This window comes from Streptomyces sp. NPDC017529 (assembly GCF_044329785.1).
GTDB lineage: Bacteria > Actinomycetota > Actinomycetes > Streptomycetales > Streptomycetaceae > Streptomyces.
This window is the reverse complement of record NZ_JBIRJY010000032.1, coordinates 1-55,201: the sequence shown is the minus strand read 5'-3', so window position 1 is coordinate 55,201 and position 55,201 is coordinate 1. Positions and strand designations below refer to the sequence as shown.

The window sequence follows — 55,201 nt, the reverse complement described above, 5'->3', positions numbered from 1 at the left end:
ACGCCGTCCATCGACGCCGAACCGAACGGCTATCGAAACTGCCTCTATACGCCGCAGCCCGGTGACCAGCGGAAACCGGTTCAGGAACAGGCACTCACGACCGACACCGGCACCCCCAAGACGCTGCCCGCAGGCACCGAGGTGCCCTACCAGATCACCGGCAAAGGCTCCGGGGTGTTCCTCGGCCCGGGCGCAGACAACAGCCTCCGCGTACCGGTGCGCGGCGGGCGCCGAACACCGGGCCCGGACAGCGCCTGGCGCACGAGGCGATGGCTCACCCGGCAACACGCCTCTTGTGCTGCGGCGTCACCTGCACTCACTGCCGCCGCTGCATGCGTTGGGCCGTCGGGCCCGTCACCAGCCAGAGCACGCCCAGGATCACGGCGCCCACGGCCCATAGAGCGATGATCAGCCCGGCGCCGATGGCCGTGCCCGCGTCATTCGCGGCCTGGCACAGCCGCAGCGCGTCCCCCGTGTGCTCCCCGCAGTCCTCAGCACTGCTGGCCTGGCTGATCCCGGTGATCAGCCAGGCCAGCATCAGGGCGTTGAAAGCCAGTACGACCCACGTCATGATCCGCCAGTGCGGGCGCCAGGACCGGTGTGGCTTGCTCGCCGCAGGCGGGGCAGGAGCAGACCACCGGTGGGGAGGCTGTGTGGTCATGGCACACCTCCCGGATTGCGCTAGATGCCCGATATCTAACGGTATGCCGCTACTCGTCAGTCGCATAGCACCGTTGTCGCTAGCAGGGGCAGGAAGAGACCGACGGCGGAGTCGGCGATCGCTGCGATCACAAGCGTGGGCTCCCTCGGTGGTCAACGACGGGCGCTGAACACCGGGCCTGGCTTCGCCGGAGCGATGCTGGGCACGGTCGGTCCGTGTGGTGGGCCGTGGCGCTGAAAGGGGCTTGCCCGCCAGGCGGCCACCGATACCGGCCGTGCGGCCGGGCTGACGGGAAGGGGCGGGAGCCAGCCGCTCAGCACGGGAGCTTGCTGGTCCGCTCGGGATGCGCGGCGCTGGTGTAGCGCGTCGCGGTCCGCTCGGTGATGCCGAACAGGCGCATCAGCTTGAGGGGATCGCCGCAGGATCCGGTCCTGGCGTAGCCCGGACCGGGTGATCCCTTTGGGGAGGGTACTGCTCAGGGTGCCGGTGCTGACGGGCGGGTGGTCGGAGTCGGGCGCCGCCTTCTGGCTGACCAGCAGATGCGGGTTGGTCGAGGTGGGCCAGCGGTGGTGGCGGTAGGCCAGCCATTCGTCGCGTCCGCCGTGGCAGAGCGGTCATCTGGGCAGCTTCGCCGTGCGCTCGGGATGGGCGACGCTCACGTAGTGCATGGCGGTCTGCTCCGCGATGCCGAACAGGCGCATCAGTTTGAGGGGATCGCCGGTCTCGAACGCCTCGTTCAGGATCCGGTCTTGTCGCAGACCGTCCAGTGTCACGCCTGAGGGAAGTGCCCGTTGGAGCAGGGTCATGCTGACCGGCGGGTGGTCGGGGTCGAGCGCGGTGCGCTGGCTGACCAGCAGGTGGGGGTTGGCCGAGACCGGCCAGCGTCGATGCCGGTAGGTGAGCCACTGTGCGGCGAGGGTGTGGGTGAACTCCTCGATGTAAAGGGTGTGGCGCAGCAGTCCGCGGCGGGCTTCGAGGGTGCCGTGGGCGAGGCTGAGGTCGATGGTGAGCAGCGTGGGGATTTCGTGTCCTGGCAGGGCGTGGATGGCGGCCAGGGCGACGACGAGCCGGCCGAGCGGGGTCTTGGTGCGCTCAAGGAGCCCGGCCAGCAAGTCTGAGGCAACGGGCTTCGGGATGCCCCTGAGTTCGCCGACGGGGAGGTTACGGGTGGGGTCGCGGAAGATGATGCGCTCCTGGCGCAGGGCCTTGAACAGGCTGCGCAGGCTGATGGCGAGCTTCCGGCGGGTGTGCCCGGTCAGGTCGTCGAGGGCGGTGGTGGCGTGCTCGCTGGTGATCTGGCGCAGTGTTGTGATCCCGCTGTCGGTCCAGGCAGTGAGGACGGGCTGGAGGGCGGTGAGGTAGCGGCGGATGCCGTTGTAGCCGCGGGCCTCGTGCTCGCGTCGGCCCTGGCCGCGCAGCACCCGTACCCACGTGGCGACTTCCTCGGCCGCGGGCTGCGGGAGCGCGCCGAGAGCGGTCTCGATCCACACCTGGTCTGCGTCTCTGCGCAGTTCGGGGTCTTCGGCCAGCAAGCCGCGGGTTGCGAGGAACTGGCACAGCCGCTTGGCCGTGAGGTTCGAATCGAGCTGGGCGAGGTCGTGGACGTCGCGTTCCGTGATGGCCGTCTCGGCGCCGAGCCAGTAGACCAGGATGGTCAGCGTGCGGATGTCCGTGCGGTGTGAGGGGTCTTGCTGGTCGCGGCGCAGCCGGGTGAGGTCCTCGGTCAAGGCCCGGGCCGGGCCGGTCAAGGGCAGGTCCACATACGTGCGGCGGCGCAGGCGGGCCAGCACCGGCGACCAGTCGCGCCGCATCCGGAAAAGGGGTTCCTGCCCGCGGCCGACGTGGAGCGCGGGCACTGCCTCGTCCTCGTCGTCATTTGCCGGTGCACGTGCGCCGTCCGGGATCAGCTGGGCCTGTCCGGGAGCGCCATGGGGCAGGTCGATGACCAGCTGGGTGGCCCGCCGCGCGTCCGGTCTCGTTCCGTCCAGATGCCGGTGCAGACGGCAGGTGCGGCACCGGCCGGCGCGCAGTGGCAGGCCGTCCCGCAGGCAGCGCAGGCACCGGCCCGCATGGTGCAGTTCGCGCCAGTGCCGGCACGGGGTGCAGCGGAAGCCGCGCTTGTCGGCGGCCATCCACGCGTGGCAGTCGCGGCACTGCCGCGGGGCGGGCGGCGGCAGCGGTACCGGGGCGGTGATGTAGGCGGCGGTGGGCTGGTTGGTGGTGGAAAACCGCATCGGCTCCGGTGCCTGGTCGAGCAGTTCGGCCTGCAGCAGCACCAGGCGGACCGCATCTCCGTTGGTCGGCAGATCCCGCAGCATCGGTTCGGGCAGCCGTTCGGCGCCCTCTGCCTCGCGTACGGCCAGCGCGAGGCGGACCATCTCGGCGATCTTACTGCTCCAGGCCGCAGTCAAACCGTGCTCTTGCGCCATCGCTTCGAGCACCGGCCGGCAATGTGGCCACCCGGAGACCGGTCGGCCGACGAGCGCGCTGACCGTGGCGTCGGTCAGCGTCCTGGGCACCGTGAACAGCGGGAGCTGTCCGCGCATCTGCGCTTGCAGCACCGGCCGTCCTGCGGGCGCGGCGCGCTGCTGCTTGAGCTTGATCCGCCACTCCTCCGCCACCCGCCGCCCGCCGCTGGAGCCCCGGCGCAGTGGCCGCGCCGATGCCGACCGGTCGCCGTACGCACCGCCGACCCTGAGCTGGACCGGCCGCGGCCGCGCTTCCTCCATCCCAAGAGCCCACTCGGCGTCGTTCTCGGCCCGGATCGCCTGCAGACACGGCTTGCACAGCCCGTCCGGGTTGAGGTGCGCCTCGTGCCGGCACCGCGGACACACCCCGCGCTCGGGATACTTCCGCGTCCAGGGCCGGCACCCGTCGCACACCCGGTACCAGTGCACCACCAACCAGCCCAGACACACCGGGCAGCTTCGCGCCTGCCCCTTCCCGCGTCCCGCTCCCACTGGCCGACGCCTCTCAGTTCGGCGGAAGCGAGCGGGGACCGGTACCGCGACGGCTGCGCGGCACCGGCCGGACCGGGCCCGCCGTCTGTTCCTCGGCGCCGACCGCGCGCTGGCCGGACTCCGGCACCGCCCGGGCGTCAGCGAGCGGCTCGGCCTGGAGCAAGTCGGCGACCGTGCAGTTCAGCGCGGCGCATATCTTGTCCAAGTCCTCCAGACGCACGGTGACCGGCGTCCCGCCCCACAGGGCTGCGACTTTGCTCAGCGAGGGGTTGAACCCCACCTGCTGGAACGCGGCCAGTACCTCGGTGGGCCTCCACAGGTCCCGCTGGGCGGCGACCATCCGCAGATTCCACTTCACCGCAGGTTCCCCTTGTCCATCACCAGTCGTTGAGCCGCCCGGGCACTGGCGGCCAGGTTCGCGTGCTCAGGGTCGGCGTGCGCAGTCGCCATGTACCGAAGTGTCGTAGTTGCCCAGTCGTGTCCGAGGACTTTCTGCACCTCCCACAGCGTCATGCCCCGCTCGTAGTTGTGGGTCGCGCAGGCGTGCCGCAGCAGGTGCGGGAAGAGGTCGGTGACCGGGCCGGTCAGGTAGTGCGAAGCTGCCGCGTGCAGCGCGCGGCGGAATGTGGACGCAACGATCGCCGGAGCGATCGGCAGGTTCAGCGCTACCACCGCGGTGGCCTTACGCTCGGAGGGCCACAGCGGCGCCCGGGGATGCTCGACATCGTCGCCGAACTCACCCCGGATCTCCTCGACGTACCACCACAGGAGGGCCCGGCCCTCCTGGAACATGTACGCCTCACGCGGCCGCGGCCCCGAACCGCGCGCCCCTTTGCCCAACACGACGAAGCGGCCCCACTGCCCGAGCTCCCAGTGCAGATCCCCGAGACACACCCCGCACAGCTCCCCGGCGCGGACACCGGAGAGGTAGGCGACCTTGGTCATCACGTAGTCGCGGCAGGCGACCAGATACTTCCGCGCATTGGGCAGGTCCTCGCGCCACCGGCCGAGGAAGTCCCGCATCGTTGTCTGCGACGGCGGGATCCGCAGGCCGAAGTCCCCGCGGTGCCGCGGCCGGTTGAACGGGTCGATCGGCGACTCCACCGCAGCGCCGAAACGCCGCATGATCTCGCCGGCGTAGCGCTGCTCGAGGAACGCGAAGTACGCGTCAATCTTGTTGATCTTGGCTCGCAGCGTCGATGACGCCCGCTTTCCCGGACCGGCGAAGTAGCGGTCGACCTCGCGCGGGGAGAGCTGCCACGGCACGGTGCCGTAGTACTCGCAGACCTCCACCACCGGCTTGAGGAGGCCGCCGAGCGTGGCCGGCGCCAGCCCGGCGGCGTCCCGGGCCCACTGGTACTCCGAGAGAGTGTCGAGGAAGAAGCTCTCCTCGTCGACGGCGGAGATACGGGCCTGCTGGCGGCGCTGCAGGGTGACGACGTCCGCCAACCCGGACTCCACCGACACCGCGGCCGGGTCCACCGCCACGCCGGGGGCCTCCCCCAGGCGTACCAGCGTCAGCACGCGACTTTCGGAATCTGACACGAACCCGGAGATTACAGAGACCACTCGCAGAATCTGCGAGTTACTGCCGAGATTTCATCCCAACGAGTGAACGACCCTGAAGGTGGGCTTTACCTGCTGACATGCAGGGCCGGAGGCTCAGACCGCCGCAGGCGAACCCGCGCGTACTCCACTATGAGCGTGTACGTTTTGGCCACGCCTGGTGCGGCTCGCATTGTCGACGATGCCGTCCACGAACTGACCGCCCTGCTCACCGCCACCGGGGACCGCCCCGTCCAGCTCCTGGTCAACTGCTGGTACGGCCGCCACCGCGCTCCCGCTATCGCTGACGCCATCGGCCGGCGCCTGCACATCCACGGTGTACGGGCCACAGTCACCCACCACCACATCAACCGGCCCCCGGCCCCACGCAAATACCCGCAGCCCGGCTGCCCGTTCTGCGCGATCATTCACCACGGCGCCGACGCCACCCTCATCCGCGCCTGGTCCGACACCGTCGCGATCGCGCCGCACCGCGGCGGCTGCACACCCGGCCACATCCTCGTCATCCCCCGCGGTCACGTCCGGGACTTCACCACCGACCCGGTCGTGGCCGGCATCACCATGCAGCGCACCGCCGAACTCGCCCACGAACTCGGCATCGCCCCGTCCAAGGACGGCGGTGGCTGCAACACGATCTGCAACGCCGGAGCGGTCGCCTCGCAGACCGTCTTCCACCATCACCAGCATCTGCTCCCCCGCATCGCCGGTGACGGCCTGGCCCTGCCCTGGACCCACCCTGCTCGCGAACAGGAGCCCACTCGATGAAGCGGCTCTTCCGCCGCTGCGGCCACCCCCCGGCGCCCTCACCCCCGAAGACCAGGCCGTCGTCGACCAGGACCGCGCGATGCTCGCCGCCGTACGCCATCCGGAGCCTTGGACGCCTGGCCGCGCCCAGGACGTCGCCGTACGGATCGGCCCGTTCATCGAGCGCGCGCAGCCCCGGCCCGGCGACGACCACGGCACCGACATGATCGCCGTGGCCCTGGTCCACCCCGACACCCCGCACGCCGGCGCCTACCTCCACCGCCGCCAGCTCGGCTACACCGAGCGCGGCTGGCTGCGCTGCGAGACGACCGCCATCATCGGCACCTGGCAGCCGGGCTACGCGATACTCACCCACGCCGCCGCGGACCTGCCCCTGCCCGACGACATCGGCATGGACCCCGCCCACTACGCCCTCTACATCGAGGCCCGCCGCCGCGACGACAGCCGCGACGGCTACACCCTGCTGCGCCTCGGCCCGTACACCCAGACCTGGCACGCGCAGCAGGACCACGACCGGATCACCACCGCGCTGGACGGACGCGAGACCGCCCTCGTGCCCGGACACCGCGTTGCCGCAAGGTTCGGGCCGTTCGACGTCAGCGACCACCAGCTGTTCGCCGACCCGTACGGGGCCGACGCCATGGCGCTCCTGGACGCCGCCGTCGCGGGGGTGAGCGCGTGACCGCCCCGGCCCTGTACGAGATCGAGACCAGCGAGGACGAGGACGGCACCATGCACCCCGTCGGACAGCTCTGGACTCCGGGCGAGGACGCGGTGGAGAACGGCTTCCTCGCCCACGGCGACCTGCACGGACGCCGTGCGGGTCGCCCTGGTCCTCGTCCGGGCTGAACTCGTCCTTCAGGCTGCGGTAGCTGTCGGCCTCGGACGCGCTCCCGATGTCGTCGGTGTCGTTAGGGAGGCCTCCTTCTGGGAACGAAGGCCCCTGTTACTGATGCCCTGTCACAGTGGTGTGCATGTCAGACGCCTTGTATGGACTGATAGGTGCCCTTGGCGGGGCTGCGCTGGGCGCAGCGGGTGCGTACTGGGGCCCGCTGCGTCAGCAGCGGGAGGTGGCGTTGCAAGCGGCCGCGGAACGTATGTATGCGGAGAGGCATGAGAAAATCGAACGGCTGATTGCGGTGCGCTCATCTCTGCGCGCTTGGAACGCTCTGTTGAACAGGACATTTCTTGAGATGCAGATCCCAGGACGCAGCGTCGACCTGGATCAATTCCGGCAAGATGAGCTAAATGCCATGAACGAGGGCTGGAGGGCCCTGGACGCGGTCATGCATGACCACGTAGTGGTGAGCGCGGCCATTCAGCGTCATCTGCTCGCGAACGAAACGTTCCGACCGTCCATGCTCACCGAGGCCCTGGAACAGTTCGGACTGCGACTTAGCCAGGTAGGGCAGGACGGTCTCCCGATGTCGGCTGAGGCGCTGGAAGAGTTGGAGGCGCTAAGCCAGCGGGCCGCGAACTGGCGGCGCGATCTGAGCGCGGTTATCGAAAGTCGTTTGGAGGAGTACTTCCTGGGGAGCCACTCACCAGGCTCCGCCTCGACGTGAAGTGCGCCACTCGGCCTCGGACTCGCTTCCGGTGTCGTCGGCGGCGATGAGGATGCCGGGCTTGAGGAACTCTTCGACGCTCTTGCCTCGCCGGGCGGCGATCTCGTGGAGCAGGGGCTGGACGTAGGTGTCGAGGGGGACGCCGAGCTTGGCGGCGTGCCCGGTGACGGCCGCGTACTCGTCTGCGGAGAAGGTCATCGCGATCGTGGTGACCAAGAAGTTCATGGCCTCCATGGCTCTCCTCCCGGATAAGCCCTCGGGCCGAAGTACCGTAACAGCGCCGAAGGGCGGGACGGCTTACGTGGACGCGGAGAGCGGGGCATCGTTTACGTGCTGCGCAAGAACGTCACCTGGAGGGATGTGCCTGCCGAGCGGACCGGGTGCAGTGGGGTGACGGCCTGGTGGCGCCTGCGGGACTGGCTCGAGGCCGGCGTCTGGCCCCGCCTGCAGAAGTGCTCCTGGCCGAGCTGCGCAAGGCAGGTCTGCTGGACATGGACGACGCCACGATCGACGGCTTGCACGTCCGGGCACTGAAAGGGGGCTCACACCAGACCTTCGCCGTCGACCGCGTGCGGCCGGGCAGCAAGCATCACCTGATCGTCGACCGGCAGGGCACCCCTCTCGCCGTCATCCTGACCGGCGGAAACAGGCACGGCGTCACCCAGCTGACGCCGCTGCTGGACGCGATCCCCCGCATCCGGGGCTTCGGGGATGGTCGCGGCACCGGCCGGGCCGGCTGTTCGCCGATCGCGGCTACGACTACGACAAGTGCCGGCACATCCTCCGGCCCGTGGCATCACACCGAAGATTGCCCGTCGAGGTGTGCAGCACGGCTCGGGTTTGGGCAAGACACATTGGATCGTGGAGCGGACCTTCGCCTGGCTCCACCAGTTCAAACGCCTCCGGATCCGCTACCAGGTACGCGCCCATCTCCACCTTGGGCTTCTTCAACTCGCTTGCAGCACCATCTGCTTGCGACGCCTGCGAACCTCATCCTGAAACGACCAGTAAGTGCTTGATCACGAGATCCCGTGTGCTTTCAGGACGCTCCGCACTGTGTTGCGAGAGTGTCCGGTGAGATCTGCGATGGATACCTCGGAGAGGCCCGCCTTCTTCGCTTCAAGGATCAGGCGGTCGCGTTTCTGGCACATGCGCCGGTACTCCGTGAGCTTCGCGCGGATCACCGCGTCAGCCGCGCGTTTCGGCAGCGGTGTGATCCAGGTAGGAGAACCGGGCTCGCACATGTGCGACGACCTGCGCCTATCCATTTCCATGCGCGGCAGCGTAGAACCTGCGGTGGCGGGCAGGGGGCTGACACGCTGTGCGTAAATGCGCAGACTGTGCAGGGTTGCACAGCCCTGATGGACTGGACGGGTGAATGTCCTGCCCCTGGCAGGGCCGGAAGTTGAGGGGTGCGCCCACCCCCTGGGACACATTGACTGCCCCGCCGCCGGCAGGCCCGCCGAAGGAGCCCACCCCGCGGCACCATCCGAGCCAAGGAACCCCAAATGTTCGACCCCCGCGTCTTCGCCGCCGTGGACATGGGGACCTACGCGATCGGCGGAGGCTGGACCACAGCCTCTCCGGACAACGAGGCCCCGGAAACGCGAAAGATTCACTTCTTCAACAACTGGGAATCGCAGCCAGCACCCACCGTCAAGAACCTCTCGGCACTCCTCCTGGACGCCGACGGCGAGATGATCGCGTGGGGCTACGAAGCTAGGCGCATCTGGCTCACCCAGGGTATGGCCCAGCGCACGGCAGGGGCCAAGTACTACCACGGCTTCAAGATGGACCTCGGAGCTCTGGCGGAGAACGGCAGCACGGAGAAGGCCGTGGAGGCGGCGGAGGATGCGAGCCCGGCTGACGGCGCCCCCGAGCTCGAACGCACCGACCACGCCAGCGGCGTGAGTCCCCGGGACCTCCAGACGGCGGCCCTACTCACGATGCTTCTGCGCCAGGTCGTGCAGACGCTGCTCCAGCAGATCACCGCCAGCGGCTACGACGAGGACGACGTCCGCTGGGTGCTGACGGTGCCCGCCTGCTTCAGCGACTATCAGAAGGCCATCTATCGCGATGTGATCAAGAACGCCGGACTGCCCGGCGAAGACGGCCGGGTCCTGCTCTCGCTGGAACCCGAAGCCGCCGCCCACTACGCCCGCGTCTCCGGAGCACGCCACGGTGATGCCGGATCAGGGCTGATGGCCCCGGGATCCCGCTTCATGGTTGTCGACTGCGGTGGCGGCACCATCGACATCACCGCCTACGAGAACGACCAAGACGGCAAGATGGTCGAGATCGGGCGGTCTCTCGGCGACCGCCTGGGCTCGGACTTCCTCAACCGCCGAGTCGAGAACGAATACCTCCTCGAAGGCTTCGGCAAGGTCGTCATGGACGACATCCGGGAAGCCTGCCCCGACGCCCTGCTGCACATGATCGACCAGTGGGAGCGCGCCAAGGTCGCCGTCCGGCTCGACCAGGAGGACAACCTCAACCTCCTCGTTCCCACCGCCATCGACCGGAAGATGGGAGCGACAGGCCGCCGCCGACTGGCCCGCCGTCAGAACAAGGTCGACGACGCCATCGTCCTCACCCCCGCCCAGCTGCACGCGCTCTTCGACACGGTCGTGCCAGGTACCCTCGACCTCGTCGAGGCCCAGCTGAACGAGATGGAGTTCGCCCAGAGCAACTCCGACACCCCCATCGTGATCGTCCTTGCCGGCGGCTTCAGCAACTCGCCGTACCTCCAGCAGGCCATCAAGGAGCGCTTCGGAACCCGCGCCACCATCGTCGTGCCGCCGAACCCCGACATCGCCGTCCTGGCTGGGGCCGTCCACTTCTGCTACGACCCCCAGACCCGCGCACGCCGTAGCCGGTTCACGTACGGCATCGACACCGCCATGCCCTTTGAAGAGGGCATCGACCCCGAATCGTCCCGGCTGAAGACCCCGGACGGAGACAGGTGTGGGGACCGGTTCAACATCTACACCACTGCCGGACAGTCGGTGCCGACGGACGCCGAGGTCTGCCACACGGTGATCCCCCTGTTCGAGCGGCAGAAGGAAATCGTGCTCGGCGTCTACGCCACCCGGGACACCGAACCCCGGTACATCACCGACGACGGCTGCGACCAGCTGGCTGAGGTCACTATCGACCTCAGCCCGGTCATGCGCTTCGACCGCAGGGAGCGCGCAGTGCGCACTTTCATGAAGTTCGGCGAGACCGAGATCAAGGTTCGCGCCGAACTGGTCCAAGGAGGCGGCGAGGCCATCGCGCAGGTCCGCTTCCACTCCAACTACTGAGCCGAGACCCATGTTCCGTGAACCCAGGCAACCTTCGCAAGACGAGCGGCTGACAGGCCCCGACCGGGGCCTGGACATCCTCCCAGACCCCGTACCAAGCGTCGACGAAGAGCTGGAGACCGCCCACCAGCGGATCGGGGCGCTGGAATTCGAGGTGCGCCGCGGCGCTACAGAGCACCAGCGCATGTGGCGGCACATCAACCGACTCGAACGCCAGCTGGGCAGCCTCCTCGCCACCCAGCTGGACCGGCGCGGCGATCTCGCGGGAGCGCAGCACTGCGAGCACCAGGAGCTCTCCCGCCAGACCCGGACACTGGTGGAACAGCAGGTCCAGAATTTCTCCCGCCAGTACAGCGACAGAACTGACCTCGCCCGACACCGCCCCAACCGGGAACGCACCGCGTTCCTCATGTCCCAACTCATCCGGCGCCTCCTGGACAAGAGACCGGCCTCCAGTTGGTCCATCCAGCAGTCCCTCCGCCTCGCGGACGACCCCGGCACCGAGGCCGCGATCAACCGCCTGCGGACCGACTGCGTCGCCCTGGCGGAGCGCATCGCCAAGATCGGCCTCGCACACGAATGGAGCTACACCTACACCGCAGGAGCGCCCCTGGACCCTGAACGGCAGGAAGCCTGGGCATCGTGCGACCCCGAGGTGCCAGTCTCCTTCGTCGTTGCGCCGGCGTATCTCGTCGACGGGCGGATCTACGGCCGCCAGCTTGTCTATACCGCCTGACGGAATCGGGGCCCCACCTCTGTGGGTCCCGGCCCGTGCTTTCTCCAGGCGAGGCCCTTGGCCACCCGCGCCGAAGCTGTCGGTCCGGTCGGCGGGAGGGGATCAGAATGAGTTCGCTGTAGGAGGTTGGTTCTCCTCGTGCTCCACGGATTCGGTTGCGGACCATGCGCCGGGGACCGCCACAAGGATCTCCAGTACGTCGGTTTCCGTCTGGCTGACGACGACCGGACCCGGCTCGTCCGGGTCCGGTTCCAGACACAACAGCTTTCCGGGGGCGGAGAACCAGCGTGCTGGTTCTCCTTGCGGGAAGTACCACGGCGGACAAGGCGGCAATGCGATCGTCCTGTAGGCCGCTTCGACGGCCGCGGTGACCTTTGCAGTCGCCGGGCACTCACGTCCGTGCGGACCGTAACGGTGGGCCATGTCCGCCTCGCTGAGGACCAGTTCGGCGCAGGCCAACGACACATGGTCGAGGTACGGTCGCCAGCCCACGGCTCGACCGACAACAGTGAGCGCCCGCCTCGGCGACACCGTCTTCCACAACGGTCCCTTGGGTCTGGCCGGACAGACCACCGGCGGCACGGACACCGGATTCGTCCGCGAGCCACGGGGCACACTGAACTCCATGAACCGTGGGGGCAAGGCCTACTACTACCTGACCGACGCCCTCGGCTCGGTCGTCGGCCTCGTCGACGAGAGCGGCGCGAAGGTCAACAGCTACGGCTACAGCCCCCGCGGCGTCGCCCGCGCAGCCAACCACGAGCAGGTCCCGCAGCCGTACCGGTTCGCCAGCGGCTATCAGGACCCCACCGGCCTCTACCATTTCGGCGCCCGCTACTACGACCCCACCGTCGGCCGCTTTACCCAACCCGACCCCTCCGGCCAGGAGAAGAACCCCTACCTCTACGCCGAGGGAGACCCGGTCAATCACATAGACGCCGCAGGGACCTTCTCCCTGCCGAAGTTCCTCCAAGGAGTAGGAAGCGCGGTGGTCGCAGTAGGAGTCACCGGTCTGGCGGTAGCCTCCGCACCGGCATGCACAACGATCGTCGGCTGTGCGCCCACCATCGCAGAGGCCGGCGGCGCCATCGCCGCGGCCGGCGCCTCCTATGAGTTCTTCTCGGAGGCTTTCTGATGTCTAGCGCGGCCAAACGCAGGCTAGCCCTCATAGCGGCATTAGCCATCCTGATCGCTGCTGGAGTCGTTGTCGGCACCGCGACCGACCTCGGTGTCACCACCGTCCTGTTGATAGAAGGCGGAGCCCTGTTGATCGTGGCTGCGGCAATAGGCGGCTATGGGCGCCTCAGAAAGTAACCCAGGAAGCCGGCCGCGCCGCGTACACATGAGGCGATCGGCAGCGTAGGTAGCGCAGAGCTGGCTGCCGAAGAAGCGGCATAGGACCGTTAGCGTGGTGCGCCGCGGCTTCTGGTGTTGCCCGCGGACAACACCAGAAGCCGGACAACTGCTCGCGTTCGTGGTCCTCGAAGCTGAAGTGAGCGCGTGTTGTCCGCGGACGACACGGCGAATGGGGCGGCACTCCGGGTGGAGCTGGCGGCTGAGGGAGACGTCGCCCGTGGGCAGCAAGAGCAGTAGATCGAAATCTGGGCTTACGCCGGAGGGGCCGCACGCAACACGTGCGACCCCTCCGGCGTAGGCGTGGCTCAGATTCCTACACGTAAGCGTGCAGTTCCTCGATCAGTGCCACGAGGCCGCTCTCGCCAAGCCCGGCGGCGAGAGCCCTGGCCTGGGCAGCGGGGGTGGCACCCAGCTGGCGGACGAGGCCGGTTGTCGCCGACGTCGCAGGCTCGGCTGCCTCGATCGTCTGGTCCGGCGCTGGGGGCTTACCCGACCACGTATCAACCGTGGGCCACGTCTCGTGCTCTGCCGTCTGCGTCGATGGGGTGTCGGAACGGCCCATGCGCACGGGCTGCGGTTCGCTGCCCCCGCTCTGGCCGACTGCTGAATCGACGGCGTTGTGCGCGGACAACACCGCGGAGGAAGCTGATGACTCAGCTGTCACCGTCGCTTCGGGGCCCATGGTGTTGTCCGCGGACAACGCGGGGTCCGCGGCGACATTCTCGGCCTGCTTGACTGCTCGCAGTATCTCTTTCTGCCGTTGTTTCTCGGCGACCTCAGCTGTCTTCAAGCCCTCCCAGTGCGAGAGGAGCGACGCCGAGTCCTGCTCGGGGTGCTCCTTGTAGTAACGGGCGATCTGCCGGCCATCGCGTTCCGCGAGCTCACCGGAGCTCAGCATCGCCTGGAGTCCGATCGGCAGCCGCAGTAGAGCGAGCTGGTTGGTGATCCAGGACCGGGCCCGGCCGAGCCTCTGGGCGGCGCGGGAGCGGGCGCCGTTCTCTCCGGCCTCGGCGCAGACGCCCACCATCTGCTGGACGCCCCGGGCCCGTTCAATCACGTCGAAGTCCTCCCGCTCCAGGTTCTCCTTGAGCAGATGGTCGACAAAGTCTTCCTTGGAGACGGCCAGATCGTCCCGGACAACGAAGTCGAGGAATTCGAGCCCGACGTGCACCGCGCTGCGGCAGCGCCGCTCGCCGTTGACCAGGATGTAGTCGACGTCTCCGAGCTGCTGCTCCTGCTCGGGCCAGAGCGCGAGATACGCGTTGCCAATCCTCCCCCATGTCCTTGTCCTGCAAGTACTGACACACAAAGTCAGTAGCCACACCGCAGTATCCGTCTGGGAACGAGGCAGTGGCGAAGTAAGCCAGTTACCCAGCTGTATGCGACGCCTCCATCGCGCAGCGCAGACGCACGGCGAGCTCTTGCTCCTGAGCGCTATCCACGCCCAGACCATGCCAGGGGCGCCCACAGCATGTGGCACCCACACACCGGTGCTGAGCGAAGCCCCGTGCCAGCATCACCACAGGGCAAAAAAGGGGCCCTCGCCTTCGGCGACCAAGAGACGAGGGCCATTCTGGGGCGCCTCCTGCAACCCTTAACCCGGTTAACGCCAACGATGCCGTCAGGGCAGCCGGCTGAGGAGCCGCTCCACGACGGCGTTAAACATCGGGGATGGGAGGTGCGCAGCAAGAGCTTCCGCGAGACCGTCAGCAGTATCGGTCAGATCAACGAGCGTCTCTACAGCGGCTGCCACTGGATCATTCGCCGGAGGGCCAGCCTGCCCGGGGACCGATGCCGGGCTCTTAACCGGGTTAAGAGCCGAGGAAACGGCTCCGTTGGCTTGTCCGCCCGTGGCGGGTTCCTTCGCCACTGCGGACTTGGTGGTGCGTGGCTTGCGCGGGGGCTTAACCCGGTTAATGGCCTTGTCGGCTTCTTCCTTCTGCTGTTCGCGGGGCAGGCGTCCGATGCGGCGACCGTCCTTGACCTTCAGTTCCCCCGACTCGACCTTTTTCTGAAGGTCCGGAGACAACTCCAACAGGGCAAGCCGCTGAGACACCCAGGCCCCGGTTTTCCCGAGGCGCTTGGCGACCTTCTCCTGCGAGCCGTGTACGGCAAGAAGCGACTGGATCGCCTTGGCCTGGTCTATCGGCGGCACATCCACCCGGTGGATGTTGGCGATCAGCGCGGACTCCAGGAGGTCTTCCGCGCTGGCGGCCAGGTCGTCGTTGACATCGATCCGCAACTCGGCCAGGCCGGCCTTGTGCGCGGCGGCCAAGCGGCGGTTACCGTCCAGGACGACGTACTCGGCATCGCCGAGCGCCTCCTCCTGACCGGGGTGCGCCTTCAGGAAGGCCGTGCGCCGTACGACGGCGACCGGTTGGATCTGACCGCGCCCCTTGAGCGACTCGGCGGTCTCTTCGACATCAGTGATCTCGTCACGCGGGTTGAAGGGGTTGTGGGCCAGCAGCTTCAGTTCCACCGATGCGGGGGGCCGCTTCCCCTCCCCCTTCATGATCTGCTCGCGTGTGCGGATCCGGCGGGGTGCGGGCTTCGCCTGCGGGCCGTCCTCTTCGTCCATGCTGAAGCCGCGGGTCACCCGCTGCTGAGGCGGCGTCATACGGCAAGCTCCTTCGCCAGGTCGCGCATCGCCTGCGCGTGGTCGCTGTCCGGCGCGTACTCAAGCAGCGGGATCTCGCCGTCCGAGGCCTCACGCCCTTCCTTCAGGTCACCGATCACCGCGAGGACCGCCGGGGAAGAGCTCTTCTCCCACTGGTCCTTGTTCTCCTTGACGAGCTTGCCGCGGCGGCTGTCGTAGGCGTTGACGACCAGGCCGAGGTAGTCGACCTCGATCCGGCCCTTGACGCACAGGTCGTCCATCTGCCTCTTCAGCAGCCGGAAGGCCCGGTGCGAGGCCTTGTTGGCCCACACTGGCGTGATGACGCCCGAGCGGTCCGCGAGTTCCCCTTCCCGGCGGCGCACGTAATACAGGGCGGTGTCCATGTTGAGGCCGAGGCTGGGCGGACCGTCGATGATGATGACGTCGTAGTCGGCTTCCAGCGGCTCCAGGGCTCGCTCCAGGGCAGCTTCGCTGAAGCTGACCTTGGACAGGGCCACATCGCGGAGGAAGGCATCGTCGGACGCGGGCAGCAGGTGCAGCCGCTCGCCGAACCGCTCCTGGTCCAGGGCCACCAGCAGGGCGTGGATGTCGCCCTTGGCTGTGCCGTCCATGTGCATGAGCAGGGTTTCGACGTCGTCCTCGTACATGAGGTCTTCGAAGCCGAGCTCGGCGGTGAGGTGCCCTTGCGGGTCGTAGTCCACGAGCAGGACACGGTTGCCGGCCTCGGCCAGGGCCTGGGCGATACCGCTGCTGATGAATGTCTTGCCGACGCCGCCCTTTTGGTTGGCCACTATGACCCGCACCGCTGGCTGGGCGGTCAAAGGCTTGGTGGGGGAGGGGTGGTTCTTCAACCACAGGGTGATCGCTTGCGCGAGGCCCTGGACGTAGGTGACACCGCGTTCGGTACAGGCCGCCTTGAACTGGTCCGGACCGCCAGCCGGGAGGAACGTCCCCCACGTCTTGGCGCCGTCGGTGTCTACCTCGGGGAGGTCGTCGGCGGTGTACCAGGCGTTGATCGCATGCTCGGTGGCGTCCTGGATGTCCATTCCGTGCTCGAAAGCGCGGATTTTCAGATGCCGACGCAACTCGGGAGTGAGAGCAGTAATTAGCTTCTCTCGTTCCCCTCGGGGGCTGGGAATGCTCATGCGACCGAACATTACTAGGTCCACGGTCGGTATATGCGTGACCACTCCGCTTTGAGCGGGTAACGACGAGGTCTTCTCCGGGCACCGTGCCTCTCGCGCCTGACTTGTGAGGTCGCAAATGGCCGTCTCCTGCACGGGCGTTGCCGACTGTGCTGCCCCCCACTCGCGAGATGAACCGCACAGGAGCGCGGGCCTGTCAGCCTGCGACATAAGAGCCTGTGTCTGAACTCCGGAGTTGAGTGGCCAGAGCTGGACGGGTTCGTTGTTCGGGTATGGACGACGAAGATGTGAAGCCGAAGCTGCTGGACGGATGGCTGCGTACGGAGTTTCAGAGGCTGGTGATGGCCGATCCCGAGCAGGCGTTGAGCTTGGTAGATCAGCTGGTACTGACGATGCACTCCGAGGCGCTGGTGGCGACAGACGCAGCGCGCAGAGCTGGCCTGGGTTGGCAGGAGATCGGGCGGGCCCACGCGCTGCTGGAAGACGCTGGAATTTTGCTGAGACAGGCCGCGGCCGTGCTGTTGGGGCTGCCAGCCGCCGACCGGGCCGCCGAGACGGAGATGGTGGCGCAGGCGCTCGCGGAAGGAGATGCCGAGGAACACGAGGCCGTCATGCCGGAACAGCGCTTGGAGAACGACGTATGGACGGCTGCGGTTGAGCGGTTTCAGGGGAACACGAGGATCAAGGTGTTGACCGACGGCGCACCTGTATCCGGACCGCTCCGGTCAGGCGGCTTCGGGCATCACGTAGCCGTGGGCGACATCGCGGCGTTCAGCGGGGCGGGCCCGGCCGCGGGTGAGGCGCCTTGTCATCAGGGTGATGCAGGCCCAGGTGATCAGTGATTCGCTCATCTCGGGCAGCCGTTCGTGGTCGCGGCAGTGCCGGCGGGCCCGCAAGAGCCACGACCAGGACCGCTCCACCGCCCACCGGCGCGGCAGCACGATAAACCCCCTGGTCCCGGGCGGGCGCCGTACCGTTTTGACGGTGATGTCGAGGTACTTCTCCGCCCAGGGCACCAGCTGGTTCTTGGCATAGGCCGAGTCGGCCCAGACGATGGCGACCTCCGGGTGCAGCAGCGCGAGCCGCAGCAGCATGTCCCGGGCGACCAGGGAGTCCTGGACGTCGGCGGGGGTGACCCAGACCAGCAGCGCCAGGCCGCGGTGGTCACAGATCAGGTGCCGCTTCCTCCCATTGATCATCTTCCCGCCGTCCCAGCCCCGGGTGGCCTTGGAGACGGTCTCGGACGCCTTGACGGTCTGGGCATCGATCAGCAGCGACGCGGTGTTGGGGGTCTTGCCCGCGGCCAGACGGATGCGGCGGCGCAACTGCTCACGGATGACACCGAGCACGCCGGCGGCAGCCCACCTCCGCGCGAAGCCGTAAACCGTGCGCCAGGGCGGGTAGTCGACCGGCATGGACCGCCACTTGATGCCGTTATCGACCAGATAGCGGATGCCGTCGACCACGTCACGGCGAGGCCACTTCTCGGGGTGCCCGCCTTTGCGGGTCTGGCTGGCCGGGACCGGCAGCAGGGGGCGGATCAAGTCCCACTCGGCGTCCGTCATGTCCGAGGGATAGCGGGCAGTGCGCATGGCAGGAGGGCGGGGCCGGCCCGGCCAGGCGGATGCGGATCGGCGGGCCGGGCCGGCCCCTGCTCTCCTCACTCGGACATGCGGCCCGCCGTCCGGCCGGTCACTGGGCCTGCGGGTGGGCGATCATGTCCAGGGACGCGTAGATCGCGTTGACCTGCGCGACGATGTAGGCCACCCAGCGGCTCTTGGGAAACAGCCGGGCGTGTTCCTCCAGCACGTTGGAGATCAGGCTGGAGACCTGTGTGTGCTTCACCTCGGCCCACTGGCGCTCGTAGTTCTCCAGCTCCTCCTGGTCCTGGCAGAAGTGGTATCCGCGCTCGAAGGACCACAGCAGCGGCGGCCACCGCTTCTCCCCGGCCAGCTCCCGGTAGGCGGCAAGTCCGCGCACCGCCTGCGACCTGGACAGCTCGGCGACCGCCATCAGCCGGGCCATCTTCAGCCCGGCCGGGGCCGTCTCCATCAACGCCAGCCGGATCGAGTCGGCGTGCCGCCCGGACGCCGGCGAACGGCGCCGGTCCCGCTCCCTTCTGCGGGCGCGCGGCACGGCTACTCGTCCCGCAGCAGGCGGGCCAGGGCCTCGTCCACATCGACGTCGCCGGTTTCGGCGGCGTGTTCGATCCAGTCGAGGGTGGCGCGCACCCGGGCGACGTTCTCGGCGAGCACCGCCCGCTCATCGCCGGACATGGTGCGTCCGCGCAGGCCCGGGACGACACGGCCGGCGGTGGCCACGAAGGCGTGGCAGGCCCCGACCAGGTCCAAGAACTCCGCGGTCCGCTCCAGGCGCTCGCGGGTCGGCGCGAGTTCGCTGGTGCGTTCATACTCCTCGCGGGCCTGGCGGCCGCGTTCGACCTGCGCGTGGTTGACCGCCTGCCGGGCCCGGTCGTCGTTCATCGCCTTGAAGGCGACGTCGGGCCGGTGCAGCAGGTGGGTGGCGGCCTCGGAGGCCACCCGCTCATCGTGCGCCAGGTCCTTGATCGCCTCGATGCGTGCTTTCGGCGGGACACCCTCGGCCACCGCCGGCCGTTGCAGCAGATCGGCGGCGACCTGGGCGGCGACCCGGTCATCGGCGGCCAGGCCGTGGATGGCGGTCACCTTCTCCTGCACCGACACCGGGGTCTCGACCTGCCAGCCGGCCTCCCGCTTGGCCGCGTCCTGCGTCCAGCAGTGCCGGCCGTAGCGGGCGTTGAACGGCGGATTGCGGATCAGCTCGAACCGGTCCGGGCGGACCATCAGAATGCGGTGGACGTCGAGAGACACGCCCTTGACCCGGTGCTCGGGAGGCCAGTGGGCCGCGGTGTAGCGGTACTGCATGATGGTGCTCGTCGCCACCCCGATGTCGTCCGCGAACCGGCCCAGAGACTCCTCGACCGACTGCAGCTCCTCGCCCGGCGCAGGCCGGGCCCCGCCCCTGGGCTGCAGGGGCTCAATCTCCAAAGCGTTGTCACCTAGTTTGAAGTGCGTGTCGCGTTCGGTCTCGACCAGGAGCTTCGACTCGGCCACGAGCTCGTCGTAGCGTTCCTGGGTCACCTTGCCGACCATGGTGGGCACTGTGATCACCACCTGCCGCGGGCCCGGAGCGGCGAACGCCAGCGACTGGGCCGGACCCGCGCTTGAGCCAGCGTCCGCCCGCCCTCAGATCGAACACCACCACAGGCCAAAGGTGACCGGGCCGGACCGGCCAAGACCGCGGGCCCCACCTGGGCCGTTCGCTCACGCGTCAATTCGACGCCTCGGCGAACGCCTTCCGCCGCCGGTACCAAGCCCGGCTGCGGCACCGCGGCGAGCAGTAGACGGCATCACTGCGGTGATCCACCGCCGCCACCCACTCCGTCCGGCAGACCGGACACACCCGCCGCCCCGCACCATCGCGCTCCGCCACAGCACGGCGCCGAATCCGCCGTGCACGGCGCCACTGCCTGGCACGACACGCCGCCGAGCAGTACACCGCCTCCGCCGCGGCCCCCTTCCTCAACGGCTCGTCACACACTGGACAACACCGCTGAACCGGAAGCCAAACCACCCCGGACACACGGCCAGATTAGACCGCCCTACAGATCCACATCAGCGGAAGAGAAACAGGCTCTAAGCTTGTTCTTTATCTACCAGGACCTGCCCGGCTTGCCGATGGCCTTGAGGGTCTCGGGGCGTCTGACGGTTTTGCCGACGTCGTAGCGGGGTGCCCGTTGTTTGTTCTTGGCGCCGGGTGGCCGTCCGGGACCGGCGCCTCGGGGTTTGGGAACACGGGCCGGGCAGGCGAGGTGAGCGCGGATGTTTCTGAACCCCCGGCGGACCCGGGCCGGGGTGAGCCGGTCGGAGGCGGTGGGTTTCTCCCAGGGCCGGCGGAGGTCTTCGGCGAGAGGCCGGGCGAGTCGGAGCTGGGTGTGAGCGACGATCAGGAGCCAGGTCCAGCGGTCCGCCGCCTCGGGAGTGCGGAGCTTCGGAGCGGTCCAGCCCAGGGTCTGCTTCGCGAAGCGGAAGGTGTGCTCCAGGTCGAAGCGGCGGAGAAACGCCTGCCAGAAACGGTCCACGTCGTCCGGTGTGGCACCGGTCTTGGAGGACCATAACCACACCGGCGGGGCAGCCCGTTCCTTCGACAGATGCTCGACCTTTAACCGGATCAACGTGCCCTCGACCAATGGGAGTTCGCCGTCGTGGTCGAGCCAGGAGGAGCGGTGGGTGAGCCGGGGGTGGACCCGGTCCCATGCCTGTGTCTCGGCTTTGCCGTAGTGGGTGGTGGCGGTGACCGTGGTGATCGCGGGCTCAGGCCAGGTGTCCGGCTTGCTGAAGTGGAATTCCGGGCCGTGCTTGGGCGGCCGGCCGCCCTTCGGGTCGTAGGCGCGAGGCGGCTTCGGCAGTCGCATGACGCGGTCGGAACGGACCCGGCCGACCAGCTCGACGGGCAAGTCGCGCAGGACCCAGGCCAAGCGGGTGACGTCGTAACCGGCGTCGCTGACGATCACGATATGCGGGTCGCCGCTCTGCCACTGGCCGACGGCCATGAGCCGTTCAACGACTCCTCGCAGTTGGGCTGCGGTGACCGCGGTCGCGTCGTCCACCGGCCCCAGCCGGACCGCGTCCAGGATCGCGGTCCAGGAGGTGGCTCCCGGCTCCAGCACGGCAACGAAGGAGTAGGGCCAGCCCGGGATGAACTGCGAGGCTGTCTTCGCCCGGCCGTAGACGTGGCAGAACAGCCGGTCTGCTGAACACGGCGCGTCTGAGCGAAGCCACGGTGACACGTCGACCGCCAGGACCAGGCGCCCGCCGTCGAACCGCGGCAGCGGCAACCCGGCCAACACGGTCCGCAGCCGTTCGGTGTCGATCCGGCCGTGGTTCAGGCCGCCGTACATCGCTCCGTGCCCACGTTGATGTTCGGGCAGCAGCGTCAGGTCCACCGGGGACCTCACCGCCCCATCCGCACACAGCACCGCCTCCGCCAGCTCGAACAACTCGTCGCGCCGTGCGGTCAGGCACTCGTAGAACTCTCCCCGGAAGCGTGACGCTTCCGCGAACGCTTCCCTCCGGACAGCATCAGGCAGCAGACTCACCTTCACGGCCTTCGTCGTGGTCACCTGCACCTTGGTCGGAGCACAGGATCAGACGAAGGCCGCCCCCGTGTCCGGCGAACTCCCTGGTGAGCGACCCAGTTCGAGACACCGTTCGAGGCCGGAAGATAAAGAACAAGCTAAGCGCGACAATCGACTGCGGAGGTAGAAGCCTGGGCTCCGAAGCGAGAGGGGCGCCTATGCCTGCCACCGTCAGCCGCGCACTCCATCCGGACGCCGAGTCGCTGGCGACGCTCATCGCGGCCTGGGACGCCAATGCGCCCCGGAACCGGACGATGGGTGACTACGTACCGCTCGCCGACCTGATTCTGAAGACGTTCGGCCAGGACACAGCCGAGGGCGGCGTTAGGGGCCGGTGAGGATGGCGTGGGTGCCGATCCGGCGCCACACGATGTGGTGGGTGCCGCGTAGCTTCTCCCGGCCGTACAGCCAGGTGGCGCGTCCTGCGGGGCCAGTGCTCATGGACCAGGTGAGTTCGTAGACGCCCGAGGCTCGCTGGACGCGCTTGACGCGAAGGCCGGCGCGGAAGCTACCGGTGCGCAGGTCCTCGACGAAGGCCGCGACGGTGCGGCGGAATCGGCGGCGCTGTTCTGGGGTGAGGTGCTGGAGGTCGGCGGTGAAGCGGGGCAGAACCTCGTAGGTGGGCACGGCGAGCTCCTCCAGGAAGCACGAAGCCCCCGGCGCGCCGGGGGCGATGGCTGTCTAGCTCAGGCGACGGAGTCGATTGCTTGGTGCTGGGACCTCTTCGGCTGTCGGGTGGGGGAGAGTCACGCGTGTATACGCGTCTTGGCGACAGAGTCAGCTGGAGTCGGTTGTTGGGGTGCGTGGGACGTGTGTGGCTGGTCGCCGCGCAGCATTTGCATGGCCCCTGTAGAGGCCGCGCATGGCGAAAGAAGGGGTCCGCCCAGCGGGCGCGACGCCGTCGCCGGCGCCCGCCGTGCGGGATCGGCCGTGAACTTCCGGTGAACCCTCCCGCCTCACGGGATCGGCCTTTTGCCCAGGTCAGAGCCGGTGTTCGGTGCCGGGATGCTGAGTTTTGCGAAGGTTCAGAGGCGAAATGCGTGGCGCTACTACGTGCGCGGGGTCGCCTTCGGTGACGGCCGCCGTCCTGCCGGCCAGTCCCTGAAGGGCGCCCTGGAGAAGGCCGGCCTGCCGCCCGGGGTGTGGATGGGGCGCGGCCTGGCCGCGCTCGGGCTGTCCGCCGGGCAGGCGGTGAGCGAGCGGCAGATGGAGCTGGTCTTCGGCGAGCTCCGGCACCCGGACGCCGACCGGATCGAGCGCGAGCTCCTGGACGACGGCGCCGACCCTAAGACGGCCCGGCTGGCAACTGCCCTGGGCCAGCCGGTCGACGTGATCAATCGACGCAAGGCGACCCCCTTGCTCGCGCTCGACTTCACCTTCCGGGCGCAGGCGTCCCTGATCGTGCTGTGGGCGCTGGGAGACGACCACACCCGGCGCGTCATCGAGCGGGCCCACGAGCGGGCCATCGCCACCGCGCTGCGCTGGCTCGAGGACGAGGTCGCACAGACCCGGTGGTCGTCGGGCCGTCAGCGCGCGAAGGCGCCGGGCCTGGTGGTCGCGAAGTGGCGGCACTTCGACAACCGCGACGGCTTTCCCCTGCTCCACGACCACTGTCTGGTCCTCAACCGGGCGCAGCGCCCGGACGGCTCCTGGTACGCGCTGGACACGGTCCGCCTCTACCAGCACGTGGTCGCGGCCGGAACGCTCTACTCGCTCACGATGACGACCGAGGTGTGCGAGGAGCTCGGGCTGGCGACCGTGCCCCGGGAAGTGACGCCGGGCCTGCGTCCGGTCATGGAGATAGCCGGCGTCGACCAGGAGCTCATCGACTGGTCCGCCACGCGCCGCGAGCAGATGGCGCCGGTGCTGGAGCGCCTCACCGACGAGTACGTCCAGGAGCACAAGCGGCTGCCCGGGGAGCGCGGCCGCCACGGCCTGGGCTGGTGGGCGGCGCAGGAGACCCGCCGGGCGAAGAAGTCCCCCAAACCCGTGGAGCAGCTGCGCGCGTGGTGGCGCGCCTCCGCGATCCTGCGCTTCGGCAAGGCGATGGTCGACGGGCTGCTGGAGCGGTGCCAGGCGGCCGGGAAGGCGATCCGAGCCCGGGTGGGCCCGGTGGTGGACACCGCGCTCGCCGCCGTCGACGTCGCCGCCATCGCCTTCACCGTGCGCAACTCCTTCGCCCGCCGTCACGTCCTGGCCGAAGCGCGCCGGCACCTGCTGGAGACCCTGCGCGGCCGTGCGTTCACGCGCGGCCTGGACGACTACATCGCCGACGCGGCCCTGTCCCGGCACTCCCGTCAGCTCACGGTGCCGCAGAAGGGCCGCCGGGCCCCGGCGCCGGACCAGCTCACCTACACCGCCGACTTCGCTGCGCCTCGCCGGTGGTGGATCGCCGGCACCGACGGCGCCCGTCCCCGGGAGTCGAGCCGGTACGAGCGGGCCCGGGTCGCCAGCCTCGCCCTGCAGAACGCGATCCGTAACGCCCGCACCGCGCCCGCCGCGCGGGACGGCGCCCCGTCCGCGACCACGCCGGCCACCGCGCGCACCGGCGACCACCACGACGACCAGGCGGCGGCCGCGCCGCACGCTGTCGACCACCCGGACCGGGCCGCCGCGCTCACCCCGGCGCAGCAGGCTGCTGCTGTGCACGTCCATCAGCAGGCCGCGATGCCCGAGGAGTACCTGGAGGGCCGTACGTCCGATCCCGCGACGTGGCTGTACACACCCAAGAACCTCGCCCGGCTGGCTGCCCACACCAAGGCAGCCGAAGCCCGCAGCCGCATCGTCGCCGACGGGCCGCAGCCGCAGCAGCCGACCGCAGACGCGGCCGACCCTGCCAGCCAGCAGCAGCACCACCACACGCCCCGACCTGACCAGGGCAGGGGAGCAGGCCGCACCCCCTGACGAGGACGCCACTCGGCCAGCGCGTGGCCGAGTGGCGACTTCACCCGCGCCCGCGCGTGAGCGCCGTCACCCGGGCTCGCCCGGCGGGACGGTGGAGACCAAAGCCCCGGCGGCCGCAGGCCGTAGCAGGCGGTGCGGCGCCGGGGCTTCGTGCCGCCCGGGTCCACGGGAATGACACACCCCGTACGCCTCACCCAGAAGACGAGCACTCACAGCACCCGCCTCAGCCGGGCCACGGCCAGAGCCCCGGCAGTCGGTGAACGGCATACGGCGGCCCCACCACAGAGGTGGGACCGCCGCATGCGCTGTCGTCCAGGCCCCGGTGCGTCCGGCGCCTGCTCAGTTCTGGAACTCGGTGCTCTTCACGCCGTGGAACGTGGGTTTTGCGGGCCGTACCTCGCCCTGCTCCAACGTGTCGGCGAGCTTGGCGAATCCCTCGCTGCGCCGTACGACGTTCAGGAACTTGCCCAGCGCGTCCTTGTCCTCCCACAGTTCACGCGCGGTGCTGATGATCAGCGACTTCAGGTGTTCCGATTCGCTCGCTTCCACTGCTGCCCCTCCTGGTCATCGGGACGTTCAGCCAACCAACCAGTGCCCACCGCCCGCAAGAGCGCGCTCGGCTTCGGCTACCGCAGGAAGTTGTGCTGCCATTCCAGCGAGGACATGCTCAACGCAGCTTCGGCGAGGGCCTTGGCAGAAGGCGTCTTCAGGGAGGCGAGGCTGGTGTCGATCCAGTTCTGGGTGAGGCTGTAGCCCTGCTCGCGGTACTCCACGGCCTGTACGAGGCATTCGAGCTTGTCGGCATCGCGGGCGACGATCGCCTCCGGGGTTTCGCCGGTCTCGTACTCGTCGACCGCGTCTCGGACGCCGGTGCGGACCGCCGGGTGGGCGTTGGCGACCTGATCTGCGGTCACTTCACCGTTCGGTGCGGCCCGCAGGTACTTGCGGCCGATGTGGGGGATGTCGCCGACGCGGGTCTCCTGGCTGTCGTGGAACAGGCACAGCAGTGCCACCCGGGCCGGGTCGGCGCCTTCCATCATGGCGAGCACGGAGCCGATAACGCCGACGCGGAAGGAGTGCTCGGCGACGGATTCTGGATACCTGTTGCCGGTGAACCACCAGCCGGTGCGGGCGACGCGCTTGAGCACGCCCATCTCGGAGATGAAGCTCGCGGTGCCCTTGGTGGTGTCCTCCGACATGCCATGCCTCCGGTCTCTCAGGGGTTGATGCGGCGCAGAACGTAGTGGACGTATCCCAGCTCCCGGCGTGCCCGGGCCGACAGCCGCACATCGTCGAGCAGGTGCTCGGTCCGTACGCGCAGCTGCCGTGCGGTGGGGCCGGCGGCCTGCGGCAGCCACGGGAAGGCGGTCAGCAGCGCCCACAGCGAGTGCGCGTACAGGTCGACGAAGCCCGGGTCCTCCACCAGGCCGCGGACCAGGGCGCGCAGCAGCGTCAGTGCGTCCCAGCCTGACAGGCCGCGGTCGCACATGAAGGTGTCGTCCGGCTGCGGTACGGGCAGCGCGCCGAGCCACAGGGCCCAGTAGTTCAGGTTCGCGGCCTCGGCGGTGTCGTCGTCGGCCAGGGCGCGGTCGATGAAGTCGTGCAGTGGCTGCGGGTCGCCGAGCCGGGCGAGGGCGGTGGCGGTGGAGCGGGCGGCCGCCCAGTGCGGTGTCCAGCCGTGCAGGGCCAGGACGTCACGGTGTCCGTGCAAGGTGTGCGCGGTCCACGCGGCTGCGTCCGGGCTGTGGTCGTAGGAGGCGAGGTAGAGCGCCTGGCGGTGCAGCAGCACTCCACTGGATCCTTGGGTGGCTGCGTGTTCGGTCACCGCGCGCAGGTGGTCGAAGAACACGTGGCGGTCGGCCGGCGCCAGCTGCGGTGCGGCGGCGACCGGTCCGCGCCGCGGCCGGGGTATGTATCCGGCGAGGGCTGGCGGTGTGGTGCCAGTCAGGGCCCAGGCGAGCATGTGCGCGGTCTCCCGGGTGTGCACCCACCCGGCCAGCGGGTGCGGACGGGTGACGTCTCGCTCGAGGCCGGCCGCGACGATGCGGTCCGCGTCCATCGCCGCGTCCAGCCACCTCACCAGCACCGCGTCCGCACCGACCGCCGGCAGACGGCGGCGCAGTTCCAGAAGTGCTCCGGCTCGCATGTTCGCCAGCGGCCGGCGCCCGGTCTCCCAGCCCTGCACTGTCTCGGTATCCACGCCCAGGGCCTCGGCCAGGGCCGCTTGCGTGCGGGGGATGCTCTCGCGGGCCAGCCGCAGCACGAAGCCGGTCACGGTTCCTGCTGCGGTCCGTCGCGGCCTGCCCATACCGGCCCACTCCCCGCTCATGCTGCGCCCCGAAACCCGTACTCACGGTCAGTCCTACCGCAGCCGCGGCCGCCGTACGGTCGCTTTGCGGTCGGTATCCGTCCAACGAGACCGCCGTGCCGACCGGCCGTCCGCGACCACGCCAGCGAGGCGAACGATGAACAGCACGCACACGGTCCTGTACGACCCCACCGACGAGCTCCCCCTCGACCGGGAAGCGCACCGGGACCTGATCCAGGCCGTGCTCGCGTGGACCGCCATCCCGAAGCCGGCGGCCGCGGACCTCCAGCACATCGCGCTGCAGCTGACCGGCGCCGCCCAGGCGGTGGCCAGCGACGTCCGCCGCACCGCCGCCAGGCTGCCCGGCGACCACCCGGCCCTCGCCCTGGCCGACGTCGTCCTCGCCGAAGCCGACCGCCGCCTGTCCGTAGCGCCGCAAGCCACCGTGCGCTGCGTCCAGAACCGCGCCCGCCTGGTGCGCGCCCTGTACGAGCGCCTGGACCGCCTCACCGACGTCACGCTCGCCACGAGCCCTTGAGCCGCCGCGCACCCGGACGCGACCACGGATCCCCGGGTGCGCGGCACCTGCTGCACCACGGCCGGCCCGCCGGGCCTGGCGCGCACCACGAACACCGAAAGGGGCACCATCGTGAGCACACTCATCCAGCCCGAAGCCGTCGCGGCCCGGGCCCGGGACATCCTGGCCACCTGGCAGGCCGACCCGGAGTGGACCCGCCTGTGGAACAGCTGCGCGCAGTACACCAGCGACTGGGACGACTTCTACGGCTTCCCGATCATCGTCGACTACGACGCCATCGCCGATGCACCCGGTCTGTTCACCGAGACCACCCGCGTCCTGGCCCTGAAGGCCGCCGTGTACGAGCTCACGGGCGGCGACGAGAAGCGCGCCGAGCTCGCCCAGCCGGTTCCCGTCGACGTCATGTCCCACGCACTGACCGCACAGTTCACCGTCCTGTCCCGCATCCAGGAACGCACCGGCATCCGCTTCGTGCACGCCACCGACATGGAGGACGGCTTCGCCGGCGGCACCTGGCGGCCGGGCGACTTCACCCACCAGGCCTACCGAGCGGCCTTCGGCCCGGTGAACGAGCGGTACTGGATCGACGCGGAGGAGACCGAGCGGCGCCGCAAGGCCCTCGATGAGGTCTACGCCCGCATTGGCGTCACCGAGCGCGGAAGGAAGGCAGCCATCCTCTCCGCCGCTGCGGCGTAGCCTCCGGCTCGACCGGCGTGTCCTTCGGCGGGGGTGCGGTCCGGTCCGGCTCCAGCCCCACCTTGTGCGGGTGCACGCACGCCGGAGTCCGGTCGGCGGTGTACCGGTAGCCGTCGGCCGGATCGAACGGGCACTCCCAGGACGGCCGGTCGTAGACGACGAACGACTCGCGCGGCAGCCGCTTCGACGGACAGATCCCACACGCCGGATGATCCTCGCCCTGGGCGAACGGCTGGCTCATACCCAGCACCGTAGCGGCACACCCGCCCGCTCCAGACCACAACCACACGAACGAGAAAGCGCTTTGGCACCCGGGCAGAGACGGTCACGATCGCTCGGTTTACGGTGTGCGGCATGGCTGATGGGGAGCAGGACCAGGGACCGGAGCAGGAACAGGACCCGGGGCGGGCGCCGGAATCGACGTGGGAGCACTGCCTGAGCTGGGGCGCGCTGATGATCTCTTACCTGGAGAAGTCCGGCCGCCCGGCGCCCAGTGAGGAATGGGCGCTGACCTTGGCGGAGCCGGACCAGCGCCTGGTGAACGTTTTGCTGGCGGCCGCCATCTACGAGCAGGCGACGACCTCAGTTTTGACCGGGCCGGAAACCGAGCGCGCCTTGCTGTGCGCGCCGGCGGGGCGCGGGGTGACCGGGCTGCTAACGAAGCAGGCCCTGAAGTGCGTCCAGGGCGTGGCCGACCGCAAGGACAACGAGCGGGGCCGCATCGAGCGGATCATGCTCGCCGAGCACGCAGGCCGCCCGACCGGCCGGGACCTGTGGGAGCGGGTGCTGCGCGTCACCCAGGGACTGGCCGCCGCGGTGGCCCGGGACGTGGCGGGGGAGCGGTACTGGGAGACCGAGACCCCGCTCAGCGAGTTTGCCGCCATGTACCGGCGGATGCTCCAGCACCGCGACATCGCTGATGCCTTCGGTGACCATGACTACTGACCTTGCATGGATGCCGGTGCCCGGGTCCTCGGGGGCGCACTCAGGCACCGGCATCGGGACGCCGCTTCATCCCACCCCAGTACACCTCGGCAGGCTGCCTCCCGCGCGGGGCGGTTAGGCCATGCGGCGGCAGGGCAGCACGGTACATCGCCTGACCAAGCGGCCACCCCGCGAGGTTGCCTCGGTCGAGGGTTCCTGCCAGGCTCCAGGCCAGGTGGGCGGTGGCAGTCAGTCCACGCCGTCGACCTTCCGGCGCACTTGTTCGATGATGTCGTCGCGGCCGACGATCGGGTGGTCCGGCTGCTGAAGGACCCAGTTGACCTGGTTCGGGTCGCTGTGCCGAGGCATACCCACTGCCACGATCATGAGTTCCTGAGTCTGGTGGGTGCCCTGGGATGAGAGGCGTACGCCGGTGGCCCGGGCGGCAGCCACGCGCAGGTGGGCGGGGTCGAGCTGCCAGTGCTCCGCAACGTGCCCCTGCGCGCATTCCCGGGTGGCTGAGGGCCCGTCAGCGCGCACCACGCGAGCCGGGTGGTCTTCTGGACAGCAGAGTCGCACGAGGCTGTTGGTGGTCACGATCTGGATGCGTTCGGCTTCGATGGAGAGGGAGCCCGCCTGGACGTCCGGGGCGGTGGCCTGCCGGCGTTCCTGGTCGGAGTAGCCGGTGAGGAACTGACTGAGCCGTTGGGCGGCGCCGCGCATGGGGGAGGGGCCCGGGGCGGGCGGTTCGATGTCGTCGGCCAGCGAACTCGCGCCGAGGCGGCCGCCGTACTGGCTGCGGATGGTGTTGAAGATCCGCCACAGCGGAGGGGCAGACACCGACGTGGGATCGTAGCCCTGCCCGGCTGCGGTCAGAGCCAGCTCGATCTCGTCGACGATCTGAGGCTCCCGGTCGGCGGGCCCGGCGAGGGCGTCATGCAGCTCGGTGGTGGGCACATCATGAGGTTGCCGCTCTCCGGTGTAGGTGCGGGCGAAGAGAAGCAGCGCCAGCGTGCACAGTTCGTCGCCTGCCCGGCCGCCGCGCACCCACGGCCGGGTGGCGAGGATGCGGGCCGCTTCGTGCACTGCGGCGACCCAGCGGCCTGGGGCTGACGAGGGAAGGAGCAGGCTCATCTCCAGGTCGAGGTCGTATGCGCTCTGGGCGGCGGACTCCGCCGTCGGGACGTCAGACATGCCCTCATCCTGCACTCCTGGTGGCAAGATGATCTGCCGTTTGCAGCACGGCGATCTGATGGGGCAGCTGGTGGAGGATTTCTATGCGGAGGTCGAGACCCGGGCGAATGCCTGGCCTGCGGGCCGGTCGGACCTGCACCAGCCCGGGCTCGCCCCGGTCGACGCCCGCTGGGTGCACACCACCGTCATGCATGGCGGCCCCGTGCAGGAGTACAAGCCCGGCGAGATCGACACCATCTTGGAGCGCGTACGCGCCGAGTGCGCCACCCTCGCACCCTTCGACCTGGTCTTCGACCGCCCGGCGATCGGCCGCGTAGCGGTGGAATGCACCGCCCGTCCCGGGGCCCCGGCCCGGCGCTTGTGGGAGCTGACCACCAGGATCGACGCCGAGGTGACCGGCGGCCGCTTTCCGACCACCCCCTCCGGCGGCTACTACCCGCACAGCTCTCTGGCATACGGGGTGGCCGGCCCCGAGCGGGCCAACCGGCAGGCCATGAAGAGCCTGCTGTCTGATCACCCTGGCGAACCGGTCGTGTTGCGCGCGGAGAAGATCTCGCTCGTCGCACAGTCCCACGACCGCCGTCACATCACCTGGCAGCACATCGCGGACGCGTCACTGGACGGGGTCTGACGCAACCGCGGCAAGGCGGTGTGTCTCGGTCACTGTGGTGCGGCGGAGTGGTCTGCGGTGGCACATCGCCCTGGCCGGAGACGTCGCGGGTACGGCTTCTCCATGCCGCCGTTCCCTCTACCTGCCGACCTTGCGCTGGCCCGCCCCGTCGACAAGATTCGCACAGGCCCGGGATGGAATCTTGAGGCGAAGGTCGACGGGTGGCGTTGCAGCGTGCACACCGGTTCCGGGCGTATCTGGAGTCGTCACGGCAAGTTGTTGACCCGGGCGTTCTCCGATGTCGCCGAGGTGGCGCGGGAGCTGCCGGACTGCGTCCTGGACGGCGAGCTGCTTGCCGTCACCGACGACGGTGCGATCTCCTTCGGGCGGCTGCAGACCCGGGCCGGACGCGGCCCGAAACCGGGCGCCGACTTCACCGTCCACCTGGCCGCGTTCGATGTCCTGGCTATCGGTGAGCGTACGGACATCCGTCCGTGCCGGTACGGGGAGCGCCGCGGGAAGTTGCTGGAGCTGCTGGAGGGTGGACCGCCGCAGATCCGCCCGGTGCCGGCGACCACCGACCTCGAGAAGGCGATGGGCTGGGTGGGCGCGCTCGGTGGTGTTGAAGGTGTGGTGTCCAAGCCGGACCGGCCCTACGCGGCCGGCCGTACGGCCTCGGGCTGGCTGAAATGGAGGAAGCGCCACACCCTGGACGTCGCCGTCCTCGGCGTCACCGGCACCACCCCGGCCACCCAGGCCCTCGTCCTCGGCCTGCCCCGCACCCGCGGCGCCCTGCGGGCCGTCGGGGTGAGCCTTCCGCTGCCGGCCGCGCTGCGCCACCAGCTCGCCAGCCTGCTGCGCCCGCAGGATGCCGGGGCCCGTAGCGAGCTGCCGGGCACCGTCGGCGGCCTGCCCGGCTCCCCGCCGATCTCCTACCTTCCCGTACGGCCCGAGGTGGTAGTGGAGATCGAGGCCGACCAGGCCGCGCCCACCGAATGGCACCGGTTCCGGCACCGGCCGCGGGTGGTGCGGGTCCGAGCCGAGTTGCATCCGATGCAACTCACGCCGCTGCCTGATCCGGACGATTCCCCAGGTCGTCAACTCGGCGGCGATCCGGGTGACGGCCGCTGACCTGCTGCTTTTCCATTCGGTAGCACGGAACGCCTCAATGTTGCGTTGAATGCAACCCGTGGCTGAGCGAGATGGTCCTCCCGGTGCGGCGCACCTGACGCTGCTCGACGGTGTGGTCCACCTGGACCCCGAGTCGGCTGTGCTGAAGGCCATGCTGGACGGCTGGGCCCGGCAGCAGCGCGTGCGGTATCTGAAGGCCGATACCATCGAGCGCCGTGAGTCCCTCGTTCACCGGCTGATCCGCTTCTCCAACCTCTATCCCTGGCAGTGGAGCGCTCCCGAGGTCGAGGCGTTCTTCGATCACATGCGGTCGGGGGAGCGGCCGATCGCTGTTTCGACGGCCCGGGGCTATCAGGCCCACGTCCGGCTGTTTCTGGAGTTCATCACCGATCCCCGCTACGGCTGGCCGGGCGTGTGCCGGGACCGGTTCGGCGCGGTGCCCAGGCAGTTCCTGGACGAGCACAACACCGTCGTCCACGTCGGCGAGTACGAGGGCGATCCGGGACGGCGGCCCTTCACCTACGACGAGGTACAGCAGCTGTTCGACGCAGCCGACCAGCGGGTGGAGGACATCCGGCGCCGCGGACGCAAGGGCGCACTCGCCGCCCAGCGGGACTCCGCGCTGATCAAGATGGTGTACGCCTTCGGACTGCGCCGCAGCTGTGCCTGGGGACTGGACCTGGCGGACCTGCGCTTCAACGCGAAGATGCCGCAGTTCGGCCGCTACGGGCTGATCCACGTCCGCTGGGGCAAGTCCTCGCGCGGCTCACCGCCCAAGCGCCGGACCGTCTACCTGGTGCCGGAGATGGACTGGGTCGTCCCGGTGCTCGTGCAGTGGGTGCAGGAGCTGCGCCCGGCCCTCTCACCGGGCGCGCACCCCGCGCTGTGGGTGACCGAGCGCCGCGGCCGTATGTCGTGCCGGCGCATGGACGACGTCTTCGCCGAGATCCGGGAACTGGCCGGCCTGGACCCGGCGCTGGACCTGCACTGCCTGCGCCACACCTACATCACTCACCTGATCGAGTTCGACTATCCGGAACGCTTCGTCCAGGAGCAGGTCGGACACCGCTACGGCTCGACGACCGCGGTCTACACGGGCATCTCCCCGGAGTACCGTAACCGCCTGCTCACCCGCGCTCTGCGGGGCCAGCACGCCGACCTGTGGGGGCCGAGCGCATGATCAAGAAGATGGGCATCTCCTGGAACCTGCGCCTGCGCATGGCGGAGCAGGGCCTGTTCCAGACCGCCGCCCTGGTGCCGCTGCTCGCCGAACGGGGCATCAACCTCTCGCGGGAGCAGGTCTACCGGCTGGTCGCCCAGGACCCGCAGCGCCTGAGCATGGACACCCTCGCGGCCCTGTGCGACATCCTCGGCTGCACCCCCAACGACCTCATCGAGGTCAAGGCCGTCAACACCCAGGTCCGCAAGACCGCCGAGGCCGACCGTCGCGATACGCAGGCGCCCGTGCAGCGCAGCACCATCCGCAGGCCAGATTTGTCGTGACGAGTGCGTCCCGGGAGTCCAAGCTCGAACCTTGCCTCGCCTGCGGTCGGCAGCGGCGGGTGCACCGGCGGCTGCCCGACGGAGCCGCGCTGTGCCAGACCTGTGGTCGGCAGCCCCCCGAACCGTGCAGCATCTGCGACCGCACTGCCGCGGTCGCCGCCCGCCCGGACGGACGGCCCCACTGCGTGGAGTGCTACCGCAAGAACCTGCGGCCGCGGCGGGCCTGCGGCCAGTGCGGCCAGGTCACCGTCATCCATGTACGGGCCCGCAACGGCCGCCCCGACCTGTGCCGCCGCTGCTGGGAAAGGCAGGAAGCAGTCTGCTCCGGCTGCGGCCGCACCCGGGCCTGCACCAGGATGTCGATCGGCAAGCCGATCTGCAGCTCCTGCCGCAAACAGCAGGTCCGCCAGGCCCCGTGCGCGCTGTGCCACAACCTACGCCCGGTCGCCGCACGGTGGCCGCTCGGCGGCGTCTGCCCCAGCTGCTACAACCGCATCCGCACACACCCCGGCCCCTGCACCATCTGCGGACAGATCCGCCCCCTGACCGGCCGGACCGAGCACGGCGGCGAGCTGTGCGGCCAGTGCTCCGGCGCCCGCAACGCCTACCTCTGCCCAATCTGCGGATCAGGCGAGGAGACCGAACGGCACGGCCGCTGCGCCCGCTGCGTACTCCGCGTCCGCCTGCCCACCGAGTTCGCCGGCCCGAACGGCACGACTCCAGCCCAGCTCGCCCCTCTTGCCGAGGCGCTGACGCATGTACCCCGCGCCCGGTCCGTCCTGGCCTGGCTCGACAAGCCCCACGGCGGTGCCGCGCTCCTGCGCCACCTGGCAGCCGACGGCACCACGATCACCCATGAAGTCCTCGATGCGGAGGCCAACCGGCCGGCCGCCGTCACTCTGCGCGCGACGCTGGTTCATCTGGGCATCCTCCCCGAACGCCGCGAAACCCTCGAACGCCTTGACCCCTGGCTTCAGCGCAAGACCGAAACCGCCCCGCCGCAACACCACCACCTTCTGCGCACCTACGGCACCTGGGCCGTCGTCCGAGAAGCCCGCCGCCGCGCCGACCGGACGCGGTTTACTCCGCAGAGCCTGGCCCGCAAACGCAGCCACCTGCTATCCGTGATCGCCTTCCTCACCTGGACATCCGAGCACCACCTCACCCTGGAAAACGTCACCCAGCAGCACGTCGACGTTTGGCTGGACGCCGGCGGACCGTCCCGACGCTCCATCCGCGGCTTCCTGAACTGGACCCACCGGCACGGTCTGACCGCCGACCTCACCGTGCCGGGCCCCAGGCGCTCGTCCGAACCGCGCGAGTGGTGCACCCCCGAACAACGGTGGACCCTGCTGGAACGCTGCCTGCACGACGACGGCCTCCCGCTCGATGTCCGGGCGGCCGGCTGCCTGATCCTCCTCTACGGCCTCAGCGGGCAGCGGATCACCGAACTGACCACCCACCACCTGACCGGAGGCAAACACCCCACCATCCTGCTGGGCACCCAGCCCGCCACCCTCCCGCCGACGGTGTTCGAACTCCTGACGCAGCAGGCCGAACACGCCGTCACCGCCTCGGCCATCGCACGCAGCAGCCCACGGGCCGGGGCTCCGTGGCTCTTTCCCGGCCAGCTCGCCGGCCAGCCCGTCACCGCGCACCACCTGACCAGTAAGCTGCGGCGCCACGGGCTCCCGGTCTTCCCCTTGCGCAACTCCGCGCTAGTCACCCTCGCCGCAGACCTTCCCCCGGCGGTCCTCAGCTCCCTCCTCGGCATCAGCCTCACCGCCGCCCTCCGCTGGAGCCAGCGCGCCGGCCGCGACTGGAACACGTACCTGGCCAGCCGCCTGTAACTGTCCGGTGCACGGGCCCGGCCCGTGCCGCACGAAAGGCCGTACGGCTGTGGTCGTCGACGCGGCTGCCCGGGTAACACTGGTAGGTGCTGTTGTCTCCGCAATTCCTCCGCCTTGTACCGACCGGGCTCTGGGTCCGGGCGCGCCGCGGCCGTGGCCGGCGAGGGGCAGCCGCGTGGCTGCTGCCGCTCCTCCTGGTGGCGGCTGCCGCGGCCGTACCGCCATCGGATGCTTCGTCCGCCGGCAGGTCCCCGATGGTGATCAGGCTGCCGGGGGCCACGTCGGCCGAAGGTCTTTGCCCCGGCCGTGGCTCCACCTTCTACGCCGGGGACTACTTCGCGGGCGACATCTACCGCGGCGATCTCCACTCGGGCGCCGCCGTCCGGTTCATCGATGCCCCGCCGGGCCGCCAGGCCCTGGGTATGCAGTCCCACGCCCGGCACCCGCTGCTGTTCGTTGCGGGAGGCTCCACGGGCCAGGCATACGTCTATGATCTGCGGCGCAAAACCACGGTGGCCGTCTACCGGTTCGGGGCCGCACACACCACCTTGATCAACGACGTCGCCCTGACCCGTGACGGTGCCTGGTTCACCGACTCCCGCCGGGCCCGACTGCACTTCGTGCCGGTCGACCCCCGCGGCATCCCCGGCCGCTTCACCACGCTCACCGTGCGCGGCCCGGCAGCCGGTCTCGCTGGCAAGTTCAACCTCAACGGCATCCGGGCCACCCCCAGCGGGCGCACCCTGGTGGTGTCGCACTCCAGCAAGGGCGCGCTGTACACCGTCGATGCCGTCAGCGGACACAGCCGGGCCGTCGCCGGAGTGAACGTGCCCATGGTCGACGGCATCGCTCTGCACGGACACACCCTGTGGGCGGTGCAGAACTTCCGCAATCAAATCCAGCGCATCACGCTGAACGGGGACCTGTCCCGCGGCATCACCAAGAAGACCATCAGCAGCGGCCTGTTCCGCGTCCCGACGGCAGCGGCCCGCTTCGGAGACCGTCTCGCCGTGGTCAACGCCAAGCTGCGCCCCGACGGCCGCCCGCCGACCGCCAAGAGCTACGAAATCGTCGTGGTGGGCACCTAGACCGGCGAACACTTTCTGAGCGCCACCGCAGAGGCGCTCGTCAGCGGAGAACACGGCGCACTTCGAATACGTGCCGGTTACCAGCTGTGCGCGAGGACCTGGCCGTCGACGAGCTCCCCGTCACCTCGTAGGCAGCCGATCGCCGACGCGGGAATATCGGAGCGGAAAAACGGTTCCTTTAGCGTTGAACGAGAGAGGACCCGACCGCCATGACCACGCCCACACCACACCCGAGCACCCCGCTGACCTGCCCGTCCGACCAGGTCGGTAGGTGCGCCCGGTGCCACCAGCCGTGCCATCGCTACGGCTTCGGAGGAAATCCTCTCTGCCTGCGCTGCCTGGAGCCGGTCCGCGCCGCGCAGGGCAGGCCCATGCCGCAGGTGGCCGCCTGAGAACCGTCACCCTTCGCCGCCGTTGACGGGCCGTCCCCGGAGCAGGCCCGGCTGGTGGAGCAGCCCCACGCGTTTGGCCACCTGATAGACAATCCACGACATCGACCCCCAAGAGCACCAGCAGCCGGGCCAGGGCCCGTACGCGCTCCGGCTCGGTGAGCGGATCGAGCTCGGCGTGCGCCTTCATCACCGCCCGCAGCTCCTGCACGCTTTCCACCCGGCGCCCCCTCCCCGGTGTGCCGTACCGTCCAGCGCACCACGGTATGAGGCCTCCGCCCAGCCCCGGGCGAAGCGATGATGGAGGTACGCCGGCCACAAGGGCTCGCACGGGGCGCGGCGCCCCGCTATCCAGCACTCGCCGCGCCCGCCGACCTGGGCGGCGACAGACCGGTCGAAGGCGCGGTCGTGGCGCGCGGCTGCACCGCGCGATCCGGACGCCCCTGCCGTTGACCGCGCATCCAGAGACGCCAGCCGCGCGATGATGAGGTGCGGACCGGGCGACGGCTGTCGGCAAGGCCGCAGCGGTCGAGGGCCGGCGGGCGTACGGGGGCGATCTGGCCGCCCCGCGCTGCGCGCGGGGTCAGTGTTGCGCAGGAGCAGCGGATTGTCAGTCACCCAAACGAGCGCTTCTGTGCCGTTTTGTCAATGTCGGGGGCGGTGCTCCCGGTCGGACGGCACACGGGCGCACGCCTGTCGGCAGTCGGCACCCACGCAGGAACGCCGGACGGAGGCGGCGCGCGGTCGAAGAAGCTGTAACCGTCGGCGCTCCCGTGGCCGTCAGCTATCAGGGTGCAGGGCCTGGCGCAGCAGAGTGACAGTGGCGGCCGCGGCCGCCACCGTGGCGTCGTCCGCGCCGCGCGCCGGATCCTGAAGCTCCTCAAGGAGGGCGACGGCGGCTTCGAGGACGCCGGCGTGGACGGTGACGGTGCGCAGCGCGGACAGAGAGGCGGCGGCGCGGCCGGCCGCGGAGACGTCGCCGGGCTGGGGGATGAGCTGGGCAACGCCCCGGCCCAGGGCTCGGGGTGCGGGGGTGCTGGTCACCGCACCAGTGTCCCGTATCGGCCCCCCTGGGCCGACGCTGGGAACGATGCGGAAGAAGACAAAGTCCGAGGGAGGCGGGCCGGGCCGGTTCGTCACCGGCGTCTGGCCGCCGCCGGCCCGGCCCGTCGTGTGGACTCGTTGTTCTTCCCCGAGACCGAGGCGGACCGAAGCTACCCCGCGCTCCGAGCCGCCGCCATGCACGCCAGGTGGCCCGGCACGTGGTCACCCGCAGGGTCAGCTGGCTGCGGTCGTCGGGATGGGCTCGCGGTCGGTGGGCTCGCAAGCGCTGCCGTGGGCGTGGCGCAGGCCGGGCCGGGGCCACCAGTACGCGCGGTGGACGGTGCCCCGGTCCCGGCTGGTCTGGAGGGTTCAGTGCTCACTCGCATGGAAGGTGTGAGTGAGCGAACCTCAGCGGCCACCCTGTTGACGCGCTCCGCCGCCCTTGGCCGCGGCCGACTGCGCGCGGGATGCGAAGCCGCTTTCGGCCGTACGGCTGCCCGGGTTCTTCGCGCCGGCGGACTGCACCCGCGAGGCCGCGGCCGGGCTCATGCGCTGGCCCGCGCCGCTCTTCGACCCGCTGCCCTTTCCACTGCTGTGCTTGCTCACGATCCTCACCTCCTTCTTCTTCCAGCCTCCTCGGCTCCTGGCCGCGCGCAACGCGGCGACCGCCCTGGGGACCGGTGCGCGCGTCGGCAAGGGGTGGCGCGCCGGGACCGCGCACCCTTGCCGGGCGCGCACGCAGGGTTCGGCAAGGGTGCGCGCGGTTCCGGCGCGGGTTGGCAAGGGTGTCGGCAAGGGGTGCTGTGATACGGCGCGGCGCGGTGCGGCGCGCTCAAGGTGATCAGGCTCGGCTGGTGCGCGTGGCGCGCCGCGCCACGCCTTTCGAAGGCGCGCCCGCCCGGTGCGCGCCCGCCCGGTGCGCGGCGCGTGCGCGCACCGGGCGCGCCAGGCATTGCCGGGTGCGCGCGTCTGCTGGGGCGGGGCGCGGTCAGGACACGGGATGCGCGCCTGCTGCCGGTCCGTGCGCGCGAAAGGAACCGGCGGGCCTCCGCTGAAGAAGCGCGGCGCTTCCGGTCACACGGGGGCGCTGGGCCGGACCTCTATAGGTCACAAGCGCGGGTTCTGTCCGGAGCCCGCACGATCGCTGGAGGTCACCCGCGATGACGTACCACCACGACGCCCGGACGACGGCGATGGCCGACGCGCGCCCCCTTGCCGACGGCTGGCAGGCCAGTGCCGTGACCAGTGCCGCGACGGCAGCGGCGGTTACGCAGGAAACCGCAGGCCACACCCCCTGCACGGCCGCGTTCCGGCGGGCCGACACCTCTCTCCTTGTCCCTGAAGCGTCAGCGACTGGGACAAGGTCTACTCCTACTGCTTCCCGGGTGCGTGCGGATGCTCTGCGGATGCTGGGGTGTGTGCGGATGGCGACGGTCCGGCAGATAGCTCAGGTCATCACGGGGGAGGGTTCGGATGGCCGGTCGTACGTACGCAGAGCGATGCGGCAGTTGAAGACCCAGGGCCTGGCGGAGACGAACGGCAAGCACGGCCGCGACCCGATCTGGAACCTGACCCCGGCAGGGTTGAAGGCTCTGGCCGCAGGCAACGAACTGCCGCCGCGCCCGCGGGCCGGTACTGGGGCCAGGGGTATCAGGGCCGGGTTCGGGCCGCACGGCATCGCGGTGACCGAGACGATCCTCGCCTACGGCGGCCGCCACCATCTGACCGCCTGGCAGGTGGAGGTCAACCACGCCATCAAAGCGATCGGCCTGAGCTTCAGCACCGACGCCGTCCTCACCCTGCCCACCGCCACCAGCGAGGTGCGCCTGTTCGAGGTCGACAACGGCACCATGACCCGCGCCCGCCTGGCCCAGGAGGTCTGGGACTACGAGCGCTACGCCGGCCACCGCGTCTGGGAAGGCGCCCGCGGCACCGTCGGCCGCTCGTACGGCTTCTGGGCCCGCCACCGCTACACCCGCAGCCGCCTGTTCCCGACCCTGCACGTCGTCCTGACCGGCCTGCCCGAACATCTCCTCCAACGGCGCCTGGAAGCTCTCGCACGCGACGTCGAGGGCATCACCATCGCGGTGCTGGCCACCACGCTGCCGCGCTTGAAGCGCGGCGAGCCCTGGTACGAGCTCGCCGTCGACGACTATCCCCGTCGGCGCGCCCGCTACCCGCAGGTGTTCAGCCGCTGACCGCCGCCCGAGGTCGAAGCCCTGGACCCGGCCCCGGCCGAACGCGGTGGAGCGGTTCTGGACGGCGGAGCTGATGCGGGATGCCGAGTCCTTGCCGATGCTGGACTACGACGAGGACGGCGAAGAGAGCGCCCCGGAGGCGTAGGCGGGCCGGGCTGGTGTCGTCACCGGCATCCGGCCGCCGCGCGCTCATGGTCCGGGGTACCGGGCTGTATGCCGGGCCCGACCTTGGCCGTACGGCCCGGCGCCTGTCGCGCACCTGCTTCAACGGGCGGTGAAGGCGCGGGTTACCCCTCGTCGTCCGGTTCCTCCTGGAGGGTGTTGTCGGTCTGGTCGTCGTCGTCCGGCCAGGTCCCGAAGGGCCCGGGCTCGCCGGGGCGGCTGGCGCCCAGCACGACGGCGCCTTTCATCCGGTGAAGGTGACCAGGAAGCACAGGAACTCCTCTTCTGCGCAGCGCTCCAGCGGGGCACCACACTCTCGCCGACGATCCGGAAGCACCCTGGGTACCCCGAAAACGGCCCGCACGGCGGCTGCCCTGTGAACGTGTTCTGCGGGCGCCGCAGCAGCCATGGCTGCTGCGCCTTCACGTACTCCTTCGTTCGCGGCGCCGGCGAACGGGGACGAGTGCCTTTTCGAACGTGACGGCGGAGCATCCCCTGCGCGATCAGGGGGCGTGCTGCTGTGCTGGTCAGCGGGGCGGCGGACACGGGGTGGGGAAGCGGCGCGTACGGGGCGCCGGGTGCGGGGGCGTGTGCGCCGGTCGCGGATCTGGTGTGCAAATGTCCGTGTTCTGTAATGACCAGTCACATTTTCAACGAGGTGGTGGGCGGCGGCCTCACTGTGGTCTCGTCCGGCGACGGTCCGGGCATCGGGTTTCACCGGCCCCCGCCTCGGGGGCTGTTCGCAGGAGGTCTCCGTGATCCGCTTCGCACCACGTCTCGCCACCGCCGTCCTCGGCTCGGCCGCCCTGGCCGCCACCATGGCGCTGCCCGCGTCGGCCACCGCTCAGCACACCCCGGCCAAGCACCGCTCGCCGATCGTGATCGGCGCCGTGCAGGCCGACAGCCCCGGACGGGACACCCGCGCCAACCGGAGCCTGAACGGGGAGTGGATCACCGTGCAGAACACCGGCCGGCACCCGGTCAACCTCAAGGGCTGGACGCTGTCCAACAGCCGCCACCAGACCTACCGCTTCAACCACCTGCGCCTGGGCGGCCACAAGACGGTGCGCGTGCACACCGGCCGGGGCCACGACAACCTCCAGCACGTCTTCCAGAACCGCCGCGACCACATGTGGGACAACAAGCGCGACACCGCCACCCTGCGCGACCAGCACCGCCACCCCATCGACACCGAACGCTGGGGACGCCGCTGACCTGATCGCCGGTGACGGCAGCGGGACCGCTGACGAACGGCCAGTGCGCCACCACCCGACGGGGCGGTGGCGCACACCCACGACACGGCCCGGACCGGGCGCCGGCCAGAGGTGTCCTGCGAAGCGCAGGGGGCGCTGGGGCTGGCGGCCCCGGGCCGTGCGGGCGGGCTGCGCGGCGGCTGGGCGGGCGTCCTAGGGTCAGAGGTGTGCAGGAGTACGACGAGGCGGCGGCGCACTGGGGCGACGGGCCCCTGGTGGCGGTGACGCTGCCGGACGGGCAGACGATTCGGGCGGTGGTCATCCGGCGCCGCCGCGACCGCTTGGGCACCTGGTGGTATACCTACCAGCTCACGCTGCCCGGCCGGGTGGACACCGCGCACGGCCCGATCCAGCAGCCGCACGTCGTCGAGCTCAGCGCTCCGCATCCGATCGTGCAACCGATCGAGGGCGAGGACTACACCGTTCTGGATCCGCCGCCGCCGGAGAAGCGCACCCGCTGGCGCGTCGACGTGACGCGGGACGGACGCCGCCTGGTGCACCGCCTGGACTGCGCCGCCGGATCCGAGGGCGGCAGCCTGGCCACCGACGCGGACGCCCTGCGGCTCCTGGCCCAGGGGCCGGAGGTGGCCACCACGTGCGCGATCTGCCGGCCGGAGGCGGTGCTGCGTACGCTGCCTCCGCCGCCGGCGGACGACGCGTTCTGATGCCTCGGTGCCATCCCGGACCCGGCGGTGGGGCGCCGGGGGCGGCGAAGCGTCGGCCCGCGTAATGCCGGGGGCGGTGGTGGCTCCTCCAGGGCTCCGGCGACCTTGCGGGCCAGCGATGCGATGTGGGGCGGGAGATAGGTGTCGAGGGAGTCGATGTCGTCGCTGAGCTTGGCGCCCAGCCCGTGCAGGAACGCGGCGGTGAAGAGTTGCTGCGGGTCGTCGGGCGTGAGAGCAGTCTTGGCGCGTGCCTGGGCCCACGCGTACTCGAAGCCCAGCTCGGGGCGTCGGTTTCGGGGTCGGGATCTCCCAGCAGGCCCGCCAGCTCCGCTTGTACCTGGCCACCCGATGCCCGGGATGGCAGGCTCTGTCTGCATCTCGAAGGGAGCTCCTTGATGACCGACAAGCCGGAGACGGAACGCGTCGACTGCACCGACTGCTTCGCTCTGCCGGACCTCGACAACACTCGCATCGCGTACGTGAAGGCCGGCGGCGGGGTCAGCGAGACCTGGCACACGCCCGACTGCCCAACCCTGGCGATCACGGAAATCAATCTGGTGGAGGGCAACAAACGGACCCAGGAGCAAGAGGAGTGGGCCCAAGGCGTCTTCCCCGCCGCGCATGACCGGCTCAAGAAGGCCGCCGCCGAACTGCCCGCCGACATCGACGCACAGCCTTTCGTCGACGCCCTCACCGAACTGGTCCAAGCGCAGGCCGACACCACCGGCTACGTCGTCCTGCACCGCTGGGCGGAGATCCTGGAGCGCCACTTCCCACCGAAACTCCCCGACCCTGACCGCACCACCGAGTAACACCTGAAGGCGGCACAGCCAGACAGCGGAGCCCGCCCGGTCGATAGACGGCCGCCACCCTGGCGATCAGGCACGACGTATCCGGAACCGGTGCGGGGAGCCGGGCAGAGCACGAGGACGTCCGCTGCGCGGGTGCTCCGGGCTCTTCGTACCACGCTTCCTGTCGGGCCTGGGCTTTCCCTTACGGCCCGTTGACCAGCCGCAGGGATAGCGGGGAAGACCGCCCGGGTTGTCGGTGGGTGCTGGGAGCCTGGCTGTTATGGACAGGGACAGGGATGAGGAGCTGCTGCGCGGCCGGGTCTACGGCACGGACTTCGACGACCCGCACCCAGGCCCGCGGGCGGGCCGGACGTACGCGGAGCTGGTGGGCGGGCCGCTGGACGGACTGCTGCTCGACATCACCGGCTGGACAACGGAGGAGGTCGCCACGGGCGCCGCGCTGATGACGGAGCTCGGGCAGTTCGGCGCCGGCGGCCGGGCGCTGTACGAGCCCCGGCCGGGCGATGCGAGCCGGTGGGACTGGGACGGCGACGTCCCCTAAGAACCGGACTGCCGCGGGAGGCACGCAGCGGCTGCGGCGCGGCCCCGTCCGACGCACCATGGCGCTGAGCGGTGTGGCGCGGTACATGTACATGTACATGTACCGGCATGGCGGGGCAGCGGGTGCGGTGGCCGGCCGTCGTGGACCGGGCGCGACAGATCGTGGACGGGTACGCGCCGTTGAAGGTGACGTTGCGGCAGGTGACATACCGCCTGGTCTCCACGGGCGTGCTGCCGCATACGGCGCCGATGTACCGGCGGCTGTCCGCGAGGCTGGCGCAGGCCCGCCGCGAGGGCCGCTTCCCTGACCTGATCGACACCGTTCGCGACGTGCACGTACCGGAAAGCTGGCCGGACGCGGACACGTTCGTACGGCAGATGCCGGAGTGGTTCCGTCTGGATCGCACCGCGGGCCAGCAGTACGCCCTGTACGTCGCGGCGGAGAAAGATACTCTCCGACAGCAGTTGACCGGCTGGCTCGCCGAGTACGGCATCCCCGTGCTGGTGGTGCGCGGTTTCGGCTCCCAGTCCTACGCCGATGTCGTCCGCCGCCGCACCGCCCGTGATCCCCGCGAGGCACACCTTCTTTACCTCGGGGACCTGGACGCCTCGGGCATGGACATCGAACGCGACTGGGTCCAGCGCACCGGCTGCTGGAGCCGAGTCACCCGCGTGCTGCTCACGTACGAGCAGGTGCGCGCGTACGGCCTGCCGGCGACCGAGGGCAAGCGCGGCGACCCGCGGTGGCCGGCCTTCGCCCGCCGCTACGACCTTGATCCCGCGCGCCCGGTGCAGTGGGAGGTCGAAGCCCTCGAACCGCACGAGCTGCAACGCCTGGTCCTCGCCGCCGTCGCCCCCTACATCGACCGCCAGGTGCTCGCCGAGCAGATCGCCCGCGAGGAAGCCCAGCGCCGCGCCCTGGCCGACTTCCTCGGCGGCTGGGGCACGGCGAGTGGCTAGAACCCGCGGTGCTGGCCCGTCGGAATGTGCGGTCGGGCCAGCAGCGTCGTCGTCAGGTCAGGTCACCGTCGGCGGAGAACATCCCGGATGCCGATGTTTCCTGCGAATGCGCTGAGCTTGTCGAGCACTTCGAGGAAGGGGGTGTCGGACAGCACGCAGATGACGGCGGCGATGAGCGCGAAGGCGGTGAGGGTTCCCAGCGTGGCGAGGAAGGGCTCGCTGAAGAGGCGTACGCCCTGCCAGGTGCGGGCGCGGAACCAGGCTGCGAGCCGGCGGTGGCGGGGTATGCGGGGGCAGGGCGGTTCGGACGGGGCAGGGGTGGGCTCGGGCTGGGACATGGGTGCACTCCTCGGCGCAGGTGACAGGCGGCGGTCGGTCTCGGACAGCGCGGTGGCTGTCGCGTCCGCGGTCAGAGGCCGCGCGGTCGGCCGGCGCCTCGGCGTGCTGCGCGAGGGCGCCCCGGAGGCGGGCTGTCGGGCCCCGGCTCCGGGTGGTGTTTCCACGGTAGGCGAAGACGGCGACGGCATTGCCCCGGGCCGAGCCTGACGGTCGTTCACGGCTTACTCCTTCTTGATCGATAACAGCCGGGCGGAAGAGTGCAGGGGCGCTGAGGTTTGTGTCTCGTCCTCAGCTCGCACCACCGCCCACTGCTTGAGCGGGCCTCGGTGGCGGCTGGACAGCAGCGGGCGGCGACGTTCATGAAGAAGGCCCGAACCGAGAGGTCCGGGCCTTGCTGCGAGGTGGTGTGTGACGCTGTCGGACTGTCCACAGCGGTGGCGGCATTTGCATAACTCTGTCCACAGGTGAGCTGGTTTACGTTCGCTGTCCGCTTCCGGGGGTGAGATGCCGGAAGGCACGGCGAAAGGCATCACGCATGGCGCAGAGCAAGTTCGACAAGCAGGTGGAGGAGACCGCCGAAACGCTCGCGTTTGGCATCGGCCGGTTCCTGGCTGGCCGGGACTTGGACGGCATCCGCCGCACGGATGCGACGTTCTTCCGTACCGGCCGCAGGGTGCTGCCGAAGACGGAAGGCCGGGTGCGCCGTGCCTCCTACCGGGCCGGGTGGCAGCGCCTGGCGGTGCGGCTGACCGTCCTGGGCGCGGTGACCGAGGCCGGCTACCTGGCCGGCCGCCACCCGGGCACCACCTTCGAGACCGCCCGTGCGCTGTGGGATGAGCCGCAGGGCGTCCTGCAGGTGCTGGAGACCGGCGGTATCGGCGTGGCCGGCGTCGCGGCTGCGGGCGGCCTGGCGTACGGGGTCCTGGGCCGGGAGCGGCGGGAGCTGATGCGCGAGTGGATCGTCCCGCTGCATCAGGCACTGCACCGGCCGCTCGGGATGGCGGAGCAGACCGACCCGCGCCGCTACTTGCACGTCCCGAAGAACTTCTCCGACGACGATGCGGAGATACGCATCGACCTGCCCACCAGCCTGGCCTTCTCCCGCGACGTCATCGCCGACCTCATCACCCAGAAGCTCGCCCTGGAGGGCGTCACCTTCGCCTGGCACCCGGCCGGGGCCGCGCCGTACGTGCTGGTGAAGAAGACCCGCAAGCCCCCGGCCCGGGCCCTGTTCAAGGACCCGAAGATGCGGGAGCTGGTGGCCAAGGCCAAGGAGTCCGCGCCCGTCATCGGGGTCGGGTCCGGCGGCCGGGCCGTCTCCGTTGACCTGGACGACCAGTCCCCGCACATCCTGGTCAACGCCTCCACCGGCGGCGGCAAGTCGGTGACGTTGCGGTGCATCGCCTGCCAGATGCTCCACCACGGCTCGCTCGTGTTCGTCCTGGACACCAAGCGGATCTCCCACCCGTGGGCCTCCGGGCTGCCCGGGGTCACGTACTGCCGCGACATCGCCGACATCCACGACCAGCTCATCGCCCTCGGCACGGAGGGCCGGCGCCGTACCCGCGTCGCCGACGACCTGGGCATCGGCGCCGACCCCAAGGCCATCGGCCCGCGGCTGCTGCTCCTCCTCGAAGAGGTCAACGCGACGATGAAGCAGCTGGCCCGCTACTGGGACAAGATCCGCGAGTCCGGCGACCCCAAGGTCTCCCCGGCCGTCGACGCGCTCAACGAGATCCTGTTCATGGGCCGCCAGCTGCGCATGCACGTGCTCCTGGTCGCGCAGTCCGCCACCGCCCGCGCCCTGGGAGGCCCGGAGGCCCGCGAGCAGTTCTCCACCCGGATCCTGGCCCGCTACAGCGTCAACGCATGGCGGATGCTCGCCCCGGAGGTCCACCCGGCGCCGAAGTCCGCCAAGCACCCCGGCCGCGCTCAGGTGGTCAGCGGCGGGGCCGCGCGGGAGACGCAGATCCTCTTCTTCACCGAGGCCGAAGCCCGCGAGTGGGCCACCACCGGCAAGAAGGCCGCGGCCGCTTGCGGGCCCGCCCCGGTGCAGCTGCACAAGCCACCCGCCGAAGCCCTCTTGGGCACCCGGCCCACCAGCACCGGCGAACTCCCGCCGGTCCCCGAGCCGCCCGCGAGCGGGGACCGGCCCGCCGACCCCCGGAACCCCGTCCCGGCCCCGGCCGCCGCGCCCGGCGAGCTCACGGGCAACGCCACGGCGCCGCCGGCGACCCCTGCCCCGGCCCGGGTCGACGACGACCAGGCGGTGGGGCTCCGCGAGGCCGCCGACCACCACCTGCCCGGCATCACCCTGGCCGCGCTGCGCTTCGCCCGCGCCAACGACCCTGCCTTCCCCGCCTCGGCCGGCAAGCGCGGCGCCGAACTCCTCTACCGCGTCGGCGACCTCAAGAAGTGGGCCCGCAACCGGCCCCGCGCCGCCATCGGCACCACCGACCTCGACTGATCCCCTGCGGGCGGCGGGTCGGAAATCCGACCGGCCGCCCATCAATCCGGACCTGTCCGCTTTCGCCGACACGATCTCCCCGGCCCTGGAGAACGCCCGGTTCACCAGGCATCACACAGAACAGGAACACCGCACCATGAAGAAGACCGCGCTCCCGACGATGCTCAGCTTCTCCGCCCCCGACCTGCGCGAGCAGATAGAGGCTCTGCCCGAGGGGACGGCCCTCATCGGCATCAGCACCGACGGCCGCGCCATCGCCATCGACCTGAACGCCTGCCCCCACGTTCTCGTCTGCACCTCCAGCGGCGGCGGCAGCACCACCGTGCTGCGCTCCCTGACCGCCCAGTTCCTGCACCAGGGCGCGCACGCCCTGGTCCTTGACCCCAAGCGGATCTCCCACCTGTGGGCCAGGGGTCTGCCGACCGTGACCCACCGCGGGAACGTCGCCGGCATCCATGACGCCTTGGTCGGCCTCGGAGAGGAACTGTCGCGCCGCCTCGACCTCGCCGACACCGAGCTCGACGCCGCGCCCCGGCTCGTCGTCTCCATGGACAGCGCCCACAGCGCGTTGCGCCAGCTCACCCGCTACTGGGAGACGTTCCGCAGCAAGGACGACCCGCGCATGTCCCCGGCCGTCTCCGCCCTCGAGGCCGCGTTGTACACCGGGCGCGCGATCCGCGTCCACGTCATCCTCGACGGCACGCCGTCCTCCAGCGTCCTCGGGGTGGCGCCGCACGAGATGTTCGGCACGGTGATCCTGGCCCGGGTCACGACCACCACCTGGCAGCGCCTCGCCCCGCTTGCTGGCCCCGCGCCGAAGCCGAGCAGGCTCTCGGGCCGCAGCCACGTCATCCAGGAGAACGAGGCTCACGAGACGCAGGCGATCTGGATGACCGACGCCGACGTCGTCACCTGGCTCACCGACCCGGACGACCACGAGAGCTGACCCGGCGACGGACACACCACGGGCCCCGGGGAACTGTCATGACATCCCCGGGGCCCGGTATGGGGTCGCACTGTCCGGCGACCGCGCGGCCCCGGCGTCAGGTCGCGGCCAGTTCCGGCACTTCGAGAGCTTCGGCCACCCTGCGGGCCAGCTGCGCCACCTGTGGCGGCAGGTAGCTGTCCAGCGAGTCGACGTCATCGCACAGCCGCGCCTTCAGCCCGTGCAGGCAGGCCTCGGTGAACAGCTTCTGCGGGTCGTCCTCGGGGTGCTGCGCCTGCTCGGCCTGCCGCTGGCCCCGGCCGTACCGCATCCGATTCGCCGGCGCCCGCATCGCCTCGTGCGAGAGCGCCTCGCCCACCAGACCTGCCACGTGCGCCCGGTCATCGTCCTGCGGACCGGCGGACCGGAGCTCCTGCTGCTCGACCTGCAGGTAGCCCCGCAGCGTGTCGGGCGCCATGCCGGTGTGCTCGCAGTACGCAGCGATCAGCATGGCCACCATGTTCATGGTGTCCGCCGCGTCCGTGGCCCGGTACAGCGACATCCGCTTCCAGGTGTGGGCCTGGTCGGGCTCGGTGTACCGCAACACCTCCTGGCAGTTCTGCACGCCCTCGGAGACCAGCTGGTGGATCGCCCGCCGCAGAGGCTCGGGCATCGGGGTGGAGTCCATGACCGCACGCTAAAGGGGCCACGGCCCAGGGCACCGGAGCCCTTCCCGCGGCTCATCCGGACGGGCGACGACACCGCCGCCCATCCGGATGTCAGCGACCGCAAGCGGCGTAGGTGTCGTCAGATGGACGTTCGCCGAAACGGTTCAGGCCTTGGTCGTCAACGAACCCCAGACCCTGCGCCTTGTGCCTTCCGCCATGTCCCCGAAAGAGGACACACAGATTGATGCCGCGCTCCCCAGCCTCCCAGTCGCAGGTGCCCGGCTGCCGGATCTCCCGGGCACCGGGAACCCCAGCCCGCCAGAACATCCACATGTCCATATCGCACACGCCGTCATCGCTGAACCCGATCTCCGCTGCATGCGCGTCCTCGTGCCCAGGCTCCAAACCGCACTCCAGCATGGAACGGACCTCTTCGGTGATCATCTCGGCGTAGCAGACTCCGAAGTGGGCATCGCGGCCACGCGGGCATCGCTCCGGAGGGTGCCCAGGCTCGATCGACACCTCTTCCCAGAACAGGGACATCCCCGGAGTCTCCTGCACGTACGCAGTCTCACGAGGCAGGATTTTCAGCTGCTTTGAACAAGAGGTGCGGTCCGGGGCGACCTTGGCCCCAGCTGCGGTCGGCGTCGTCATGCCAAGATCAACGACGCCGACCGTCGCACTGTACGCCGCCTATTGGGTGACGCCGCTCCGCCAGCCCGGTCACGCCCTTGCGCTACTGGTTCGCGCTGGTCGTGGCTACGCCCGCTTCCTCGCACCCCAACTGACCGGTCTGGCCTGCGTGTGGACGCCGACATTCGGCGCCACGCCGCACTGTCCACGAGCGTCAGCCGCGGGGCCCTCGCCGAAGTCGTTCTTCGCGAAACTGACGGACCTGTACGCGCCGCTGGGAACACCGCCCGCTGCCCAGCACCGCGCCTCCTCGTACGGCTCTGCGCGCGGCTGGCCCGCCTCGCAGAACCCCTATCGGCGCCACGCAGCCCATGGGGGAGCAGCCCAAGATCCCAGGGTTTACACGCACTCCAGTGCGATGTCGCTGTATCCAGACCCCCGGCATCGTACTGAGGTGCGTGTAGGCACTGGGGTGCGATGCCGATGGCCCGAAGTAGCCAACGCCCCGGCCGCGCAGCGCGCCCAGGACCCGCTGACGCGGTGCCTTCGTGTGATCGGCTGCTGTGGAAACGGCATTGTTGCCAGCGTGGCTGCCGAGTCATGCTGGCTATCACCGCGCGGCGTGGGGCCCGGCGGTACAGCCTGCTGGAGGACCACGGTGACGAGCGGACGGCCCGACGCGCCAGGAGTAGCGGCGCGGCACCGCGCCCACCTAGAGGCATTCGTAGTACGCGCCCGCCGGGTGGAGGCGCACTCGATGGCTTCCGACTGGGATGTCCTGGTCGCCCTGGCCGGCGCAAAGTTCTCGGTGAGCGTTCTGGCGAACGGCGAGGCCCGGTTCCGGCAGGAACTGCCGCCCGAGGAACTGGTCGAGTCGGCCGCAGCACGGATCAGACCGATCCTGCTGGAGAAGGACCCCTGCTCGCACTGGAAGGCTCTGGCGGGGTTGGGATACTTCTGCCGGTCGATGCCGCATGAGACAGCGTGGGTGAAGGAGGCGCGGGCCGAGTGGCAGGCGAGAACAGCGGCGGCACCCGCTCGGGAGACCGGATACCGCGTCATGATCGGCGACACCGCAACCGGACACACCGCCGACCTGGGTGATCAAGAGTTGGCGTGGGCGTGGATTTACGGCGATGTCGTCCACCACGACACGGACCGGCGCCGAGAAGCCGACCCGTTCGGCCTGTCGGAGCGCTTCCGTGCTGCGGTACCGCTGGTCGCCTGGAGCATGGTCGGCACGATCGAGCTGCTCAACTACATCCGGGCTCTCCAGGCCGACGGCGTTCTCGGGCTTCGCCCCGATGTGTTCGATCAAAAGGTTGTGCTGGAGACGACAACGTGGGAGGCGACTGGGCGGGTATTCGCTGCTCCTGTCGACACGCCCGCGCCCGCGGATGCGCTGACCCCCTATGACAAGCGGTGGATAGTGATATCGAGCGCCGCTGATCTGCGGCGGGCAGCGGGGTGACCAGCATGGCGCAGTGGTCGTTCACCGCGCATGCCTGACGAACTTCCTTCGCCCGAAGAGATCGAAGCCGCCTGTACGCCCGCCGGTGGATGGAAGCCTGCCCAGCTCGCTGCCTGGGGAGTCCCGTGGCCGCCGCCCAAGGGGTGGAAGGACGAGTTGGTCGAGCGCTGGGAGGCCGCCCGCCAGAATGGCGCGCCGCTGCCCCTGCCCAGCCCGCCCCCGGCCGACTTCGCCCAGGAGACGCTCGACTTCGGCTGACCGACGACAGCGGGGCCGGACAGGATCACCTTGTCCGGCCTCGCTGCTCGTTCCCGGCTGTTCACCGGCTGAGGCGGATGCGTGGCCCCCACGCGAACTCGAGGTCGTCCAGGAAGACGGTCTCCAGCTCTTTCTCCCACTGGGCGCGCAGACCGAACGGGTTGGCCTCCATCCGCTCCAGGATGACCAGGGTCTCGGGCTGCCCGATCAGCGCGTACCGGCCGTGCGAGGCGGGCCTGCTGCCCGGCCCATACGCCCGCAGCAGCTCCTCCAGGCGGGCGCGGTGCTGCTCCACGAACGCCTCCAGGCGCTCGATGTACCCCTGGCGTTCCTCGGTGCGCACCGCGCTCAGCGCGACGTCTAGGAACTCCCCGTCCGGCCAGTGCCGCTCGCCCGGTGCGGCCAGGGCCCACGGGAAGCGTTCCGCGACCGCCAGGACGTCCGCCGCATCCAGCGCCGGAGCTGAGCCCGGGTCCTCCACCGGAGCCTCCTGCGGGGCAGGGGAGGCCATCTGCTGGAGGTGTGCGGCCAGCAGGGCGCTGGACGCGGCGCGCCCGCGCTGCGCGGTGGCGGTGGTGTCGGCGATGCGCAGCAGGTGGCTGGCGACGTCGCGGACTCCGGCGTGCCAGCCGTCCTCGAACCGCGGCTCGGAGCCGTGCGGGGCGCTGCTCCCGGAGATCCAGGTGTGGGCGCCAGCCACCGCACCGGCCTCCAGCTTCGAGACGATGTCGTCGGCCTGGTCGTCCGCGATGCCGGCGGCGGCCAGGGCCTGGAAGACGGTGAACCGCGCCGCCGTAGCCTCGTGCTGGTGATGGCTGATGCCGGCCAACTCCTGGCCGTACGCGTCCGCGTCGTGCTGCCCGGTGCTCATGCTGCCCACTCCAATCCGAGATCGGCCAACTGCTGCAGCTTGTCGGCGGTGAGCTTGGCGCGCCTGGACTTGGTGTTGGACAGGAATACCCCGAGCTTGATCTCGGTGCCGTCCTCCAGCCGCTCTACGTGGGCCCTGGGGACCGTCACGGAGCCCGTACGGGCCTTGTACTGGGCCAGGGCTGCGACACCCCGCTCGAAGGCGCCAGAGGCCCCCTTGGACGGCTTCGCCGGCGCTTCCTTCTCTGGGGGCAGCGGCCGGACCCCGAGCTGCTCCAGGCGCTCGCGCTGCCCGTCCATCAGCGCCTGCCACACCGCGTGCTGCCTCTGCCGCTCCAGCCACCGGCCGACGTCCATCCCGTGCACGGTGACGCCCGGCTCCACGTACGCCAGCACGCTCTCCTCCACGAGCATCTCGCGCACCGCGGCGTAGTGCCGCTGCCACTCCGCCGACCAGTCCGGGTTCCAGTCCTCGTCGATCTCCTCGAGCGCCGTCTCCCACTCGGGGTGGCCCTCCAGGGCGCCGGGGCGGCGCAGGTTGGACAGCCACTGCCCGATCGGCCGGTCCAGCATCGTCGCGGACCGGGGCGCGCACAGCGTCCAGTGCTCGTCGTAGTACGCCTTCGCCGCTTCCAGGTTCTCCTGGAACCGTTCATCCGCCGGCGACCAGACCATGCCTAGCTTCTCCAGCCGCTTCGCGCGCAGGCCGCTCATCTGCCCGGCCCCGTACGCCCGCCGCTGTTCTGCCACCCACTGTCCAAGGGGTGTGGCTCCCTCCCGGTGGCCGTACGGCACGCGGGCGTGGCCTTCACGCTCGGTGAACGCCTTGAGCTTCGCCCAGCCGCGGGCCCAGTCCTGCCGCTCGGTGTCGATCACGTTGAAGGACACCCAGTCCGCGACCATCACCGGATCCCGCGGAGCCGCGAAACGCAGCAGCAGACGGGATTCATCCTCGCCTTCTTCCGGCTCCGTACCGATATCCACGGACGGCTGCGCAACGTCTTTCTGCGGCTCCTGCGGAATGGCCAGCAATTCCACGGCCTCTTCATCATGAGCCCGCAGACCTTCCAGGACCTTCACCAAAGGACGGTACGAGGCGGAGGTGAACATGTCTTCAGGCTGCTCCCCGGGCTGGAGGAATACCGGCACAATCAACGAGGCCAGTTTCCCTTCCCCCGGCTTCTGCCTCAGCGCCCGCCCGATGGCCTGCACGATGTCGTGCGGCGCGCCCTTCGGGTCCAGCAGCGCCACACAGTCCACGGCCCGGATGTCGACGCCCTCACCCAGCACCCGGCAGTTGCACAGCACCGCACGCCGCGCCGTGCTCGCGAACGTACCGAGCACCCCCCGCCGGCGCTCGGGCACGTGCTCCCCGCACAGCCAGTCCGCCCAGATCGTCGCCGGGTACTTCTCCGGATCGTCGGCGTGCAGCTTGGCCGCCACCCGCTGCAGGCCCTCCGCGTACGCCTGCGCCTCCATGGTCCGGTGGTGGAAGGTGATGCAGGTGTTCAGGTGGTAGTCCGCCATCGTGCGCAGCAACGCGGCCTGGAGCGCACCGAGCCGCTGCCCGCGCACCTCCTCGCTACGCCGCTCCTCACCCATCAGCCGCTCCGGCGTGACGACCGGGTCCGCGAGCTCCACCACGATGATCTGATACCGCGCAAGCAACCCGCGGGAGACCGCCGACGCCAAGGACAACTTGTACAGGACGGGACCGAAGATCTCCTCGTCGTCCATGGAAGCCGCCATCTCCTTCGGCAGCGCTTCCCGGATCCCTTCGGCGACCTCCCAGTTGGGCCGCTCCTGCCAGATCCGCGGCGTCGCCGTCATGTACAGCCGCCGGCGTGCCGGAATGATCTGCTGGTCGTGGACGTCCGCCCACGCCTTCCCCAGCGAACCGCTGGTCCGGTGCGCCTCATCGACCACCACGAGGTCCATCGGCGCCAGCTGCTGGCCGTAGGCGCCCTCGAACGCCTCCGCCAGCACCGGCAGCGACGCGTAGGTGGCGTAGATGGTCACGGGCCCCTGCCCGTGCCACATCGCGAGCCGCACGGGATTCGTGGTGCACCGCACCCCCAGGTTCCACAGCTCCGGGTCATCCTGGGGCGAGCACACCGCGACCGCCGGCCCGGTGTGCCCGGCCCCGTGCCACGCCTTGATCGTCTGGGCGAGCAAATCCAACGTCGGCACCAGAATGAGATCACGGCCTTTGGGTACAAGCCGCTTGGCCGCGGCGGCGGCGATGATGGTCTTCCCTGTCCCGCACGCGGCATGCACCTGCCCTCGCAGACCGTTCACAGGAATGCCGCCCGGCGGAATATCTAGACCGCGCACAATGGCAGCAACGGCCTCGATCTGATGGTCACGCAGTTTCACTGCCATACCCCGTGTTCTCCTTTTCGCAGAATGCACGCGTAATCAGGGAGGAAATCCCGGCGCGGGTACGCGGCGTTGGGGGTGCGGTGTCCAGTCCCAAACTCTACACAGTGCTGAGCAGTGATGCACCAACGTCGAGCCAACTTGCCCCTCCAGGGTGATACATGGCCCGATCCAGCCCACGAACGGCCGATCTCCTGTATGCTGGCAGGGTGCAGTGAACGCGCACAGGACAGGTTCCGGGCATAGGGGAGGGGTTCGGGTGGAGCGCAGCGGAGCCCGTCACTGCGGTGCGGCCGGCATCCGATGGAGCCGATGGCCCGTCACACCCGTGGCGGGGGTGGTGAGCAGTAACCCCAAGCCCTACACAGGCCCGCGCATGATGCACCTCCCCTCGTAGCCAACCGAGGCAACCGCGCTTGCGCGGGTGCCCACAATTCGCGCTTGCGCGAATTGTCCTGCTTTTAGAATTCCGCTCGCGGAATTCAATTCCGGCGCTTGCGCCGGAATCCGAATTGCGCTTGCGCAATTCGCGCTCTATGCCCCGGCTTGCCGGGGCATATCCCGCTCCGCGGG

At 70.0% G+C, this 55,201-nt stretch carries 55 protein-coding genes and 3 pseudogenes; 30 read left to right on the top strand and 28 right to left on the bottom strand.

The features are described from left to right. Positions 1-316: 316 nt before the first annotated feature. The 4 genes from ACH4K4_RS36975 to ACH4K4_RS36960 form a co-directional block, all read right to left on the bottom strand. Positions 317-571, bottom strand: coding sequence for a hypothetical protein (locus tag ACH4K4_RS36975; protein ID WP_398174145.1), 255 nt, complete (start codon positions 569-571; stop codon positions 317-319). A 704-nt stretch (positions 572-1,275) separates the two neighbouring features. Continuing rightward, a complete protein-coding gene (locus tag ACH4K4_RS36970; protein ID WP_398174142.1) occupies positions 1,276-3,390 on the bottom strand; it encodes a hypothetical protein in 2,115 nt (704 codons plus the stop codon). Between the two features lie 244 nt (positions 3,391-3,634). Then, positions 3,635-3,979, bottom strand: a complete 345-nt coding sequence (locus ACH4K4_RS36965; RefSeq protein WP_398174139.1) for a helix-turn-helix domain-containing protein — start codon at positions 3,977-3,979, stop codon at positions 3,635-3,637. Beyond that, positions 3,976-5,103 carry a tyrosine-type recombinase/integrase gene (locus ACH4K4_RS36960; RefSeq protein WP_398174151.1) on the bottom strand — a complete coding sequence of 376 codons (1,128 nt, stop codon included), beginning with the start codon at positions 5,101-5,103 and terminating at the stop codon, positions 3,976-3,978. The genes ACH4K4_RS36965 and ACH4K4_RS36960 overlap by 4 nt, the downstream gene beginning before the upstream one ends. 216 nt (positions 5,104-5,319) lie before the next feature. Here ACH4K4_RS36960 and ACH4K4_RS36955 point away from each other — a divergent pair, with 216 nt between their 5' ends. The 4 genes from ACH4K4_RS36955 to ACH4K4_RS36940 all read left to right on the top strand — a co-directional run bounded on the left by ACH4K4_RS36955 (position 5,320) and on the right by ACH4K4_RS36940 (position 7,517). After that, the gene (locus tag ACH4K4_RS36955; RefSeq protein ID WP_398174136.1) at positions 5,320-5,952 is read left to right on the top strand and encodes an HIT family protein; all 633 of its coding nucleotides are present in this window, start codon (positions 5,320-5,322) and stop codon (positions 5,950-5,952) included. Beyond that, entirely contained in the window at positions 5,894-6,634 is a 741-nt protein-coding gene (locus tag ACH4K4_RS36950) for a hypothetical protein (RefSeq protein WP_398174133.1), read from the top strand. Before ACH4K4_RS36955 ends, ACH4K4_RS36950 begins: the two co-directional genes overlap by 59 nt. Further along, positions 6,631-6,801: a hypothetical protein gene (locus ACH4K4_RS36945; protein WP_398174130.1), complete on the top strand. Its 171-nt coding sequence runs from the start codon at positions 6,631-6,633 to the stop codon at positions 6,799-6,801. Before ACH4K4_RS36950 ends, ACH4K4_RS36945 begins: the two co-directional genes overlap by 4 nt. Before the next feature lie 125 nt (positions 6,802-6,926). Next, positions 6,927-7,517, top strand: a complete 591-nt coding sequence (locus ACH4K4_RS36940) for a hypothetical protein (RefSeq protein WP_398174127.1) — start codon at positions 6,927-6,929, stop codon at positions 7,515-7,517. On the opposite strand, the gene ACH4K4_RS36935 is transcribed toward ACH4K4_RS36940, so the two are convergent. Beyond that, entirely contained in the window at positions 7,494-7,742 is a 249-nt protein-coding gene (locus ACH4K4_RS36935) for a hypothetical protein (protein ID WP_398174124.1), read from the bottom strand. The genes ACH4K4_RS36940 and ACH4K4_RS36935 overlap by 24 nt on opposite strands. Positions 7,743-7,835: 93 nt before the next feature. Here ACH4K4_RS36935 and ACH4K4_RS36930 point away from each other — a divergent pair. After that, positions 7,836-8,516, top strand: a pseudogene (locus ACH4K4_RS36930) (IS5 family transposase); the annotation flags it as partial. A gap of 20 nt (positions 8,517-8,536) precedes the next feature. Here ACH4K4_RS36930 and ACH4K4_RS36925 read toward each other — a convergent pair. Next, positions 8,537-8,791, bottom strand: a complete 255-nt coding sequence (locus ACH4K4_RS36925; RefSeq protein WP_398174121.1) for a hypothetical protein — start codon at positions 8,789-8,791, stop codon at positions 8,537-8,539. 234 nt (positions 8,792-9,025) lie between these two features. On the opposite strand from ACH4K4_RS36925, the gene ACH4K4_RS36920 reads away from it, so the two are divergent. Continuing rightward, positions 9,026-10,819 carry an Hsp70 family protein gene (locus tag ACH4K4_RS36920; protein ID WP_398174118.1) on the top strand — a complete coding sequence of 598 codons (1,794 nt, stop codon included), beginning with the start codon at positions 9,026-9,028 and terminating at the stop codon, positions 10,817-10,819. A 10-nt stretch (positions 10,820-10,829) separates the two neighbouring features. Next, positions 10,830-11,555, top strand: coding sequence for a hypothetical protein (locus tag ACH4K4_RS36915; RefSeq protein ID WP_398174115.1), 726 nt, complete (start codon positions 10,830-10,832; stop codon positions 11,553-11,555). Positions 11,556-11,657: 102 nt separating this feature from the next. On the opposite strand, the gene ACH4K4_RS36910 is transcribed toward ACH4K4_RS36915, so the two are convergent. Then, positions 11,658-12,014, bottom strand: coding sequence for a hypothetical protein (locus ACH4K4_RS36910; RefSeq protein WP_398174112.1), 357 nt, complete (start codon positions 12,012-12,014; stop codon positions 11,658-11,660). 30 nt (positions 12,015-12,044) lie between these two features. On the opposite strand from ACH4K4_RS36910, the pseudogene ACH4K4_RS36905 reads away from it, so the two are divergent. Beyond that, a pseudogene (locus ACH4K4_RS36905) lies at positions 12,045-12,690 on the top strand (RHS repeat-associated core domain-containing protein); the annotation flags it as partial. A 534-nt stretch (positions 12,691-13,224) separates the two neighbouring features. On the opposite strand, the gene ACH4K4_RS36900 reads toward ACH4K4_RS36905, so the two are convergent. The 3 genes from ACH4K4_RS36900 to ACH4K4_RS36890 form a co-directional block, all read right to left on the bottom strand. Next, on the bottom strand, positions 13,225-14,235 hold the full coding sequence (locus ACH4K4_RS36900; RefSeq protein WP_398174109.1) for a ParB/RepB/Spo0J family partition protein: 1,011 nt from the start codon (positions 14,233-14,235) through the stop codon (positions 13,225-13,227). Between the two features lie 297 nt (positions 14,236-14,532). Continuing rightward, positions 14,533-15,528, bottom strand: a complete 996-nt coding sequence (locus ACH4K4_RS36895) for a ParB/RepB/Spo0J family partition protein (RefSeq protein WP_398174106.1) — start codon at positions 15,526-15,528, stop codon at positions 14,533-14,535. Beyond that, positions 15,525-16,673 (bottom strand): AAA family ATPase, encoded by a 1,149-nt coding sequence (locus tag ACH4K4_RS36890; protein ID WP_398174103.1) that lies wholly within the window; start codon positions 16,671-16,673, stop codon positions 15,525-15,527. The genes ACH4K4_RS36895 and ACH4K4_RS36890 overlap by 4 nt, the downstream gene beginning before the upstream one ends. Positions 16,674-16,945: 272 nt before the next feature. Between ACH4K4_RS36890 and ACH4K4_RS36885 the strand changes: the two genes are divergently transcribed. Continuing rightward, positions 16,946-17,515 carry a hypothetical protein gene (locus tag ACH4K4_RS36885; RefSeq protein WP_398174100.1) on the top strand — a complete coding sequence of 190 codons (570 nt, stop codon included), beginning with the start codon at positions 16,946-16,948 and terminating at the stop codon, positions 17,513-17,515. On the opposite strand, the pseudogene ACH4K4_RS36880 reads toward ACH4K4_RS36885, so the two are convergent. The 4 genes and pseudogenes from ACH4K4_RS36880 to ACH4K4_RS36865 all read right to left on the bottom strand — a co-directional run. Continuing rightward, a pseudogene (locus ACH4K4_RS36880) lies at positions 17,465-18,265 on the bottom strand (IS5 family transposase); the annotation flags it as partial. The gene ACH4K4_RS36885 and the pseudogene ACH4K4_RS36880 overlap by 51 nt on opposite strands. A gap of 100 nt (positions 18,266-18,365) precedes the next feature. Then, a complete protein-coding gene (locus ACH4K4_RS36875) occupies positions 18,366-18,809 on the bottom strand; it encodes a RacP protein (RefSeq protein ID WP_398174097.1) in 444 nt (147 codons plus the stop codon). 2 nt (positions 18,810-18,811) lie between these two features. Further along, a complete protein-coding gene (locus ACH4K4_RS36870) occupies positions 18,812-19,804 on the bottom strand; it encodes a DUF6192 family protein (protein WP_398174094.1) in 993 nt (330 codons plus the stop codon). A gap of 560 nt (positions 19,805-20,364) precedes the next feature. Next, entirely contained in the window at positions 20,365-21,810 is a 1,446-nt protein-coding gene (locus ACH4K4_RS36865; RefSeq protein WP_398174148.1) for an NF041680 family putative transposase, read from the bottom strand. A 197-nt stretch (positions 21,811-22,007) separates the two neighbouring features. Here ACH4K4_RS36865 and ACH4K4_RS36860 point away from each other — a divergent pair, with 197 nt between their 5' ends. Continuing rightward, positions 22,008-22,187: a hypothetical protein gene (locus ACH4K4_RS36860; protein ID WP_398174091.1), complete on the top strand. Its 180-nt coding sequence runs from the start codon at positions 22,008-22,010 to the stop codon at positions 22,185-22,187. On the opposite strand, the gene ACH4K4_RS36855 is transcribed toward ACH4K4_RS36860, so the two are convergent. After that, entirely contained in the window at positions 22,174-22,476 is a 303-nt protein-coding gene (locus ACH4K4_RS36855) for a hypothetical protein (protein WP_398174088.1), read from the bottom strand. The two genes, ACH4K4_RS36860 and ACH4K4_RS36855, sit on opposite strands and share 14 nt — an antisense overlap. Positions 22,477-22,854: 378 nt before the next feature. Between ACH4K4_RS36855 and mobF the strand changes: the two genes are divergently transcribed. Next, a complete protein-coding gene (gene mobF, locus ACH4K4_RS36850) occupies positions 22,855-24,753 on the top strand; it encodes a MobF family relaxase (RefSeq protein WP_398174085.1) in 1,899 nt (632 codons plus the stop codon). Between the two features lie 339 nt (positions 24,754-25,092). Here the strand turns inward: mobF and ACH4K4_RS36845 are convergent, their stop codons facing one another. The 3 genes from ACH4K4_RS36845 to ACH4K4_RS36835 form a co-directional block, all read right to left on the bottom strand. Further along, on the bottom strand, positions 25,093-25,302 hold the full coding sequence (locus tag ACH4K4_RS36845) for a hypothetical protein (protein ID WP_398174082.1): 210 nt from the start codon (positions 25,300-25,302) through the stop codon (positions 25,093-25,095). Between the two features lie 77 nt (positions 25,303-25,379). Further along, positions 25,380-25,952, bottom strand: a complete 573-nt coding sequence (locus tag ACH4K4_RS36840; protein ID WP_398174079.1) for an HD family hydrolase — start codon at positions 25,950-25,952, stop codon at positions 25,380-25,382. 17 nt (positions 25,953-25,969) lie between these two features. Beyond that, on the bottom strand, positions 25,970-27,028 hold the full coding sequence (locus ACH4K4_RS36835) for a helix-turn-helix domain-containing protein (RefSeq protein WP_398174076.1): 1,059 nt from the start codon (positions 27,026-27,028) through the stop codon (positions 25,970-25,972). Positions 27,029-27,218: 190 nt separating this feature from the next. Between ACH4K4_RS36835 and ACH4K4_RS36830 the strand changes: the two genes are divergently transcribed. Next, positions 27,219-27,599: a DUF6415 family natural product biosynthesis protein gene (locus tag ACH4K4_RS36830; protein ID WP_398174073.1), complete on the top strand. Its 381-nt coding sequence runs from the start codon at positions 27,219-27,221 to the stop codon at positions 27,597-27,599. Between the two features lie 111 nt (positions 27,600-27,710). Next, on the top strand, positions 27,711-28,295 hold the full coding sequence (locus tag ACH4K4_RS36825; protein WP_398174070.1) for a hypothetical protein: 585 nt from the start codon (positions 27,711-27,713) through the stop codon (positions 28,293-28,295). On the opposite strand, the gene ACH4K4_RS36820 is transcribed toward ACH4K4_RS36825, so the two are convergent. Next, positions 28,246-28,536: a hypothetical protein gene (locus ACH4K4_RS36820; RefSeq protein ID WP_398174067.1), complete on the bottom strand. Its 291-nt coding sequence runs from the start codon at positions 28,534-28,536 to the stop codon at positions 28,246-28,248. The two genes, ACH4K4_RS36825 and ACH4K4_RS36820, sit on opposite strands and share 50 nt — an antisense overlap. 113 nt (positions 28,537-28,649) lie before the next feature. Between ACH4K4_RS36820 and ACH4K4_RS36815 the strand changes: the two genes are divergently transcribed. After that, entirely contained in the window at positions 28,650-29,240 is a 591-nt protein-coding gene (locus tag ACH4K4_RS36815) for a hypothetical protein (protein ID WP_398174064.1), read from the top strand. Positions 29,241-29,468: 228 nt separating this feature from the next. Here ACH4K4_RS36815 and ACH4K4_RS36810 read toward each other — a convergent pair whose 3' ends face one another. Then, a complete protein-coding gene (locus ACH4K4_RS36810; RefSeq protein WP_398174061.1) occupies positions 29,469-30,413 on the bottom strand; it encodes a hypothetical protein in 945 nt (314 codons plus the stop codon). Between the two features lie 28 nt (positions 30,414-30,441). Between ACH4K4_RS36810 and ACH4K4_RS36805 the strand changes: the two genes are divergently transcribed. From ACH4K4_RS36805 to ACH4K4_RS36780, 6 genes are all read left to right on the top strand, one after another. After that, positions 30,442-31,044: a 2'-5' RNA ligase family protein gene (locus tag ACH4K4_RS36805; RefSeq protein ID WP_398174058.1), complete on the top strand. Its 603-nt coding sequence runs from the start codon at positions 30,442-30,444 to the stop codon at positions 31,042-31,044. A gap of 102 nt (positions 31,045-31,146) precedes the next feature. Beyond that, entirely contained in the window at positions 31,147-32,154 is a 1,008-nt protein-coding gene (locus ACH4K4_RS36800) for a hypothetical protein (RefSeq protein WP_398174055.1), read from the top strand. Between the two features lie 58 nt (positions 32,155-32,212). After that, positions 32,213-33,334 (top strand): tyrosine-type recombinase/integrase, encoded by a 1,122-nt coding sequence (locus tag ACH4K4_RS36795; protein ID WP_398174052.1) that lies wholly within the window; start codon positions 32,213-32,215, stop codon positions 33,332-33,334. Further along, positions 33,331-33,657, top strand: a complete 327-nt coding sequence (locus tag ACH4K4_RS36790) for a helix-turn-helix domain-containing protein (protein ID WP_398174049.1) — start codon at positions 33,331-33,333, stop codon at positions 33,655-33,657. Before ACH4K4_RS36795 ends, ACH4K4_RS36790 begins: the two co-directional genes overlap by 4 nt. Further along, a complete protein-coding gene (locus ACH4K4_RS36785; protein ID WP_398174046.1) occupies positions 33,654-35,507 on the top strand; it encodes a hypothetical protein in 1,854 nt (617 codons plus the stop codon). Before ACH4K4_RS36790 ends, ACH4K4_RS36785 begins: the two co-directional genes overlap by 4 nt. Before the next feature lie 254 nt (positions 35,508-35,761). Next, a complete protein-coding gene (locus ACH4K4_RS36780) occupies positions 35,762-36,595 on the top strand; it encodes a hypothetical protein (RefSeq protein ID WP_398174043.1) in 834 nt (277 codons plus the stop codon). Positions 36,596-37,764: 1,169 nt separating this feature from the next. On the opposite strand, the gene ACH4K4_RS36775 is transcribed toward ACH4K4_RS36780, so the two are convergent. Next, positions 37,765-38,028 carry a hypothetical protein gene (locus ACH4K4_RS36775; protein WP_398174041.1) on the bottom strand — a complete coding sequence of 88 codons (264 nt, stop codon included), beginning with the start codon at positions 38,026-38,028 and terminating at the stop codon, positions 37,765-37,767. A gap of 408 nt (positions 38,029-38,436) precedes the next feature. Continuing rightward, positions 38,437-38,634 carry a hypothetical protein gene (locus ACH4K4_RS36770; protein ID WP_398174038.1) on the bottom strand — a complete coding sequence of 66 codons (198 nt, stop codon included), beginning with the start codon at positions 38,632-38,634 and terminating at the stop codon, positions 38,437-38,439. Between the two features lie 779 nt (positions 38,635-39,413). Between ACH4K4_RS36770 and ACH4K4_RS36765 the strand changes: the two genes are divergently transcribed. Then, a complete protein-coding gene (locus tag ACH4K4_RS36765; protein ID WP_398174035.1) occupies positions 39,414-40,226 on the top strand; it encodes a replication-relaxation family protein in 813 nt (270 codons plus the stop codon). 287 nt (positions 40,227-40,513) lie between these two features. Here the strand turns inward: ACH4K4_RS36765 and ACH4K4_RS36760 are convergent, their stop codons facing one another. After that, entirely contained in the window at positions 40,514-40,636 is a 123-nt protein-coding gene (locus ACH4K4_RS36760) for a hypothetical protein (protein WP_398174032.1), read from the bottom strand. 507 nt (positions 40,637-41,143) lie between these two features. Between ACH4K4_RS36760 and ACH4K4_RS36755 the strand changes: the two genes are divergently transcribed. The 5 genes from ACH4K4_RS36755 to ACH4K4_RS36735 all read left to right on the top strand — a co-directional run bounded on the left by ACH4K4_RS36755 (position 41,144) and on the right by ACH4K4_RS36735 (position 44,618). Further along, positions 41,144-41,602 (top strand): lamin tail domain-containing protein, encoded by a 459-nt coding sequence (locus ACH4K4_RS36755; RefSeq protein WP_398174029.1) that lies wholly within the window; start codon positions 41,144-41,146, stop codon positions 41,600-41,602. A 206-nt stretch (positions 41,603-41,808) separates the two neighbouring features. After that, a complete protein-coding gene (locus ACH4K4_RS36750) occupies positions 41,809-42,306 on the top strand; it encodes a DUF6233 domain-containing protein (protein WP_398174026.1) in 498 nt (165 codons plus the stop codon). A gap of 395 nt (positions 42,307-42,701) precedes the next feature. Further along, on the top strand, positions 42,702-43,118 hold the full coding sequence (locus ACH4K4_RS36745; protein WP_398174023.1) for a hypothetical protein: 417 nt from the start codon (positions 42,702-42,704) through the stop codon (positions 43,116-43,118). Between the two features lie 259 nt (positions 43,119-43,377). Then, positions 43,378-43,659, top strand: coding sequence for a hypothetical protein (locus tag ACH4K4_RS36740; RefSeq protein ID WP_398174020.1), 282 nt, complete (start codon positions 43,378-43,380; stop codon positions 43,657-43,659). Positions 43,660-43,766: 107 nt separating this feature from the next. Beyond that, positions 43,767-44,618 (top strand): hypothetical protein, encoded by an 852-nt coding sequence (locus ACH4K4_RS36735; protein ID WP_398174017.1) that lies wholly within the window; start codon positions 43,767-43,769, stop codon positions 44,616-44,618. Between the two features lie 62 nt (positions 44,619-44,680). On the opposite strand, the gene ACH4K4_RS36730 is transcribed toward ACH4K4_RS36735, so the two are convergent. Continuing rightward, positions 44,681-44,956 (bottom strand): hypothetical protein, encoded by a 276-nt coding sequence (locus tag ACH4K4_RS36730; protein ID WP_398174014.1) that lies wholly within the window; start codon positions 44,954-44,956, stop codon positions 44,681-44,683. A gap of 536 nt (positions 44,957-45,492) precedes the next feature. Here ACH4K4_RS36730 and ACH4K4_RS36725 point away from each other — a divergent pair. Together ACH4K4_RS36725 and ACH4K4_RS36720 are read left to right on the top strand one after the other, a co-directional pair. Further along, positions 45,493-47,424: a pRL2-11 gene (locus ACH4K4_RS36725; protein ID WP_398174011.1), complete on the top strand. Its 1,932-nt coding sequence runs from the start codon at positions 45,493-45,495 to the stop codon at positions 47,422-47,424. Positions 47,425-47,560: 136 nt separating this feature from the next. After that, positions 47,561-48,370 carry a hypothetical protein gene (locus ACH4K4_RS36720; RefSeq protein ID WP_398174008.1) on the top strand — a complete coding sequence of 270 codons (810 nt, stop codon included), beginning with the start codon at positions 47,561-47,563 and terminating at the stop codon, positions 48,368-48,370. A gap of 97 nt (positions 48,371-48,467) precedes the next feature. Here ACH4K4_RS36720 and ACH4K4_RS36715 read toward each other — a convergent pair whose 3' ends face one another. Beyond that, positions 48,468-49,037, bottom strand: coding sequence for a hypothetical protein (locus tag ACH4K4_RS36715; RefSeq protein WP_398174005.1), 570 nt, complete (start codon positions 49,035-49,037; stop codon positions 48,468-48,470). Between the two features lie 91 nt (positions 49,038-49,128). Further along, complete coding sequence (locus ACH4K4_RS36710) at positions 49,129-49,671, bottom strand: hypothetical protein (protein WP_398174002.1); 543 nt, start codon at positions 49,669-49,671, stop codon at positions 49,129-49,131. Between the two features lie 736 nt (positions 49,672-50,407). Between ACH4K4_RS36710 and ACH4K4_RS36705 the strand changes: the two genes are divergently transcribed. Both ACH4K4_RS36705 and ACH4K4_RS36700 read left to right on the top strand, forming a co-directional pair. Beyond that, complete coding sequence (locus ACH4K4_RS36705) at positions 50,408-51,121, top strand: hypothetical protein (RefSeq protein WP_398173999.1); 714 nt, start codon at positions 50,408-50,410, stop codon at positions 51,119-51,121. 30 nt (positions 51,122-51,151) lie between these two features. Next, positions 51,152-51,379 carry a hypothetical protein gene (locus ACH4K4_RS36700; protein WP_398173996.1) on the top strand — a complete coding sequence of 76 codons (228 nt, stop codon included), beginning with the start codon at positions 51,152-51,154 and terminating at the stop codon, positions 51,377-51,379. Positions 51,380-51,440: 61 nt separating this feature from the next. Here ACH4K4_RS36700 and ACH4K4_RS36695 read toward each other — a convergent pair whose 3' ends face one another. Then, complete coding sequence (locus ACH4K4_RS36695; RefSeq protein WP_398173993.1) at positions 51,441-52,250, bottom strand: hypothetical protein; 810 nt, start codon at positions 52,248-52,250, stop codon at positions 51,441-51,443. Beyond that, positions 52,247-54,631: a Helicase associated domain protein gene (locus ACH4K4_RS36690; RefSeq protein ID WP_398173990.1), complete on the bottom strand. Its 2,385-nt coding sequence runs from the start codon at positions 54,629-54,631 to the stop codon at positions 52,247-52,249. The genes ACH4K4_RS36695 and ACH4K4_RS36690 overlap by 4 nt, the downstream gene beginning before the upstream one ends. Positions 54,632-55,201 lie beyond the last annotated feature (570 nt).

Coding starts and splice junctions, on each gene's coding strand:
- ACH4K4_RS36805 (WP_398174058.1), top strand. CDS start 30,442: ATGATCTGCCGTTTGCAGCACGGCGATCTGATGGGGCAGCTGGTGGAG.
- ACH4K4_RS36925 (WP_398174121.1), bottom strand. CDS start 8,791: ATGGAAATGGATAGGCGCAGGTCGTCGCACATGTGCGAGCCCGGTTCT.
- ACH4K4_RS36810 (WP_398174061.1), bottom strand. CDS start 30,413: ATGTCTGACGTCCCGACGGCGGAGTCCGCCGCCCAGAGCGCATACGAC.
- ACH4K4_RS36870 (WP_398174094.1), bottom strand. CDS start 19,804: ATGGTCGGCAAGGTGACCCAGGAACGCTACGACGAGCTCGTGGCCGAG.
- ACH4K4_RS36915 (WP_398174115.1), top strand. CDS start 10,830: ATGTTCCGTGAACCCAGGCAACCTTCGCAAGACGAGCGGCTGACAGGC.
- ACH4K4_RS36690 (WP_398173990.1), bottom strand. CDS start 54,631: ATGGCAGTGAAACTGCGTGACCATCAGATCGAGGCCGTTGCTGCCATT.
- ACH4K4_RS36840 (WP_398174079.1), bottom strand. CDS start 25,952: ATGTCGGAGGACACCACCAAGGGCACCGCGAGCTTCATCTCCGAGATG.
- ACH4K4_RS36815 (WP_398174064.1), top strand. CDS start 28,650: ATGGCTGATGGGGAGCAGGACCAGGGACCGGAGCAGGAACAGGACCCG.
- ACH4K4_RS36695 (WP_398173993.1), bottom strand. CDS start 52,250: ATGAGCACCGGGCAGCACGACGCGGACGCGTACGGCCAGGAGTTGGCC.
- ACH4K4_RS36955 (WP_398174136.1), top strand. CDS start 5,320: ATGAGCGTGTACGTTTTGGCCACGCCTGGTGCGGCTCGCATTGTCGAC.
- ACH4K4_RS36920 (WP_398174118.1), top strand. CDS start 9,026: ATGTTCGACCCCCGCGTCTTCGCCGCCGTGGACATGGGGACCTACGCG.
- ACH4K4_RS36970 (WP_398174142.1), bottom strand. CDS start 3,390: ATGGAGGAAGCGCGGCCGCGGCCGGTCCAGCTCAGGGTCGGCGGTGCG.
- ACH4K4_RS36895 (WP_398174106.1), bottom strand. CDS start 15,528: ATGACGCCGCCTCAGCAGCGGGTGACCCGCGGCTTCAGCATGGACGAA.
- ACH4K4_RS36800 (WP_398174055.1), top strand. CDS start 31,147: ATGCCGCCGTTCCCTCTACCTGCCGACCTTGCGCTGGCCCGCCCCGTC.
- ACH4K4_RS36975 (WP_398174145.1), bottom strand. CDS start 571: ATGACGTGGGTCGTACTGGCTTTCAACGCCCTGATGCTGGCCTGGCTG.
- ACH4K4_RS36940 (WP_398174127.1), top strand. CDS start 6,927: ATGTCAGACGCCTTGTATGGACTGATAGGTGCCCTTGGCGGGGCTGCG.
- ACH4K4_RS36760 (WP_398174032.1), bottom strand. CDS start 40,636: ATGAAAGGCGCCGTCGTGCTGGGCGCCAGCCGCCCCGGCGAGCCCGGG.
- ACH4K4_RS36715 (WP_398174005.1), bottom strand. CDS start 49,037: ATGGACTCCACCCCGATGCCCGAGCCTCTGCGGCGGGCGATCCACCAG.
- ACH4K4_RS36700 (WP_398173996.1), top strand. CDS start 51,152: ATGCCTGACGAACTTCCTTCGCCCGAAGAGATCGAAGCCGCCTGTACG.
- ACH4K4_RS36745 (WP_398174023.1), top strand. CDS start 42,702: ATGACCGACAAGCCGGAGACGGAACGCGTCGACTGCACCGACTGCTTC.
- ACH4K4_RS36780 (WP_398174043.1), top strand. CDS start 35,762: ATGGTGATCAGGCTGCCGGGGGCCACGTCGGCCGAAGGTCTTTGCCCC.
- ACH4K4_RS36820 (WP_398174067.1), bottom strand. CDS start 28,536: ATGAGCCAGCCGTTCGCCCAGGGCGAGGATCATCCGGCGTGTGGGATC.
- ACH4K4_RS36740 (WP_398174020.1), top strand. CDS start 43,378: ATGGACAGGGACAGGGATGAGGAGCTGCTGCGCGGCCGGGTCTACGGC.
- ACH4K4_RS36710 (WP_398174002.1), bottom strand. CDS start 49,671: ATGACGACGCCGACCGCAGCTGGGGCCAAGGTCGCCCCGGACCGCACC.
- ACH4K4_RS36935 (WP_398174124.1), bottom strand. CDS start 7,742: ATGAACTTCTTGGTCACCACGATCGCGATGACCTTCTCCGCAGACGAG.
- ACH4K4_RS36720 (WP_398174008.1), top strand. CDS start 47,561: ATGAAGAAGACCGCGCTCCCGACGATGCTCAGCTTCTCCGCCCCCGAC.
- ACH4K4_RS36705 (WP_398173999.1), top strand. CDS start 50,408: ATGGCTTCCGACTGGGATGTCCTGGTCGCCCTGGCCGGCGCAAAGTTC.
- ACH4K4_RS36790 (WP_398174049.1), top strand. CDS start 33,331: ATGATCAAGAAGATGGGCATCTCCTGGAACCTGCGCCTGCGCATGGCG.
- ACH4K4_RS36890 (WP_398174103.1), bottom strand. CDS start 16,673: ATGAGCATTCCCAGCCCCCGAGGGGAACGAGAGAAGCTAATTACTGCT.
- mobF (WP_398174085.1), top strand. CDS start 22,855: ATGCTGAGTTTTGCGAAGGTTCAGAGGCGAAATGCGTGGCGCTACTAC.
- ACH4K4_RS36730 (WP_398174014.1), bottom strand. CDS start 44,956: ATGTCCCAGCCCGAGCCCACCCCTGCCCCGTCCGAACCGCCCTGCCCC.
- ACH4K4_RS36885 (WP_398174100.1), top strand. CDS start 16,946: ATGGACGACGAAGATGTGAAGCCGAAGCTGCTGGACGGATGGCTGCGT.
- ACH4K4_RS36830 (WP_398174073.1), top strand. CDS start 27,219: ATGAACAGCACGCACACGGTCCTGTACGACCCCACCGACGAGCTCCCC.
- ACH4K4_RS36725 (WP_398174011.1), top strand. CDS start 45,493: ATGGCGCAGAGCAAGTTCGACAAGCAGGTGGAGGAGACCGCCGAAACG.
- ACH4K4_RS36860 (WP_398174091.1), top strand. CDS start 22,008: ATGCCTGCCACCGTCAGCCGCGCACTCCATCCGGACGCCGAGTCGCTG.
- ACH4K4_RS36735 (WP_398174017.1), top strand. CDS start 43,767: ATGGCGGGGCAGCGGGTGCGGTGGCCGGCCGTCGTGGACCGGGCGCGA.